General features: G+C 60.1%; 42 protein-coding genes and 5 tRNA genes (2 of these 47 cut by a window edge). 19 read left to right on the forward strand and 28 right to left on the reverse strand.

Annotation, left to right across the window (positions count from 1 at the left end):
- The 8 genes from tig to ACT6QH_RS03680 form a co-directional block, all read left to right on the forward strand.
- On the forward strand, positions 1-1113 hold the 3' portion of the coding sequence (gene tig, locus ACT6QH_RS03645) for a trigger factor (RefSeq protein ID WP_444973455.1). 240 nt of this gene lie to the left of the window's left edge; 1113 of the gene's 1353 nt are visible here — the last part of the coding sequence; the start codon falls outside the window, past its left edge; the stop codon is at positions 1111-1113.
- Between the two features lie 83 nt (positions 1114-1196).
- Positions 1197-1832, forward strand: a complete 636-nt coding sequence (locus ACT6QH_RS03650) for an ATP-dependent Clp protease proteolytic subunit (RefSeq protein ID WP_444973532.1) — start codon at positions 1197-1199, stop codon at positions 1830-1832.
- A gap of 409 nt (positions 1833-2241) precedes the next feature.
- Entirely contained in the window at positions 2242-3522 is a 1281-nt protein-coding gene (clpX, locus tag ACT6QH_RS03655) for an ATP-dependent Clp protease ATP-binding subunit ClpX (RefSeq protein WP_444973456.1), read from the forward strand.
- 290 nt (positions 3523-3812) lie between these two features.
- Entirely contained in the window at positions 3813-6230 is a 2418-nt protein-coding gene (lon, locus tag ACT6QH_RS03660) for an endopeptidase La (protein ID WP_444973457.1), read from the forward strand.
- A 209-nt stretch (positions 6231-6439) separates the two neighbouring features.
- The gene (locus ACT6QH_RS03665) at positions 6440-6721 is read left to right on the forward strand and encodes an HU family DNA-binding protein (protein ID WP_444973458.1); all 282 of its coding nucleotides are present in this window, start codon (positions 6440-6442) and stop codon (positions 6719-6721) included.
- 189 nt (positions 6722-6910) lie between these two features.
- Positions 6911-6986 (forward strand) — tRNA-Val (locus ACT6QH_RS03670).
- A 610-nt stretch (positions 6987-7596) separates the two neighbouring features.
- A tRNA-Asp gene (locus ACT6QH_RS03675) sits at positions 7597-7673 on the forward strand.
- A 304-nt stretch (positions 7674-7977) separates the two neighbouring features.
- The gene (locus ACT6QH_RS03680) at positions 7978-8220 is read left to right on the forward strand and encodes an HP1242/YdcH family protein (RefSeq protein WP_444973459.1); all 243 of its coding nucleotides are present in this window, start codon (positions 7978-7980) and stop codon (positions 8218-8220) included.
- Positions 8221-8442: 222 nt separating this feature from the next.
- Here the strand turns inward: ACT6QH_RS03680 and folD are convergent, their stop codons facing one another.
- From folD to ACT6QH_RS03705, 5 genes are all read right to left on the reverse strand, one after another.
- Positions 8443-9321, reverse strand: coding sequence for a bifunctional methylenetetrahydrofolate dehydrogenase/methenyltetrahydrofolate cyclohydrolase FolD (gene folD / locus ACT6QH_RS03685; RefSeq protein WP_444973460.1), 879 nt, complete (start codon positions 9319-9321; stop codon positions 8443-8445).
- A gap of 255 nt (positions 9322-9576) precedes the next feature.
- Positions 9577-10197, reverse strand: a complete 621-nt coding sequence (locus ACT6QH_RS03690) for a sarcosine oxidase subunit gamma (RefSeq protein ID WP_444973461.1) — start codon at positions 10195-10197, stop codon at positions 9577-9579.
- Positions 10190-13174: a sarcosine oxidase subunit alpha family protein gene (locus ACT6QH_RS03695; RefSeq protein WP_444973462.1), complete on the reverse strand. Its 2985-nt coding sequence runs from the start codon at positions 13172-13174 to the stop codon at positions 10190-10192. Before ACT6QH_RS03695 ends, ACT6QH_RS03690 begins: the two co-directional genes overlap by 8 nt.
- Positions 13174-13425 (reverse strand): sarcosine oxidase subunit delta, encoded by a 252-nt coding sequence (locus ACT6QH_RS03700; RefSeq protein ID WP_444973463.1) that lies wholly within the window; start codon positions 13423-13425, stop codon positions 13174-13176. The genes ACT6QH_RS03695 and ACT6QH_RS03700 overlap by 1 nt, the downstream gene beginning before the upstream one ends.
- A gap of 24 nt (positions 13426-13449) precedes the next feature.
- Positions 13450-14703 (reverse strand): sarcosine oxidase subunit beta family protein, encoded by a 1254-nt coding sequence (locus ACT6QH_RS03705; protein ID WP_444973464.1) that lies wholly within the window; start codon positions 14701-14703, stop codon positions 13450-13452.
- Between the two features lie 113 nt (positions 14704-14816).
- On the opposite strand from ACT6QH_RS03705, the gene ACT6QH_RS03710 reads away from it, so the two are divergent.
- Entirely contained in the window at positions 14817-15761 is a 945-nt protein-coding gene (locus ACT6QH_RS03710) for a GlxA family transcriptional regulator (protein ID WP_444973465.1), read from the forward strand.
- Between the two features lie 66 nt (positions 15762-15827).
- Here the strand turns inward: ACT6QH_RS03710 and ACT6QH_RS03715 are convergent, their stop codons facing one another.
- From ACT6QH_RS03715 to ACT6QH_RS03750, 8 genes are all read right to left on the reverse strand, one after another.
- Complete coding sequence (locus ACT6QH_RS03715) at positions 15828-18182, reverse strand: trimethylamine N-oxide demethylase (protein WP_444973533.1); 2355 nt, start codon at positions 18180-18182, stop codon at positions 15828-15830.
- Between the two features lie 87 nt (positions 18183-18269).
- Positions 18270-19613: a trimethylamine monooxygenase gene (locus tag ACT6QH_RS03720; RefSeq protein WP_444973466.1), complete on the reverse strand. Its 1344-nt coding sequence runs from the start codon at positions 19611-19613 to the stop codon at positions 18270-18272.
- Between the two features lie 364 nt (positions 19614-19977).
- Complete coding sequence (gene purU / locus ACT6QH_RS03725; RefSeq protein WP_444973467.1) at positions 19978-20862, reverse strand: formyltetrahydrofolate deformylase; 885 nt, start codon at positions 20860-20862, stop codon at positions 19978-19980.
- Positions 20863-21139: 277 nt separating this feature from the next.
- Positions 21140-22447: a type III glutamate--ammonia ligase gene (gene glnT, locus ACT6QH_RS03730; protein ID WP_444973468.1), complete on the reverse strand. Its 1308-nt coding sequence runs from the start codon at positions 22445-22447 to the stop codon at positions 21140-21142.
- 374 nt (positions 22448-22821) lie between these two features.
- Positions 22822-24150 carry an FMN-binding glutamate synthase family protein gene (locus tag ACT6QH_RS03735; protein WP_444973469.1) on the reverse strand — a complete coding sequence of 443 codons (1329 nt, stop codon included), beginning with the start codon at positions 24148-24150 and terminating at the stop codon, positions 22822-22824.
- 27 nt (positions 24151-24177) lie between these two features.
- Positions 24178-24864 (reverse strand): GltB/FmdC/FwdC-like GXGXG domain-containing protein, encoded by a 687-nt coding sequence (locus tag ACT6QH_RS03740; protein ID WP_444973470.1) that lies wholly within the window; start codon positions 24862-24864, stop codon positions 24178-24180.
- A gap of 42 nt (positions 24865-24906) precedes the next feature.
- Entirely contained in the window at positions 24907-25830 is a 924-nt protein-coding gene (locus ACT6QH_RS03745) for a class II glutamine amidotransferase (protein ID WP_444973471.1), read from the reverse strand.
- Positions 25831-26109: 279 nt separating this feature from the next.
- Positions 26110-26760 carry a helix-turn-helix domain-containing protein gene (locus ACT6QH_RS03750; protein ID WP_444973472.1) on the reverse strand — a complete coding sequence of 217 codons (651 nt, stop codon included), beginning with the start codon at positions 26758-26760 and terminating at the stop codon, positions 26110-26112.
- 625 nt (positions 26761-27385) lie between these two features.
- Between ACT6QH_RS03750 and ACT6QH_RS03755 the strand changes: the two genes are divergently transcribed.
- From ACT6QH_RS03755 to ACT6QH_RS03775, 5 genes are all read left to right on the forward strand, one after another.
- Positions 27386-27994, forward strand: a complete 609-nt coding sequence (locus ACT6QH_RS03755; protein ID WP_444973473.1) for a dimethylamine monooxygenase subunit DmmA family protein — start codon at positions 27386-27388, stop codon at positions 27992-27994.
- Positions 27991-28950: a PDR/VanB family oxidoreductase gene (locus tag ACT6QH_RS03760; protein WP_444973474.1), complete on the forward strand. Its 960-nt coding sequence runs from the start codon at positions 27991-27993 to the stop codon at positions 28948-28950. The genes ACT6QH_RS03755 and ACT6QH_RS03760 overlap by 4 nt, the downstream gene beginning before the upstream one ends.
- A 14-nt stretch (positions 28951-28964) precedes the next feature.
- The gene (locus ACT6QH_RS03765) at positions 28965-30005 is read left to right on the forward strand and encodes a heme-dependent oxidative N-demethylase family protein (RefSeq protein WP_444973475.1); all 1041 of its coding nucleotides are present in this window, start codon (positions 28965-28967) and stop codon (positions 30003-30005) included.
- An 82-nt stretch (positions 30006-30087) separates the two neighbouring features.
- A complete protein-coding gene (locus tag ACT6QH_RS03770; protein ID WP_444973476.1) occupies positions 30088-31221 on the forward strand; it encodes an aminomethyl transferase family protein in 1134 nt (377 codons plus the stop codon).
- Between the two features lie 183 nt (positions 31222-31404).
- Positions 31405-32811 (forward strand): ammonium transporter, encoded by a 1407-nt coding sequence (locus tag ACT6QH_RS03775; RefSeq protein ID WP_444973477.1) that lies wholly within the window; start codon positions 31405-31407, stop codon positions 32809-32811.
- A 475-nt stretch (positions 32812-33286) separates the two neighbouring features.
- Here ACT6QH_RS03775 and ACT6QH_RS03780 read toward each other — a convergent pair whose 3' ends face one another.
- The 3 genes from ACT6QH_RS03780 to gatC are packed head-to-tail and all read right to left on the reverse strand — an operon-like array spanning position 33287 to position 35339.
- Entirely contained in the window at positions 33287-33571 is a 285-nt protein-coding gene (locus ACT6QH_RS03780; protein WP_444973478.1) for a chorismate mutase, read from the reverse strand.
- On the reverse strand, positions 33568-35055 hold the full coding sequence (gene gatA, locus ACT6QH_RS03785) for an Asp-tRNA(Asn)/Glu-tRNA(Gln) amidotransferase subunit GatA (protein ID WP_444973479.1): 1488 nt from the start codon (positions 35053-35055) through the stop codon (positions 33568-33570). The genes ACT6QH_RS03780 and gatA overlap by 4 nt, the downstream gene beginning before the upstream one ends.
- Positions 35052-35339, reverse strand: coding sequence for an Asp-tRNA(Asn)/Glu-tRNA(Gln) amidotransferase subunit GatC (gene gatC / locus ACT6QH_RS03790; RefSeq protein WP_444973480.1), 288 nt, complete (start codon positions 35337-35339; stop codon positions 35052-35054). The genes gatA and gatC overlap by 4 nt, the downstream gene beginning before the upstream one ends.
- Before the next feature lie 323 nt (positions 35340-35662).
- Here gatC and ACT6QH_RS03795 point away from each other — a divergent pair, with 323 nt between their 5' ends.
- Positions 35663-36559, forward strand: coding sequence for a DMT family transporter (locus tag ACT6QH_RS03795; RefSeq protein ID WP_444973481.1), 897 nt, complete (start codon positions 35663-35665; stop codon positions 36557-36559).
- Positions 36560-36624: 65 nt separating this feature from the next.
- Here ACT6QH_RS03795 and recQ read toward each other — a convergent pair whose 3' ends face one another.
- On the reverse strand, positions 36625-38460 hold the full coding sequence (gene recQ, locus ACT6QH_RS03800; protein WP_444973534.1) for a DNA helicase RecQ: 1836 nt from the start codon (positions 38458-38460) through the stop codon (positions 36625-36627).
- A 150-nt stretch (positions 38461-38610) separates the two neighbouring features.
- Positions 38611-39327, reverse strand: a complete 717-nt coding sequence (locus tag ACT6QH_RS03805; RefSeq protein ID WP_444973482.1) for a metal-dependent hydrolase — start codon at positions 39325-39327, stop codon at positions 38611-38613.
- A 355-nt stretch (positions 39328-39682) separates the two neighbouring features.
- On the opposite strand from ACT6QH_RS03805, the gene alaS reads away from it, so the two are divergent.
- The gene (alaS, locus tag ACT6QH_RS03810; protein ID WP_444973483.1) at positions 39683-42343 is read left to right on the forward strand and encodes an alanine--tRNA ligase; all 2661 of its coding nucleotides are present in this window, start codon (positions 39683-39685) and stop codon (positions 42341-42343) included.
- A gap of 236 nt (positions 42344-42579) precedes the next feature.
- On the forward strand, positions 42580-43977 hold the full coding sequence (locus tag ACT6QH_RS03815) for a cyclic nucleotide-gated ion channel (protein WP_444973484.1): 1398 nt from the start codon (positions 42580-42582) through the stop codon (positions 43975-43977).
- Positions 43978-44097: 120 nt separating this feature from the next.
- Here the strand turns inward: ACT6QH_RS03815 and ACT6QH_RS03820 are convergent, their stop codons facing one another.
- Entirely contained in the window at positions 44098-45312 is a 1215-nt protein-coding gene (locus ACT6QH_RS03820; protein WP_444973485.1) for an NADP-dependent isocitrate dehydrogenase, read from the reverse strand.
- 322 nt (positions 45313-45634) lie between these two features.
- On the opposite strand from ACT6QH_RS03820, the gene ACT6QH_RS03825 reads away from it, so the two are divergent.
- Positions 45635-46498, forward strand: a complete 864-nt coding sequence (locus ACT6QH_RS03825; RefSeq protein ID WP_444973486.1) for an RNA methyltransferase — start codon at positions 45635-45637, stop codon at positions 46496-46498.
- A gap of 80 nt (positions 46499-46578) precedes the next feature.
- Here ACT6QH_RS03825 and ACT6QH_RS03830 read toward each other — a convergent pair whose 3' ends face one another.
- The gene (locus ACT6QH_RS03830) at positions 46579-47937 is read right to left on the reverse strand and encodes a DEAD/DEAH box helicase (protein WP_444973487.1); all 1359 of its coding nucleotides are present in this window, start codon (positions 47935-47937) and stop codon (positions 46579-46581) included.
- 411 nt (positions 47938-48348) lie between these two features.
- Between ACT6QH_RS03830 and ACT6QH_RS03835 the strand changes: the two genes are divergently transcribed.
- On the forward strand, positions 48349-49506 hold the full coding sequence (locus ACT6QH_RS03835; RefSeq protein ID WP_444973488.1) for an MFS transporter: 1158 nt from the start codon (positions 48349-48351) through the stop codon (positions 49504-49506).
- A gap of 12 nt (positions 49507-49518) precedes the next feature.
- Here ACT6QH_RS03835 and dusA read toward each other — a convergent pair whose 3' ends face one another.
- From dusA to rnr, 8 genes are all read right to left on the reverse strand, one after another.
- Positions 49519-50520, reverse strand: coding sequence for a tRNA dihydrouridine(20/20a) synthase DusA (dusA, locus tag ACT6QH_RS03840; protein WP_444973489.1), 1002 nt, complete (start codon positions 50518-50520; stop codon positions 49519-49521).
- A gap of 148 nt (positions 50521-50668) precedes the next feature.
- Positions 50669-50744: transfer RNA gene (locus ACT6QH_RS03845), tRNA-Asn, on the reverse strand.
- A 201-nt stretch (positions 50745-50945) separates the two neighbouring features.
- Positions 50946-51021, reverse strand: a tRNA-Asn gene (locus ACT6QH_RS03850).
- Between the two features lie 157 nt (positions 51022-51178).
- A complete protein-coding gene (locus ACT6QH_RS03855) occupies positions 51179-52975 on the reverse strand; it encodes an ABC transporter ATP-binding protein (RefSeq protein WP_444973490.1) in 1797 nt (598 codons plus the stop codon).
- Between the two features lie 280 nt (positions 52976-53255).
- Positions 53256-53329: transfer RNA gene (locus tag ACT6QH_RS03860), tRNA-Cys, on the reverse strand.
- A gap of 95 nt (positions 53330-53424) precedes the next feature.
- Positions 53425-54603 carry an MFS transporter gene (locus ACT6QH_RS03865; protein ID WP_444973491.1) on the reverse strand — a complete coding sequence of 393 codons (1179 nt, stop codon included), beginning with the start codon at positions 54601-54603 and terminating at the stop codon, positions 53425-53427.
- Positions 54604-54619: 16 nt separating this feature from the next.
- Positions 54620-55354 carry an NUDIX hydrolase gene (locus ACT6QH_RS03870; protein WP_444973492.1) on the reverse strand — a complete coding sequence of 245 codons (735 nt, stop codon included), beginning with the start codon at positions 55352-55354 and terminating at the stop codon, positions 54620-54622.
- A gap of 87 nt (positions 55355-55441) precedes the next feature.
- On the reverse strand, positions 55442-57671 hold the 3' portion of the coding sequence (gene rnr, locus ACT6QH_RS03875) for a ribonuclease R (RefSeq protein ID WP_444973535.1). Its footprint extends 32 nt past the window's final position; only the last 2230 of its 2262 coding nucleotides appear in the window; its start codon lies off the right edge, out of view — the gene reads right to left on this strand; it ends in the stop codon at positions 55442-55444.

Here is a 57671-nt window from a genome sequence, read left to right on the forward strand (position 1 = left end):
GAGAACGGCTTCCGTCTGGCTCTTCAGCCGAAGGTGAAGCTGACGGATGAGGGTGAGGCTGAAGCCCTGCTCGATGGCGGCAAGGATCTTGTTTACGATCTCGAAATCGAGATTCTGCCCACGATTGAGCTGGGCAACTTCAAGGATATCGCCGTCGAGAAGCCGGTGGTGGAAGTGACCGACGCTGAGGTGGATGAGACCATCCAGCGCCTCGCCGAATCCAACCGCCCCTACGAAGACAAGGACGGCGCTGCGGCTGACGGTGACCGCGTGACCATCGACTTCGCCGGTTATATCGACGGTGAGAAGTTCGAAGGCGGTTCCGCCGAGGATATCGACGTTGTGCTCGGTTCCAATGGCTTCATTCCCGGTTTTGAAGAACAGCTGGTTGGTATTGCCGCCGGTGAGAACCGCACCCTGAAGGTGACCTTCCCCGAGGATTATGCCGCCACCGATCTGGCCGGCAAGGAAGCCTCCTTTGAAGTCACCTGCAAGTCCGTCGCCGCGCCTGGCGAAGTGACCGTGGATGACGAGTTCGCCAAGGGGCTGGGCCTGGAAGGTCTGGAGCAGCTCAAGAGCATGGTGCGCGAGCGCACCTCTGGTGAGCACGCCGCCATTTCCCGCCAGAAGGTGAAGCGCGTTCTGCTTGACGCCCTGGACGAGATGCACAAGTTCGACGTGCCGGAAGGCCTGCTGGAGCAGGAATTCAATGGCGTGTGGGAGCAGGTGCAGCGCGACATGGCTGGCCAGGGCCGGACTTTCGCCGATGAGAACACCACCGAGGACGAGGCGAAGGCGGATTATCGCAAGATCGCCGAGCGTCGCGTGCGTCTGGGTCTGGTGCTGGCCGAGATCGGTGAGCAGAACAAGATCCAGGTGACCGATGAGGAAGTGACCCGCGCTCTGGTAGAGCGTGCGCGTCAGTTCCCCGGCCAGGAACAGCAGGTGTGGGACTATTACCGCCGCAGCCCCGAGGCGATGGCGTCTGTCCGTGCGCCTCTGTTCGAGGAAAAGGTTGTTGACTACCTTCTGGAGCTCGCCAATGTGACCGAGAAGCCGGTCTCCAAGGATGAGCTTTACAAGGAAGACGAAAAGGCGGGCGAGGAAGCCTGAGGTTTCGCTGAAATCGCCTGAGACGATATTGGGTGGCGCATGGGTTTGTGCATGTGCCACCCCGCCCGATCCGAGGACTGATGATGCGTGATCCCGTTGATACCTACATGAACTATCTCATTCCCATGGTGGTCGAGCAGACCAACCGGGGTGAGCGGTCTTATGATATTTATTCGCGCCTGCTGAAGGAGCGCATCATCTTCCTCACCGGCCCGGTGGAAGACGGCATGTCCACGCTGGCCGTGGCGCAGCTTCTCTTCCTTGAGGCTGATAATCCGAAGAAGGAAATCTCGATGTACATCAACTCCCCGGGGGGAGTGGTGACGTCGGGCCTTGCGATTTACGACACCATGCAGTTCATCAAGCCGCCGGTGTCGACCCTGTGCATCGGGCAGGCGGCCTCCATGGGTTCGCTGCTGCTGACGGCTGGCGCCAAGGACATGCGCTTTGCCCTGCCGAATGCACGAATCATGGTGCATCAGCCTTCTGGCGGCTTCCAGGGTCAGGTGACGGATATCATGCTGCATGCGCAGGAAATCCTGAGCCTGAAGCGCCGTCTGAATGAAATTTACGTGAAGCACACCGGGCAGGATCTCGCAGCCATTGAGGATGCTCTGGAGCGTGACAATTTTCTGACTGCGGAAGCTGCACGGGACTTCGGTCTCATTGATTCCGTGATCGAACAGCGCCCGGCTGAGGATGAGCCCAAGCAGGATTGATGCGTCGGCTGGGCGGGTCCCGGTTCGTGTTTTTCCTTGCAGGCGCAATAATATCGCGCTTGCATGTCTCATAGCCGGCATCTCATGCCGCATGCCGGCCCCCGCCAGAAATGACGGGGGCCGTTGTTTTCGGGAACTTTCCAGAAAAGTTTTCCGCTTATGATGTAACCGGAAGCGTGCAGGGCCATGCACCTCGCCAGAAACGGCTGTGGAGAGGCTCGGGCATGTGGGGAACTTCACCAGTTCGTCGCAAATGCCTTGATCGCGTCACCGGAGGGTGATTGGCTAAATACAGGTCACTCACCATAATAAGGATATGGCAGGCTTTTTGCTTCGCTGAGATCCAGAATGGTGATCCGTACGACACAGACGCATATGTGTCCGTATCGATAGGTCGTAGGAGACGAAGATGAGCAAGACCGGCGGCAGCAGCAGCGACAGCAAGAATACACTTTATTGCTCGTTCTGCGGCAAGAGCCAGCACGAGGTCAGGAAGCTCATCGCCGGACCGACCGTGTTCATCTGCGACGAGTGCGTCGAGCTGTGCATGGACATTATCCGGGAAGAGTCCAAGTCCTCACTGGTGAAGTCGCGGGATGGCATCCCGACCCCGAAGGAAATTCGCGATGTGCTGGATGATTATGTCATCGGTCAGCAACACGCGAAAAAGGTTCTCTCGGTGGCGGTGCACAACCACTACAAGCGCCTCAGCCATGCCTCCAAGAATGGCGATGTGGAGCTGGCCAAGTCCAACATCCTGCTGGTTGGCCCCACGGGCTCCGGCAAGACGTTGCTGGCCCAGACACTGGCGCGCATTCTGGATGTGCCCTTCACCATGGCCGACGCCACGACCCTGACCGAAGCCGGTTATGTGGGTGAGGATGTGGAAAATATCATCCTCAAGCTGCTTCAGGCTGCGGATTACAATGTGGAGCGGGCCCAGCGCGGCATCGTCTATATTGACGAGATCGACAAGATCAGCCGCAAAGCCGACAATCCCTCCATTACCCGTGATGTTTCGGGCGAGGGTGTGCAGCAGGCCCTGTTGAAAATCATGGAAGGCACGGTGGCTTCCGTTCCGCCGCAAGGGGGGCGTAAGCATCCCCAGCAGGAATTCCTGCAGGTGGACACCACCAATATCCTGTTCATCTGCGGCGGCGCCTTCGCCGGGCTGGACAAGATCATCTCTTCCCGTGCTCAGGGCGCGACCTCCATTGGCTTCGGTGCCAAGGTGGCAGCTGCGGATGATCGTCGCCTCGGTGATGTGTTCCGTCAGCTCGAGCCTGAAGATCTGCTGAAGTATGGCCTTATTCCCGAATTCATCGGTCGTCTGCCCGTTCTGGCGACGCTGGAGGATCTGGACGAGGCTGCGCTGAAGAAGATTCTGGCGGAGCCGAAGAACGCGCTGGTGAAGCAGTATCAGCGTCTTTTCGAGATGGAGAATGTGGAGCTCACCATCCACGAGGATGCGCTGGGTGCCATCGCCCGCAAGGCGATTGAGCGCAAGACAGGCGCGCGTGGCCTGCGTTCCATCATGGAAGGCATTTTGCTGGATACCATGTTCGACCTGCCCGGCCTTGAGGGTGTGGAAGAGGTGGTGATCTCCCGTGAGGTGATCGAGCAGAAGGCGCGTCCGCTCTATATCTATGCCGATCGTGCCGGAGATGCCGGCGCAGGCGCAAGCGCCTGATCTTTCAGGCCCACAAACAACCCTCGCGCTTCATGCGCGGGGGCTGAGATGGTGCTCCAGCATTTGTTTTCAGCCGCTTTTCCCCAGTTCACCCGATTGCGGGTCTCTGCCGTACCCTTGAAACAGGGGGATGGCGTCTCCATCTTGGGAAAGAATTATCCGGTCTCCGTGCTCGGACCTCATGCGGCCCGCGGCATTTGTCGCCTCAGCATTGAAAATCCGTTCCGGTATCCGGCTGCGTGCCCGCGCGGCAGCGTTTTCGCGCGTGCACCTCAAGAAAGGATTGGGTTATGACGAGCCAGAAGCCGCGCCCTCCGCTCGTTGCCGGTGTGTCGCAGACTTACCCGGTGCTCCCCCTGCGGGACATCGTGGTTTTCCCTCACATGATTGTTCCCCTCTTTGTGGGGCGTGAGAAGTCCATTCACGCTCTGGAAGAGGTGATGCGCGGCGACTCCTATATTCTGCTCGCCACGCAGGAAAATGCGTCGGATGATGATCCGGCTCCAGAGGCGATCCATAGCGCCGGAACTCTGGCGACTGTTCTCCAGTTGCTGAAGCTGCCTGATGGCACTGTGAAGGTGCTGGTGGAAGGCGTGGGCCGCGCTCGTGTCTCCCGCTTCACCGAGCGCACCGATATCTATGAAGCTGAAGCTGTCACGCTTGAGGAAGATCTTGGCGATCTCGTCGAAGGTGAGGCTCTGGCCCGCTCGGTTGTCACCGAGTTCGAAAATTATGTGAAGCTGAACAAGAAGGTCTCACCAGAGGTGGTTGGGGTCGTCGGTCAGATCGACGATCATTCCAAGCTGGCTGATACCATTGCTTCGCATCTTGCGGTGAAGATCACCGACAAGCAGGCCGTGCTGGAAACCGTGAAGGTTTCGGACCGTCTGGAGAAGGTTCTGGGCCTCATGGAGAGCGAAATCTCCGTGTTGCAGGTGGAAAAGCGCATCCGCAGCCGCGTGAAGCGGCAGATGGAGAAGACCCAGCGCGAGTATTATCTGAATGAGCAGATGAAGGCCATTCAGAAAGAACTCGGCGACGAGGATGGCAAGGACGACCTGCAAGAGCTGGAAGACCGGATCAAGCGCACCAAGCTGACAAAGGATGCGCGAGAGAAGGCGCAGCATGAGCTGAAGAAGCTGCGTCAGATGTCTCCCATGTCGGCGGAAGCCACTGTGGTGCGCAATTATCTGGATTGGCTGCTCTCCATTCCGTGGGGCGTGAAGAGCAAGATCAAGAAGGATCTGAACTACGCGCAGCAGGTGCTTGATACCGATCATTACGGCCTGGACAAGGTGAAGGATCGTATCGTCGAATATCTGGCGGTGCAGAGCCGCGCCAACAAGCTGACGGGTCCGGTGCTGTGCCTTGTTGGCCCTCCCGGCGTGGGCAAGACTTCGCTCGGCAAGTCCATCGCCAGGGCGACGGGGCGTGAATTCGTGCGTGTGGCTCTTGGCGGTGTCCGGGACGAGGCTGAGATTCGCGGCCACCGGCGCACCTATATCGGCTCCATGCCGGGCAAGATCATTCAGTCCATGCGCAAAGCCAAGAAGTCCAACCCGCTGTTCCTGCTGGATGAGATTGACAAGATGGGCGCGGATTTCCGCGGCGATCCTTCTTCGGCCCTGCTGGAGGTGCTTGATCCCGAGCAGAACCAGAGCTTCGCGGACCACTATCTGGAGGTCGATTATGACCTCTCGAACGTGATGTTCGTAACCACGGCGAACACGATGAACATTCCGCCGGCCCTTCTGGACCGTATGGAAGTCATCCGCATCGCAGGTTACACCGAGGATGAAAAGGCTGAGATTGCCCGCAAGCATCTCATCCCCAATGCGGTGCAGAAGCATGGGCTGACGGCGAAGGAATGGTCGATCGACGATGATGCCCTGATGACCGTTATCCGCCGTTACACCCGCGAGGCTGGCGTGCGTAACTTGGAGCGCGAGATTTCGACACTGGCCCGCAAGGCCGTGAAGGAACTGGTGTTGACCGAGAAAAAGTCGGTTGAGGTGACGAATGCCAATATCGAGGATTTCCTCGGTGTGCCGCGTTATCGCTTCGGTGAGATTGAGCGGGAAGATCAGGTGGGTGTGGTTACTGGCCTGGCATGGACCGAGGTGGGCGGTGAACTGCTGACCATTGAAGGCCTCATGATGCCCGGCAAGGGCAAGATGACGGTGACCGGGAACCTGAAGGATGTGATGAAGGAATCCATCTCCGCAGCGGCGTCTTATGTGCGCTCGCGGGCCGTGGATTTCGGGATTGAGCCGCCGCTGTTCGAGCGTCGTGATATCCACGTTCACGTACCGGAAGGGGCAACCCCGAAGGATGGTCCTTCGGCCGGTGTGGCCATGGCCACTGCTATCGTTTCGGTGATGACGGGCATTCCGGTGCGGCGCGATGTGGCCATGACGGGTGAAATCACCCTGCGTGGTCGGGTTCTGCCCATTGGCGGCCTGAAGGAAAAGCTGCTTGCGGCCCTGCGTGGCGGCATCAAGACCGTTCTTATCCCTGAGGAAAATGCGAAGGATCTGGCGGATATTCCCGCGAATGTGAAAAACGCGCTGGAGATCATCCCGGTCAATCGCATGGATGAGGTGTTGCACAACGCACTTGTGCGCCATCCCGAACCCATCACCTGGGAAGAAAAACCCGTCAGCGCCCCGGCAGGGGGCGAAGACAGTTCTGGTGTTGTGGCGCACTGAAGCGTTTTTTGAAGCCGGAAAATGAAAAGGGCGGTGCTGGAATGGTGCCGCCCTTTTCTTATGAGCGCTTGCAGTGCAGAAATCGTGCATTGGTGCGGGTTTGTCGCCGATCGAGCTTGCAAAAGCCGCATTTTCCATGATTCTCGCGGCGATCGAAGGAGTTCCAACTCTGGACGATTCGCATTTTGATAATGGAAGGGAATGGTCAGATGACCACCAAGAACGAACTGATCGCTGCGGTGGCCGAAGAGGCCAAGCTGACCAAGACGGCTGCTGCGGCTGCTGTTGACGCGACCTTCGACATCATCGCCCGTGCGTTGCAGCAGGGTGAGGAAGTCAAGCTCATCGGCTTTGGCAGCTTCTCGGTGGTGACGCGCGCTGCGCGCGAGGGCCGCAACCCGCGCACTGGCATGCCGGTGACGATCAGCGCGTCCAAGGCGCCCAAGTTCACGCCTGGCAAGGGCTTGAAGGAAGCTGTCAACAACAGCTGAGGCCTTTCCGGGTGCCGTGCGGCATGTGCGGTGCCCGGTATTGCTGAAGGGGGAGCGGGAATGCCGCCCCTTCTTCTTTCCTGCTTGTGAGGGTTTCCCGGTTTCCTCCACAGCAGAAGATATTTGCGCAGCTCATGCCCCTTGCTCTTGGCGCAAGAGGGTGCTTTAAGCGCCTCACATATTACATATGGGCGGTTAGCTCAGCTGGTAGAGCATCTCGTTTACACCGAGAGGGTCGGCGGTTCGAACCCGTCACCGCCCACCATGTTTTTCAAGGGTTTAGATAGTGCGGCCCTAAATGCGGGGCCAGTTATGCCGACAGATTGCCCCATTTCGGTGCGCCTTTCGCGCATCCTATCTCTGAAATTATAGGCAGCCCTGTTTCAGCAGCATTCTGCTGAAGATCTGGCTCTACCGGTCATCGGTCACTTTCCAGCTCCGTGTCGCCACATGCCCCTGTGTAGAGGGGCGTGGTGGTGTGGATGGAGCACGCCTGTGTCCACGCAGCAGTTTGTTCTGCCTGCCTGTTTGTTGGGTTGTTGATGTGGGAACCGGCATTGCTGGATGCCGCCTGATTTCTCTCCGCAGGAGGATTCTGCAAATCAGATGCCCCGTTTATTTTTGCGGCGCGCCTGTTTTTGTTGGGCGGCTTTTCTGAAAAGGAAGGGGATGGAAAAACCCAGGCGGGTCGTTTTATTGGATAAAAAATCATTGAATATCAATTACTTGACATTTTTTCGCGCTGTTTCTCAGGAATGTCAAAATAAGATATCCACAGCTCGATATAGTCTTCTGCTCCAGCCTGCTTGACGGGTGAAAGAGGGTGCTTTAGATACAGCCTCACTCCGGCGGCGGACAACACCGAAACGCCGAACGGGGGTGTAGCTCAGTTGGTTAGAGCGCCGGCCTGTCACGCCGGAGGTCGCGGGTTCGAGCCCCGTCACTCCCGCCACTCTTTCTTCAGAGAGTCTTCTCCAAAAATTGAGACTGAAGTTGCAGTGAGAAGAAATCTCACGCGATGCCCATCCTCCAAAGTCTTCTGTGCCATGTGTGCCGCTTTCTTCGCATAAGCGTTGGCGCGTTGCATTCCCGTGAACGCATCTGCACGGGCGTCATGCGCGCAACTCGCGCAAAAGTCGTGAGGCGTGGAGATGCCGTGGATAGATTGCACAACACAGGCTGTGACTCTTGATTGAGGTCAAGCGCTTGGCCAGTGTAACCGCCTAAAGTGGTTTTCTGTTCAAGGAGGATAGGACATGTCCAACACCCCGCATACTCTGGGTGAAGAGTTTCCCGGTCAGCTGGAGGCGATCCATGCGCTGAAGGCGAAGGATGCGCATTTTGCGGGTATCCTCGATGAGTATGATGCAGTGAACGATCAGATTCATCGTGCGGAAAACCGGATCGACACCATCACCGAGGAAGCTGAAGCAGCGCTGCGCAAGCGTCGTCTGGCGCTGAAGGATCAGATTGCGACGACCTTGGCCAAGGCTGGCTGAGCGCTTCTGTAGACGGCCGATATTCATGATAAGCCGCCCCTCTGGGGCGGCTTTTTCATGTCCGCTCCAGAGGTTGAGATGGTCGCCAGCCAGATCGTCCTGCCTAAAAGCCAAATGGCCCCGTCTGCATGCCTTGTTTCTGGAACAGGGAGGGCATGCAGACGGGGCCATGAATGGGCGGTCTTTTGTTTGAGGCGGGTCCGACGTCGTGGTTCTGAAATATCAGGCGGTGGCACCCACGCGGCGACGGGCGGCAGTCAGGGTGTTTTGAAGCAGGCAGGCAATGGTCATGGGGCCGACGCCGCCGGGTACGGGAGTGATGGCGCCAGCCAGGACTTTCGCCTCATCAAATGCCACATCGCCGACAAGCCGGCCCTTGTTGGCTCCTTCGGAGGGCGGCAGGCGGTTGATGCCGACATCAATGACGATGGCACCAGGCTTAATCCAATCACCCTTCACCAGTTCAGGCACGCCCACTGCGGCAACCAGAATATCTGCCGAGCGGCACATTGCAGGCAGGTCCTTCGTGCGGGAATGCGCCATGGTCACCGTGGCATTTGCGGCAAGAAGCATCTGCGCAATGGGCTTGCCAACCAGAACGGAGCGGCCAATCACCACCGCATGAAGACCGCTGAGATCCTTTTGCACGCTTTCGATCAAAAGCATGGAGCCCAGAGGCGTGCAGGGGGCAAGGCCGGGCAGGCCAGCCATGAGGCGGCCGGCATTTTCCGGGTGGAGGCCATCAACATCCTTGGCCGGGTCAATTGCCTGGATCACTTTCCCTGAATCGATATGGCGGGGCACGGGAAGTTGCACCAGAATGCCATCAACAAGGTCATCCTCATTCAGCTTCTGCACCAGCGCCAGCAGATCAGCTTCGGAGGTCTCCGCCGGGAGGCGGTGCTCAAAGCTGCTCATCTCGGCCTCACGGGTGAGGCGCACCTTGGAGCCGACATAGACTTCGCTCGCCGGATCATTCCCCACCAGCACCACGGCCAGTCCCGGTCGGCGGCCATATTTGCCGGTGAAGGCGATGGCATCTTTCGCCACATCTGCGCGCAGGGCTGCGGCAACGGCTTTGCCGTCAATGATGGTCGTCATGGAAGGGGCCTCATTCTGATTCTGCGACATGCTTCGCGGTCGATAAAAGATCTGAGAGGATATGCGGGGCAGACGCCACGCGGCCGGCTCAACAGCCCGGCGCATCATGACGGAAGCCGGGGGCATCTTTGTGCTTCAGCCCGGTTGGATCGGTCGGCAGCAGGCGGCAAGGCTGAAGCCACCCGGATGGCGCGAGATGAGTGGCGCCATCCGGAATCTTGTGAGGCAGGACAGAAAGGGCGGTGCTGGTTGAGGTCAGCCCGCCTTTTTCAGGCCGAACTCGGCGGCGCTCTCCGCCAGCCAGTGCCAGAAGCTTTCCGCGAAGGAGCGGAATACGGCCATGTCATAGACAGGCGTCTCTTCCGGCGTTTCCCCCGGCTCCTGCCAAAGAATGACACCGATATGGGAGGCCAGCGTCACGGCCGCATCATCCGGCCTGAAGGCGTTGGGGTGCAGATCCACCGGCACGCCTTTGGCCAGAACAGAGCGGGCGGCCGGGCCGGACAGGCGCACCACGCCATAGCCGGAAGACTGGTCTGCTACAGAGGCAAAGCCGGAAAGTTTCGCCGTGAGATCTTTTGCGAAAGCCCAGCCGCCACCTTCCTGTAGGGCCAGCCAGCTATCCGGTCCGGTGCCCACCAGAACCAGCTCATGGCTGCGGGAGACTTTTGCGCCATCGCGCAGGTTCAGCCCGTAATGGGCGGCAAGGGCAGCCTTCAGCGCCTCCAGCTTACCCTTGCGCACGGTCACGGTGGCGAGGCCCAGTCCGGTGCGTTCGCTGATGATGGCAGCGCCGGTTGCGGAGAAATGCGCCCGGCCAATGGCTCCGGCAAAGGCGGAGATGGGGGCGAGTGGGGTGATGATATTCTCAGCCATGGAGCTTGCTTCCTTCAGGATCAAGAAAGACGGGGGAGCACAGCTCCACTTCCACCTCGGTATTGCGCAGCAGATCCACCACCCGCATACGCTCGCCAATGCGTTCCGGCCCGCGTTTCACCAGCGCCAGCGCCAGCCAGCTTTTCAGGTTGGGGGAATATGTGACGGAGGTGACATAGCCCTGATCGTTCGCGGTGGTCGGGGTGGCGTTCTTTGCCAGAAGATGCGCACCACCCACCAGAGGCTTGCCGCCTTCCACCGGGCGCAGGCCCACAAGCCGCTGGCGGTTCGGCTCGACCATGGCTTCGCGATAGGCCAGCGCCTTGCCGATGAAATCCTTCTTCGTGGACATCATGCGGCCCAGGCCAACATCTTCCGCGGTGGTGCCAACCATTTCCGGCCCGCCCACATGGCCCTTCTCGATACGCATGACGCCGAGCGCCTCGGTGCCATAGAAGCAGGCCCCCAGAGGTTGGCCAGCGGCCTGAAGCGCACGCGAGAGCGCCTCGCCATAATTGGCTGGCACGGCGATTTCATAAGCCAGCTCGCCAGAGAAGGAGATGCGGAACAGACGCACCGGCACGCCGGCCCATTCAAATTCCGCCACGCCCATGAAGGGGAAAGCCTCGTTTGAAAGATCGAAGGCTTCTCCCAGCAGCTTCTGCAACAGCTCACGCGAGCGGGGGCCTGCAACCGCATATTGCGCCCAGGCTTCGGAGATGGAGGCGATCTGCACATCCAGCTCCGGCCATAGCACCTGAGCGCAATAGTTCAGATGCTTCATGATGCGGCCGGCATTGGCCGTGGTGGTGGAGACGACGAACTGCTCCTCGCCGAAGCGCGCCACCGTGCCATCATCCAGAATGAAGCCATCTTCACGCAGCATCACGCCATAGCGGGCCTTGCCCACGGGTAGCTTGGCGAAGGCGTTGATATAGACACGGTTGAGGAATTCAGCCGCATCCGTGCCTTGCACGTCAATCTTGCCCAGCGTGGAGACATCACAGATGCCGGCGGCAGTGCGGGTGGTGGTGACCTCGCGGTTCACGCTGTCGCGCCACTCGCTTTCGCCGGGGCGGGCATACCATTGCGGACGCAGCCACTGCCCGGTTTCGATGAAGGTGGCGTTCAGCTCCTTCGCATGGGCATGGCCGGCAATATGGCGCGTGGGCTTGAATTCCATGCCCCGCGAATGGCCGGCAAATGCGCCGATGGCCACCGGAACAGAAGGTGCGCGGGCCACGGTGGTGCCCACCTGCATCATGGGCTTGCCCACCAGTTCGGCCATGATGGCATGGCCATTGATATTGGAGAGCTTGCCCTGATCCGTCGCCATGCCCAGCGTGGTGTAGCGCTTCAGCAGCTCAACGGAGCGGTAGCCTTCGCGATGGGCGAGGGTGATATCCGAAGCCGTCACATCGTGCTGGAAGTCCACAAATGCCTTCTTGCCTCCATCCACATGCCAGATGGGGGTGATGTGATAGTCTTCGTCTGGCGCCATGGCTGGCTCTCCGGCCGCAGCGTTGTGACCGCAGGCGGATGCTGACTCAAGCCCGGCCGAATGGCCACCACGCAGAGCCTCAGCGAGTGAGAACTCTCCTTGCGCCGCGCCCACCACCTGCATTCCGGCCGGCAGGCCTCCGGGCACGAAGGTGGCGAGTGCATCATTCCATACCGGCCGCGCCCCGGTATGGGTGGTGAGCGCCAGCATGGGGTTGAACCCGCCGGACATGGCCAGCACATCCGCGCTCACATTCTGCTTCGCGCCCTTTGCATCCGTAAAGATAACTTCGCTCAGGGCCTTGCCGCCATTGGTGGTGACAACGCGACCGCCGGCAATGATGTTCAGCCCAGCCGCCTTGCCGCGCAAGGAGAGCGCGGCATCTACATCCGCGCGGGTGTCGATGAGGGCGGAAATGTTCGCACCCGCCTGCACCATATCGAAGGCCGTGCGCCAGCCATTGTCATTGTTGGTGAAGATGGTCACCTGCTTACCGGCCAGCACGCCAAAACGGTTGGCATAGCTGCGCACGGCGGAGGCCATCATCACACCAGGCCGGTCATTGCCGGAGAAGACCAGAGGGCGCTCCAGAGCACCCGCCGCCAGAATGGAGCGTCGCGCCACAATCTGCCACAGGCGCTGGCGCGGCTGGTGCGCGGCTGGCTGGGGCAGATGGTCCGCTACCTTCTCGATAGCGCCATAGGTGCCGCTGTCATAGACGCCATAAACGGCGGTACGCGGCATCAGCGTGACATTCGGCAGGCTTTCCAGCTCGTTGAGCGTGGTGATGCGCCAGTCATTGGCATTCCGGCCGTCAATCTCATCGCCGCTTTCAGCCAGAAGGCGGCCGCCCAGGCGGAAATCCTCTTCGCACAGAATGACCCTTGCCCCGGAACGCCCGGCTGCAAGCGCTGCTGCAAGACCAGCCGGGCCGGAGCCGATGACCAGCACATCGCAGAAGGCGAAGGCCTTCTCATAGCTGTCCGGGTCCGGCAGGCCGGCGGAACGGCCAAGGCCGGCGGCCTTGCGGATGGAGGGCTCATACACCTTCTCCCAGAAGGCGGAGGGCCACTTGAAGGTCTTGTAATAGAAGCCGGCAACAAAGACGGGTGAGAACAGGCCGTTCACCGCGCCAATATCATTTTCAAGGCTGGGCCAGCGGTTTTGGCTCTGGGCGGAGAGGCCGTCGAACAACTCCACTGTGGTGGCCTTGCAGTTCGCCTCGCGCCGGGCACCTTCGCGCAGTTCCACCAGCGCATTCGGCTCTTCCGGGCCAGCTGTGAGGATACCGCGCGGGCGGTGATACTTGAAGGAGCGCGCCACGAGCTTCACGCCATTGGCCAGCAGGGCGGAGGCGAGCGTGTCGCCTTCATAGCCTGTCATGCGGCGGCCATCGAAGGCGAAGCTGAGGCTTTGGTTGCGGTCAATCTGGTGGAACTGAGCTGCTGCGCCAGCGATGCGGTGGGTCTGGGTCATCACACAGCCTCCTTGGTGACAGGGGTGGCGCGCACAAGGCGGACGTCATGGATCTCGTGGGTCTTGGTGTCGCGCTCCACCAGAAGCCAGGAGCGGCAGCCATTATCGTGATACCAGTAGCCCTTGTGTCGACCCATGGGGTTGGTGCGCAGATAGGTGCGCTCAAACACATCACCTGTGGCTTCGGCATCACCCAGATAGGTGAATTCACGCAGATCACGGGATCCGCAATATGGGCATGGAATGCGCATGATGATCTCTCGCAGTCTGGTGGTTCAGTGAAGGTTTGGCTGGGCGCCCTGCGCCTTCTCGTCGATCATTGCGCCACGCGCGAAGCGATCGAGCCTGTAGGCGGCGGCCTCAGGGGCGGGCTGGCCGGTGGCGATGAGGTGGGCGAAGCAATAGCCGGAGGCGGGCGTGGCCTTGAAGCCGCCATAGCACCAGCCGGCATTCATGAAGAGCCCTTCAACCGGGGAGTGGTCGATGATGGGCGAGCCGTCCATTGACATATCCATGATGCCGCCCCAGGAGCGCAGCATGCGGATACGGCCAATGGCCGGCATCAGCGCCATGCCCCCTTCGCATACATCTTCTACCGTGGGCAGGTTGCCGCGCTGGGCGTAAGAGTTGTAGCCGTCAATATCGCCGCCAAACACAAGGCCGCCCTTGTCGGATTGCGACACATAGAAATGCCCCGCCCCAAAGGTGACGACCGTATCCAGCAGCGGCTTGATCGCTTCGGTCACAAAAGCCTGAAGGGCGTGGCTTTCGATGGGCAGGCGCAGGTCCGCCATCGCCGCGACGCGGGAGGAATTGCCCGCCACCGCCATACCCACCTTGCCGGCCCGGATGGAGCCGCGCGTGGTTTCCACGCCGGTGATGGCACCCTTGGCATCGCGGATAAAGCCGGTGACTTCGCAATTCTGGATGATATCCACCCCGCGCCGGTCTGCCGCGCGGGCATAGCCCCACACCACGGCATCATGCCGGGCGGTGCCGCCGCGACGCTGGATGAGCCCGCCCTTGATGGGAAAGCGGGCATTGTCATAGGCGAGGAAGGGCACCATCTGCTTCACCTGTTCCAGCGAGAGCAGTTCGGCATCAATGCCTTCAAGGCGCATGGCGTTGCCCCGGCGCACGAAAGCGTCGCGCTGGGCATCGGAATGGATGAGGTTCAGAACCCCGCGCTGGGAGACCATGGTGTTGTAGTTGAGATCCTGCTCCATGGTTTCCCACAGCTTCATGGACAGCTCATAGAAAGCAGAATTGCCCGGCAGCATGTAGTTGGAGCGGATAATGGTGGTGTTGCGGCCCGCATTGCCGGAGCCGATCCAGCCCTTTTCAATCACCGCGACATTGGTGATGCCGTGGTTCTTGGCCAGATAATAAGCCGTGGCGAGGCCATGGCCGCCGCCACCAATAATCACCACATCATAAGTGGATTTGGGGGCTGCATCGCGCCAAGCCGGCTTCCAGGAGCGGTGGCCGGAGAGGGCGTTGGCGGCAAGGGAAAGAAAATTGTAGCGCATGGGAAGCCGGCAGCCTCTCTAAACGAGCCGGATAAAACCGGCGTTGTTTTGAGCATGATGCAATTTCAGGCACGCACTTGCCTCAAGGCGACGTTTGGTTGATCTTCAGCGTCATGATGCGGAAAGTTTCAAAAATCGGTTTTGTCCTGCTGCCGGGCTTCGCGCTGATGTCCTACGCCTCGGCGCTGGAGCCGTTGCGCGCGGCCAATATCATTGCCGGGGCCGAGCTTTATGGCTGGCGGCATCTCTCGGTGGATGGCGCCCCGGTGGGGGCTTCCAACCGGCTGCTGATGGCGGTGGATGGCACGCTGGATGATCTGGAGGGGCTGGACACCATCATTGTCTGCGCCGGGGGCAATCCGGCGGTATTTGATGATGCGCGCCTGTGGCATGGCCTGCGCTCCATGGCGCGGCGGGGGCTGACGCTGGGCGGAGTTTCCGCCGGGCCTTATCTGCTGGCCCGTGCCGGCGTGCTGGATGGATACAGGGCCACGGTGCACTGGGAACATGCGGCGGCCTTTGCCGAGCAGTTCAGAAAGGTGGATCTGCGCTCATCGCTGTTCGAGGTCGACCGGAACCGTCTCACTTGTGCGGGTGGCGTCGCGGCGCTGGACATGATGCACCATGTGATTGGCGAAGCACATGGCTTCGCTCTGGCGCGTGCGGTGGGAGACTGGTTTCTGCAAGCTCATGTGCGCCCCGGTGAAGGCGGCCAAAGGCTGGGCTTGCCAGAGCGGTTGGGGGTGCGCAATGCACGGTTGGAGCGCATCATTGACCTGATGGAAGGCCGTATCGAAACGCCAGCCAGCCGTGAGGAGTTGGCCGAGAGCGCAGGTGTTTCCCTGCGCCAGTTGGATCGGCTGTTTGCCGAGCATATAGGCGTCGGTGCGGAGGCTTATTATCAGAGTATTCGCCTGACACGTGCGCGGGAATTGCTGCGCCAGACCAATCTTCCGGTGACGGAAATCGCCGTGGCGACAGGTTTCGCCAGCGCCAGCCATTTTTCACGCGCCTATCGCCGCAAATATGCCTGCTCCCCCCGGCAGGAGCGACAATAAGTACGAAGCCAGAACAATGCCGGCCCGTGGGCCGACATTGCAGGCAGCTTCAATCCTTGCGCCAAATCAGGAGCGCGGGCGCTCCTTTTTGGGGTCGTAATGGGGAAAGGCCGAAACGGTGGCGGCCAGCCGTTTGATGTGTCCATCCAGCCGGCCCACCTCAACAGCCGTTCCGGGCGTGGCGTGGGCCACATCCATCCGGGCAAGGGCGATCCATTGCCCATCCCGCGGGCTGCGCATGGCCGAGCAGACCTCGCCGACCTGAGCCCGGCCGATGCGAATGCAATCGCCATGGCTGATGGCTTCCTGTCCATCCATTAGCAGGCCAACAAATTTGCGGGCCGGATGCTCCTTCCGGCGCAGCAGGGCTTCGCGACCGACAAAATCACTGGTCTTGGATTTGAGCGGCACAGTAAAGCCAATTCCGGCCTCGAACGGGTCAGTCTGATCGGAGAAGTCATAGCCGGCAAAAACAAGGCCAGCCTCGATGCGCACCAGATCCAGCCCGGCCAGGCCCATGGGTTTGATACCCAGAGGCCGGCCAGCCGCCCAAACTGCATCGAACACGGCTGCGCCATCCTTTGGATGGCAAAAGATTTCATACCCCAGTTCACCCGTATAGCCGGTGCGGGAGACCACGACAGGCACGCCATGCTCACCGCCAATGCGCCCCACCGTGAAGCGGAACCAGCCCAGCTCTTCCAGTGCAGCCTGGTGCGGCGGGGTCCAGATGATCTGCTTCATCAGTTCGCGTGATTTGGGGCCCTGCACGGCAATATTGTGCATCTGGTCCGTGGAAGAGCGGATGCTGACATTGAGGCCAAGGCGTGCTGCCTCTTCCCGCATCCACACGCCGCCTTCATCGCTGCCGCCGATCCAGCGGAAGTTCTGCGGACCGAGGCGGAACAGCGTGCCATCGTCTATCATGCCGCCATGGGGGTAGCACATGGCCGAATAGACCACCTGTCCATGGCCCAGCTTGCTGACATCACGGGTGAGCACCCAGTTCAGCAGGGCTTCGGCATCGGGGCCTGTCACCTCGAACTTGCGCAGGGCGGAGAGGTCCATCACCACGACGCCTTCGCGGCAGGCCCAGTAGCTCTCAACCGGATCACATCCGGGGAAGCTGTTGGGCAGCCAGAAGCCGCGATACTCGACAAAATCACGGGTGAGTTCTGAGAATTTCTGATGGAAAGCGGTTTCGCGCGTCATGATGGGCTCGGCATCAGGGGTCGGGCGCCATGCGCTGGCACGCTGGAAGCGTTCGCCCGCCGCATAGGTGCGCACGTGAATATCCGTGGGGTTCCAGCCATTGGCTGCGGAAGTGTCATCGGGGCAGGCGGATGAGACGCAGACAAGATCTGTCAGCGCCCGCATCAGCACATAATCTCCGGGGCGGGACCATGGCTCATCGGCATAGAGCACGCCATGGGCATCCAGCCCGGTATTGAAGAAGAAGTTCGTGGCCATCCAGCCGGCCCGTGGCGGAATGCCGTGGGTAGCCAGCGCGCCGTTGAAATTGTCGGTGCAGTTGGCGTGTCCGGGATAGCCCAGATCATCATAATATTTGGCTGAACAGGCCGTGGCGAAGGAATCATGCCGCCCGCACGTATCCTGTATCACTTCCACCAGCGCCTGATTGTCCTGATCGTAATATTTCGCATGCAGGCCGGGCATGGGGTAATTGTGGTGCAAAATGGTGCGGGTGCTGGTGACATCCAGCGGATTGAACAGGCCGCGCTCCACCTTTCTGGCGTCAAAACACTGGAAATCGGTGCACTGGCGGCCATCCACATCAATGATCTGGATGTAGTCACCAGCCTTGACCAGATAGGATTCAGCCGTGGCGGATTTCACCCGCAGATCCAGCATGGGGTCCGCGAGCGGGTCGGGCAGGGCGAAGCTGCCGGCCGGACGGGCCATGGCGCGGGTGATGTAAAGGGTGAGGGGCGTGGCGGCATTCTGCGCCTCGAAATCCATCACATCGCCGGGGGCCGCAACCACCAGCCAGCATGTCTCCTGCGCCGTGGCGTCGGCCGTTTCGCCAACAGTGCTGCCGGCATCAAACAGATGGGCCGCGCGGGCATCCGCAAGCCGGATATTGCGGGCGCCCAGCCCTGCGGCCAGGCGGTTGAGCCCCGGCAAGCCGGAAGACAGAAGAGCGCAGAGCCCTTCCGCCGGGCCGCCAGCCTCCAGCCCCAGAAGGCCAACATCCACCTGCCCATCGGGGCGGGCGGCCAGCACTTCACAGCGCTGGCCTCCTTCATCATTGATGAGGGTGATGCGGTCTCCGGCATGGAGCTGCACCATGATGGCCCCTGCCGCTGGCACGCGATAGCGCTCCTGCGTTGGCGAAAGGCCATAGGCCGTAACCCGCCGGGCATGACTGGCCCGCGGCGGACCGGGATGAAAAAGGCCCATTGGGGTCGTCTCGGACATCCATACCTCCATGAGGTCACGGCAGGCCCGCCCATGGCCGACTCAGCACGGGCGGATGCAGGAGGGGGTTCAGTTTTGAAGATAGGCTTCCATGGAATCGTCCAGCGCATCCTTCCACGGGGTGTGGTGGAGCGGGGCCATGGTGCCGGTGATGACCGACTGGTAGGAGTTATTGCGGAAGCCCATAATGTCCTCGGCCTTGTGCTTCTTCCACTTGCAAAAGGCCTCGCAGGCTCCATCGACATCAAAGGACGGATAATCCGTTTCCGCAATCAGTTCCTTCACGTAATCCCCTTGATACTTGATGGCGTATTTCACCTCGTCGGAAGCCTCCTCGCGGGCCTCCCGTTCCCGCACATCCGCCAGCAGCACTTCCTTCTCGGCGGGGATCTTGATGCGGCCGAGAATGATGTCACGCACATACCAGGCCTGAGCATCGAACATGTTGAAGGTGAACCACTGGTCCTGCATGCCCAGATAGAACAGCTTCGTATTGTTCACCCACACCACGCCCTTGTAGAGATCGGCAGTGGCGAGGCGGTTGGCCGTCTTCAGGCGCAGATCATCCGGCAGAAAGGGGAAATAGTGCTTGTAGCCGGTGCACAGAATGATGGCGTCGATGTCCTTGGTGGAGCCGTCCCTGAAATGGGCTGTCCGGCCTTCCACCTTGACGAGAGCCTGCTTCTCTTCCCAGTTGGCGGGCCATTTGAAACCCATGGGGGCGGAGCGATAACAGGTGGTGACGCTGTTCGCCCCATATTTCCAGCACTGGGAGCCAATATCTTCCGCTGAGTAGGACGAGCCCATGAGCAGCACATCCTTGCCCGTAAATTCACGCGCATCGCGGAAGTCATGGGCATGGACAATGCGGCCGTTGAAATTGGCGAAACCTTCATATTCCGGCACATTCGGCGTAGAGAAATGGCCGGATGCGACAATCACATGGTCAAACCGTTCCTTGTAGACATGGTCTTCCACGAGATCATGGACGGTGATGGTGAAATCATCCGCATCCGCGTCATAATCGACATAACGCACCACGGTGGAGAAGCGGATCATATCGCGCACGCCGGCTTTCACCACACGGCCCTCAATATAATCAAACATCACGGCGCGGGGTGGGTAGGAAGCGATCTGCTTTCCGAAATGTTCTTCGAAGGAATAATCGGCGAACTCAAGACCTTCCTTCGGGCCATTGGTCCACAAATAACGATACATGGAGCAATGGACAGGCTCTCCATTTTCATCGAGCCCGGTGCGCCATGTGTAGTTCCACAAGCCTCCCCAGTTGGACTGCTTTTCAAAGCAGACAACTTCAGGAACTTCAGTTCCCTTCTGGGCGGCGGACTGGAAGGCCCGAAGCTGTGCGAGACCTGACGGACCCGCGCCGATGATGGCAACGCGCTTGGTCATATGCTCCATTCTCCTCAGTGGCATGGACCGATTTCGAGAATTGGTTCAATCCTGTGGACCAAGTAGGAATGGAATATATTTGCAGGTCAATATTATTCTTTAGCAGAAAATTATTTGATTCTTTTATCAGCATTCTGCTGCTTAAGAAGCAGTCGTCAGGTGAAAAACTGAGCGGCCTTTCATTCCTTGTGGTGATGTCAGTAACGGGTGCGATACCTCAGCGTTTGGCGGCGACCAGTTTTGAGGCAGAGGCCGATTCCTCTCCGATGACCTCCTGAAACGTAAAAACCCGCGCGCCGGGCCATATTGCAACTGCAATAGAGCCGGCACGCGGGCGCAGGGCACCACGATAAGGGGGGAGAGGTCAGCCCATGCGTTCGGAAGCGTAGCCGCCGGGGCTGGCGGGGAACACAACGGTACGGTCTGTATTCAGGAAGACGCGGTGGTGAATATGGGCATGAATGGCCCGCGCCAGCACTTGCGCTTCCACATCCCGGCCGATGGAGACATAATCCGCAGCGCTCTGCGCATGAGTGATGCGGGCGACATCCTGCTCGATGATCGGCCCTTCATCCAGATCTGCCGTCACATAATGCGCGGTAGCGCCAATCAACTTCACGCCGCGGCCATAGGCCTGCTTGTAGGGGTTCGCTCCTTTGAAGCTGGGCAGGAAGGAGTGATGGATATTGATGATGCGGCCGGACATGGTCTGGCACATCGCATCTGACAAGATCTGCATGTACCGGGCGAGAACGATCAGCTCGGCGCCTGTCTGGGCCACAACATCCATGATGCGGGCCTCGGCTTCAGGCTTGTTCGCCTTTGTGACATTGATATGGTAAAATGGTATGTCGTGGTTCACCACCAGCTTCTGATAATCCAGATGGTTGGAGACAACCGCCACGATATCAATGGGCAGTGCGCCAATCTTCCAGCGATAGAGCAGGTCATTGAGGCAATGGCCGAAGCGCGAGACCATGATGACGACCTTCATGCGCTTTGCGCTGTCATGGAAGGCGAAATCCATATCGAAAGCCGGGGCGATATCTGCAAAGCCCTCTTCGATCTCCTTCAGCGCTACGCTTTCCTGGGAGTTGAAGCCCACACGCATGAAAAAGCGGCTGGTATCGGCATCATCAAACTGGGCACTGTCGACGATATTGCAGCCTTTTTCGGCCAGGTAAGTGGAAATGGCGGCAACGATGCCCCGGCGGACGGGGCAGGTGACAGTCAGAACATATTGGCTCATGGGTGGGTTCCTGAAAGGCGCAAGCTGCCGGGTGATACGGGCTCGGATATGAAGGCCAGGCCATAGGCGACAAGGCCTCAGGGCGACGGGGCCTCTGGATGTGAGGCTTCCGGCAAGGCGGTTTGAGGCGCACACTTTGTGCCTGATGTGCGCATTGTGTGTCAGGAGAGGCGGGGCGCGCAAAAGTTGCTGCCAAGTTGAACTTCTTCTGGCTGGGGCATTCCCAAGAAGAGCAAGGCAGTTCGGGCGAGGTGTTCTCAGCCTCGCCCGGTGGTCTTCACACGTCCAGCGTGGTCTCGCGCTCCCAATCCGTGAAGTGATTGCAGAATCTCTGCCACTCGCCGGATTTCAGCTTGATGAAGGCGCTGGAAAAATCCTGTCCCATGGCATTCACCAGCCCTTCATCCTTCTCATATTCGCGCAGGGCGTCGAGGAGGTTGAGCGGCAGCTTGGGCGCACCTGTCACCTTGTGGCCTTCGCGATACATATCAATATCATAGTGCGGGCCAGGGTCGGCCTTGGTGCGGATGCCATCAAGGCCGGCGGCGATGACTACAGCCTGTAGCAGATAGGGATTCACCGCCCCATCAGGCAACCGCAGCTCAAAGCGGCCGGGGCCGGGCACGCGCACCATGTGGGTGCGGTTATTGCCGGTCCATGTCACCGAGTTGGGAGCCCAGGTTGCGCCGGATGTGGTGCGCGGAGCATTGATGCGCTTGTAGGAATTCACCGTGGGATTGGTGATGGCCGCCAGTGCCGAGGCATGCTTCATGATGCCGCCGAGGAAGTATTTGCCCTGCTCGGAGAGGCTAAAGGGCATGGACTTGTCGGCGAAAACATTGGCGGTGCCGTCAAGGTTCCACACCGAAATATGGACATGACAGCCATTGCCGGTGAGCCCCTGGAATGGCTTGGGCATGAAGGTAGCGCGCAGCCCGTGCTTCTCGGCGATGGACTTGACCATGAACTTGAAGAAGGAATGCTTGTCCGCCGTGGCGAGGGCGTCATCATATTCCCAGTTCATCTCAAACTGGCCATTGGCGTCTTCATGGTCGTTCTGGTAGGGCTTCCAGCCCAGCCCCAGCATGGCATCGCAAATTTCGGCAATCACATCGTAACGGCGCATCACCGCCTGCTGGTCGTAGCAGGGCTTTTCGTGGGTATCATGCGGGTCCGAAATGCGCTGGCCATCCGGTGTGGTGAGGAAGAATTCCGGCTCTACACCAGTTTTCACACGCAGGCCCTCGGCTGCGGCCTCTTCCACAAGGCGCTTCAGCACCACGCGGGGCGCTTGCTGGACAGGCTTGTTCTCCATCACACAATCCGCAGCGACCCAGGCTACGCCGGGCTTCCACGGTAGCGACAGCACAGAGGGGGCGTCCGGTACGGCGAACAGATCCGGGTGGGCCGGGGTCAGGTCCAGCCAGGTGGCGAAGCCGGCAAACCCTGCGCCGTTTTTCTGCATATCCGCAATAGCTTCTGCCGGGACCAGCTTGGCCCGCTGTCCACCGAGCAGGTCTGTATAGCTAATCATGAAATATTTGATGCCGTTTTCGGCGGCATAAGCAGACAGATCCATGGTCATGACGGCCCCTGCTCAATTGGCGTTGATGCGCTGTGTTCAAGGCAGTCTTCATCCGTCCCGCGCCGACAGTGCGTCGCAGGTGGTGAAGGGTTCAAAAAATCATTCCTGTGGCGCGCCTGAAAGATCAGGCGCTGAATCAGAAGAAACGCAAGTTTCGGGCCAACACGCGGTGTTTCAGGCCGGGCATGCCTGCCCTTTCTTCTGGAAGGACGGCGCGACCCTGTTATGGAACCGTGCCGTCTTGTGTTGGGCGGGTGTCGGTTCAGCAGAACCGAAAGGCTCTATCATGCGCCCGCCATGGCCCGGAGATGAGGCTCCCAGGGCCGAGAGGAAGGCGAGGGGATGGGCCCTTCGCCTGCCGTGTTTCACCCGGCTCAGAAGCCGTTCTTGCCGGGGATCCAGCTTGTGCCGGCCAGGGGCACCTGCGCCATGGCAGAGGCTTCCAGCGTGAGGGCCACGAGATCCTCCGGCTCCAGATTGTGGAGATCGTTATGGCCACAGGCGCGGGCGATGGTCTGAGCTTCCAGGGTCATCACCTTCAGATAATTGGCGAGACGCCGACCCGCGAGAACCGGGTCCAGATGCCTGGACAGTTCCGGGTCCTGCGTGGTGATGCCGGCCGGGTCCTTGCCCTCATGCCAGTCATCATATGCGCCGGCTGTGGTGTGCAGCTTCTGGTATTCGGCTTCCCAGTGCGGGTCATTGTCACCGAGGGCGACCAGAGCGGCCGTGCCGATGGCGACCGCATCCGCACCCAGCGCCAGCGCCTTGGCTACATCCGCACCCGAGCGAATGCCGCCGGAGACGATGAGTTGCACCTTGCGATGCATGCCCAGATCCTGAAGCGCCTGAACGGCAGGGCGAATACAGGCGAGAGTGGGCATACCCACATGCTCGATGAACACATCCTGGGTGGCGGCAGTGCCGCCCTGCATGCCATCCACCACGATGACATCTGCGCCTGCTTTTACCGCAAGGGCGGTGTCATAATAGGGGCGCGCACCACCCACCTTGATATAGATGGGCTTTTCCCAATCCGTGATCTCGCGCAGTTCGAGGATCTTGATTTCAAGATCATCAGGGCCGGTCCAGTCCGGGTGGCGGCAGGATGAGCGCTGGTCGATGCCCTTGGGCAGGGTGCGCATCTCGGCCACGCGATCGGAGATCTTCTGGCCCAGCAGCATGCCGCCGCCACCGGGCTTCGCGCCCTGGCCGATGACGATTTCGATCGCGTCCGCCCGGCGCAGATCCTTCGGGTTCATGCCATAGCGGGAGGGCAGATACTGGTAGACCAGCGTCTGTGAATGGCCGCGCTCCTCATCCGTCATGCCGCCATCACCGGTGGTGGTGGAGGTGCCGGCGATGGTGGCGCCGCGCCCCAGCGCCTCCTTGGCGGGGCCGGACAGGGCGCCGAAGCTCATGCCCGCAATGGTGATGGGGGTCGCCAGCGTAATGGGCTTCTTGGCGAAACGGGTGCCCAGAGTCACCGTAGTGTCGCACCGCTCACGATAGCCTTCCAGAGGGTAGCGCGACATGGACGCACCGAGGAAGAGCAGATCATCAAAGTGCGGAACCTTGCGCTTTGCGCCGCCGCCGCGAATATCATAGATGCCGGTGGCCGCAGCGCGCCGGATTTCCGCCATCGCATAGTCGTCAAAAGTGGCGGACTTGCGCGGGGGCGTAACGGGGTTGGAATAGCTCATGGCCGTTCTCCTGGCTCTTCACCGCGCTCAGTAGGCGTCTGCGTTGTCGATATTGAAGTTGTAGAGCTTGCGGGCGGAGCCGTAGCGCTTGAACTCTTCAGGCTTCACATGGGTGATGCCGGCCTTGGCGAGAAGATCCGCAAGGATTTCAAGATGCTCGGGCCGCATCTCCTTCTCGATGCAATCCGCACCCAGGCTTTTCACTGAGCCGCGCACGAACAGGCGGGCCTCATAGAGGCTGTCCCCCAGCGCATCACCGGCATCGCCGAGAACAACCAGATTGCCGGATTGCGCCATGAAGGCGGACATGTGGCCGATATTGCCAGCGACCACGATATTGATACCCTTCATCGAGATGCCGCAGCGTGAGGCCGCATTGCCCTTGATAACGAGCAGGCCGCCGCGCCCGGTGGCTCCGGCATATTGTGAGGCATCCCCCTCGATGGTGACCGTGCCGGACATCATGTTCTCGGCAACGCCGGGGCCGGCCGAACCATGAACGGTGACTGTGCCGCCATCATTCATGCCGGCGCAGTAATAGCCGACGGAACCCTGCACCTCGACGCAAAGCGGCCCCTTGATGCCCACGGCAACCGCATGGCTGCCGCGTGGATTGGTGACCTCGAATGCGGTTTCACTGCTGCCTTCCGGCACCGAGTGAAGCGCTTCGTTCAGCGCGCGCAGGGGCGTGGTGGAAAGGTTGAAGACAGGCATGGAAAAGCCCTTGTATTGGAATTTTATGGCTGCGCGGGCGGTTCAGGCGGCTTTGTCCTGGGCTGCCTTTTCATGATCCCAGAAATAGACCGTCGCCGGTTCGGGCTCCCACACGCGGGCCTTTTCAATGCCGGGCAGGCCGGCCAGGGCGCGATATTCCGAGCCGAAAGCCACATACTGGTCCGTCTCGGCCATCACGGCGGGCTTGCAGGCGATGGGATCGCGCAGCACGCCGAAGCCGGACTTGGTGCCCACCACGAAGGTGAAGAAACCGTCGAGATCATCCAGCGCGCTATCCAGCGCCTCACCCAGATCCTTGCCGCCATTCATCTGGTCGGTGAGATAGGCGGCGGCGACTTCGGAGTCGTTCTGGGTCTCGAACGACATGCCGCGCTTCACCAGTTCGCGCCGCAGATTGTTGTGGTTGGAGAGCGAACCATTATGCACCAGGCACTGATCTGCCCCGGTAGAGAAAGGGTGCGCGCCCATGGTGGTGACGGCGGATTCCGTCGCCATGCGAGTATGGCCGATGCCATGGCTGCCCGACATGGAGGCGATTTGGAAGCGCGCCACCACATCCTTGGGCAGGCCCACTTCCTTGAAGATTTCGACGCTTTCGCCCACGCCCATCACGCGGATGGAAGGGGAAATGCCGGCCAGCGCCGCGCGCACCTTATCCAACTTGTCAGCGGGCACGGTGAGCACGGCGTGGGTGCTCTTCGTTTCCACCGCTATCCCCGGAAAGCCTGCCGTGGCCAGCTTTTCAGCCAGATCAGCAAAATCAGTTTCAGGGGTGGGAGACTGGATGGTGATCTTGACCGTACCATCAGCCGCGCCGCCATAAATGGCGATGCCGGCGGAGTCTGGCCCGCGATCCGTCATGGTCACGAGCATCTCGGACAGAAGTGCGCCGAGCTTGGGCTCCAGCGCCTTGTCCTTCAGAAACAGCCCAACGATGCCGCACATGGGAGACATGCCTTTCGTCCGAGGAGTTGATGATTTTGATATGCCCCGGACGGGAAACAAATTCAACTGAAAAGAAACAAATATTCCTCTGTGGCATATATTTGCGCAGCCTGCTCAATTGCGCGCCGGTATTTGCCGAGATGCGAGGCAAAATGAGAGGCGGATGGTGTGGAAATTCAGGGCAGAAAACAAAAAGCCCGGCCTGCTGCATCAGCGGGCCGGGCATGAAAGCTGGTAAAGGGCGTGTGGTGTCTGTCCGCTTCCTGTTGAGGGGGCGCATCAGTCTGAATCGGAGCGGCCCTGCGGATAGCAGATGATGGAGAGGAAGGTTGCGGGCAGGGAGATCAGCTCGACGGGCCCGTGCGGCGCATCCGCATCAAAGAACAGGCTATCGCCCGCCTGCATATGATACTGGTTTTCATTGTGGCGATAGATCACCTCTCCATCCAGCATATAGATGAACTCCATGCCGGAATGCTGGAAGGTGGGAAATACATCGGAATCGTGGCTGAGGGTGATGAGGTAGGGTTCCACCGTTACGCCGCTGGTGTTGCCGCCAATATGGCCCAGCAGATTATATTGATGCCCGGCGCGCGTGCCGCGCCGTTCCATTTGCACGCCTTCTCCGGCCTTCACGAAGACAGCGCTACGGCTTTCCTCAAAGCCCTTGAACAGTGCCGTGATCGGCACTCCCAAGGCGCGGGAAAGGGTCTGCAAGGTGGTGAGAGAGGGGGAGATGTTGCCATTCTCGATTTTTGACAACATGCCCACGGAAAGCTCGGTGGCCGCAGCCAGCTCCGCCACGGTGATGCCCAGATTCTTGCGGAGCTGGCGCACCTCATAGCCAATGGCTGTTTCGAGATTGCTGACCTTTTTTTCCCGAACAGCGTGGGGGTTTTGTTGAAGTCTGGCCTTGGCTTCATCATCCATGGCTGTAGCTGACGCGTTGTTTTTTCGGGTTTTGGGCGCCCTGATGGCGTGACTGCTCATGGAGTATTCCTGTCGTGAATGAGGTCAGCCTAAAGCATTTATGTGCGCAGGGGCACCCGCGATCTGCTGGCGCAAAAGTATGAGGTCGCGCTTTTCGCCAGACACATGACAGGGTCGGGCCGGATAGCTTGATATTGCCGCCTTGCAAGAAGGCATTTGCGCTTTCACTTGGCATTTGATGGCCAGAACTGCCCATGGCGCAAGCAAAATGCCGTCAATTTGGCAGGCAGCTTGCTCTTAAAAATAGCACAATAAAGAAAATTTGTTTCTGCTGGATAAAATGTTTTGACAAGCTCCGTCTGCCGCCCGCATCATCCTCATATTGGCGCTGCATAAGTGTCATGCGGGATCACAGCAGTACGAATACTTCATATATTGTGAGGTGTGCGTCTGATGCGGGATTGTGCTTCAGATATTGAGCGCGTTTCTGTCTTATCTGAAAGACAAGCACATATTCCACCATTCATTCTTCTGTCTGCTCTGTGCAAGGGCAGGCGCTCGTGAGCGTTTGCGTCCGGTTGGGCGCTTCCGGTCGAAACCTTTTGGCATTGCCTGGAGGTCAAGCATGACTCTCATCAAGAGCCGTCCGCTCTATGGCCGGCTACAGCCGGTGCTACAGGCCGGATGTCACATCACCCTTGCGGAAGGGTGCGGAATTGAGGCGGTCGAGGGTGCCTTCTCCGGCCAGCGCGAGGTGCTGGAGCGCACCATCATGATTGGCATTGCGCGGCCGGATGATGCTGCGGCGCTGGTACGCCTGGAAGGGCTGGGGGCTGATGCCCTGCATGTACGGCCCACGCGGGAAACGGCCTTCGTGAAATTGCGCGCCGTTCTGGCTGGGGCAGGCATGGCGAGCCGCCTCTATCTGGCCGGGCCGGAAGATTTCATCGGGCAGGCCTTGGCCATCGCCCTTGCGGCCGGTCTGGAGGGCGACGCCATCCAGATGGAGCATCGCGGCAACAGCGCACGCCGTGTGCAGTGTGTGCACTGCAAGGGGTTCATGGATGAGGTGACTGAAAGCCCGGTCACCTGCGTGCATTGCGGCACGCATCTGCTGGTGCGCGATCATTATTCGCGTCGGCTGGGCGCTTTCATGGGTGTGGTGATTGATGCCGAAGCGCCCGGTGATCTGCCTCCGGCGGAAGTGCTGCCGAATGTGGAGTGCCGGGCATGAGCGTGAATCAATTTGATGTGGTGGTGAAGGGGGCGGATGAGGTGGCCAGCGGTGTGCGCAGGCTGCGTTTTGCGCGGGCGGATGGCCAGCCCATGCCACCTTATTCCGCCGGTGCTCATGTGGTGCTGACCCTGAAGGCTCCCGAGCGGATTTTTCGCAACGCCTACTCCCTGCTTGGTTCGACTCTGGAAGGGGGAGATTATGAGGTGGCGGTGCAGCGCTCCTCCACCTCCCGCGGGGGCTCTATCTTCGTGCATGATGGGTTGAAGGTGGGCGACCGCATCTGCATGTCCGCGCCCCTGAATCTGTTTCCAGTCAACCATACCGGCCGGCATCATGTGCTGGTGGCGGGGGGCATCGGCATTACGCCCATTCATGCCATGGCGGCGGAGCTGGCTGCGCGAAATGCCTCTTTCGAGCTGCATTACGCCATGCGCGAGCCCTGTTATGGCGCATTCGCTGAAGATCTGGTGGCGCGCTATGGCAGCAAGGTGCGCCTGTATGTGAGCAGCCGGGGCGAGCGTTTCTCGGTTTCCACCGCGCTGCGCCATCAGCCTCTGGGAACACATATTTATGTTTGCGGCCCGGAGCGCCTGATTGATGGCGTTCTGGCGGATGCCCAGGCTGAAGGCTGGCCGGCAGGCGCGTTGCATGCCGAGCGTTTCCTCGCCCCCATGGGAGGTACGCCCTTTCAGGTGCGGCTGGCCCGTTCTGGTCTCACCATCGCGGTTGGTGAGCATCAGAGCCTGCTGGAAGCCATTGAAGAGGCCGGGGTTGATGCGCCCTGCTTGTGCCGGGGCGGTGCCTGCGGCCAGTGCGAGACGAAGGTTCTCGAAGCCGATGGCAGGCTGGACCATCACGATCACTATCTCACCGAAGCGGAACGCGAGAGCGGTGAGAAAATCATGATCTGCATGTCGCGCCTCAAGGGCCGCGAACTTGTGCTCGATCTGTGAGCGGAGGCACCACAGTGACGATCTCCTTCAAATCGGAAACCTTCCGCGGGGACTACAGTTTCCGCAACAGCCCGGAAGCCATCAACCGCTTTCCGTTTCCGTTCGATCGTGACGAATATATGTATTCGGTCAATATCGAGCAGCATAATCCCGGCCCAGCCAATGCGGTGACGGAATTCCCTATTGATATTGACGAACACTACATTGCGGAGATGCAGGACAGGGCCCTTGTTCTGAAGGAAGACCCGCTACGCTGCCAGTCTCTCCCGCATATGATTGCCGCCGAGTGGGATCTGCTGGAACTGCTGATGACCTCCATGGCCCAGCATTATCCGGAGCATTTCACCCTGAACCGGGATGGGGACCACTGGCACTGGATCAATCGTCCGCTGGGTCTGGAACAGCGCTTTGTGTTCGGTGAGACGGCTACGCTGCCCTGTGGCCCCATGGAATATATCACCCGCCAGTGCCAGGGCGATTTTGCCCTGCTGGACCAGCGCGATGACAATTTGTGGATGGACGCCGGCATGGTGACCACCCAGGCGGACTGGTCTCTGGATTTCAATATCGGCATGAATTTCATGGAATGGCATGCGCCGGTGCCGATGGCGCATGATCTGGGTGTGTTCGAACGGGCGCTCAAGTTTCTGCTGAATGTGCAGCAGGGCCAGCCGGTGCGACGGCTCAACTGGACCATGACGGTCAATCCGCGTCTGGATACCAGCCCGGAGAATTACACGCGCTGGGGCATCGAGAAGGCCTCTGTCACCCCCGAAAATGTGGGCGAGAAGCTGCATTTGCGCGTGGAGTTACAGGCCATGTGGCGCATGCCGCGTTCCAATGCGCTGCTCTTCTCTATCCGTTGCTACCTCATCCGTCTGGATGATCTGGTGACCAAGCCCAAATGGGCGCGTCGCCTGCATCGCGTGCTGCGTGATCTGCCTCAGCCGCTGGCGGACTACAAGGGCATCGCCGCCAATCGCCCCAAGATCGTGCAGTGGCTCTCGCAGTTTGATGACGGCGCGCTGACATCGCCGGGATGCGCGCCGGAATAGCCCCTCGGAAAACGCATCCGCACAACGCAACAGCCTCTCCGGGAGAGGGGCAAACTCCATGAAACTGGATGGAAACTGAAGAATGAGCGCAACCTGGAGATTTTCCGCCCTTGCCGACCGTCACCGGGCCCTCGGCTCCAAGCTGGAGGACTGGAGCGGCATGGGAACCGCCTGGACCTATGACAAGGATCAGGAGGAGGAATATCTGGCCATCCGCACCAAGGCCGGTCTCATGGATGTGTCGGGCCTCAAGAAGGTGCACATCACCGGCGCACATGCGGCCCATGTGATTGACCTGGCCACCACGCGCGATGTGGAGAAGATCTATCCCGGCAAATCAGCCTATGCCTGTATGCTGAATGAGGCTGGCAAGTTTACCGATGATTGCATCATCTATCGCATCAGCACCAATAGCTGGATGATCGTGCATGGCAGCGGCACGGCCCATGAAGAGTTGCAGAAGGCAGCCATGGGGCGCGATGTCTCCATCCGCTTTGATGACAATCTGCATGATTTGTCTCTGCAAGGGCCGCTGGCGGTGGATTTCCTCGCGCGTCATGTACCCGGTATTCGGGATCTTCCCTATTTCCATCACATGCAGACACGTCTGTTCGGCTATGGGGTCATGATCTCCCGCACCGGCTATACGGGCGAGCGGGGTTACGAGATCTTTTGCCGGGCGCAGGATGCCGTAGCGCTGTGGGACAAGATTCTGGAAGAGGGGGCGGATCTGGGCATTATTCCCTGTCGCTTCACCACTCTGGATATGCTGCGGGTGGAAAGCTACCTTCTTTTCTATCCATATGATAATTCACAGAAATATCCGTTCTCCGATGAGGGGCCGGGCGACACGCTGTGGGAGCTGGGGCTGGAATTTACCGTCAGTCCAGGCAAAATCGGTTTCCGCGGGGCAGAAGAACATTACCGCCTCAAGGGGCAGGAGCGCTTCAAGATCTTCGGCCTGCTTCTGGAAGGCACGGAGCCTTCCGATGAAGGGGCGCCCGTGTTCCAGGGCGACAGACAGGTGGGTGTCGCTACCTGTGGCATGTATTCGCCTCTGGTGAAGAAATCCATGGCCATTGCCCGCCTTGAAGTGGCGTGTGCCGTGCCCGGCACGGAACTGGAAGTGCGGAATGCTTCCGGTGCCATCAAGGCCGTGGCCCACACGCTGCCCTTCGATGACCCGGACAAGAAGAAGCGCACGGCCAAGGGCTGAGCCTTTCATTCTGAACAGCATCCACAAGATGCGTGTGATCCAAAGCGGGAAGTCGCGATCCAGTATTTGCGGCTCCTCTCTGATGCTTCGCATTCAGGGGAAATAAAAAAACTCTGAGGGGAGTGTTCCGCCGTAACGCGTAAATCCAGTTGATCTTGTCTTCTAGAAGGGAAGGGGGTCAGTATGAACAGGACGTGGAAAACCGGGCTCGCGGCGACAGCATTGTTGTTGCCTGCCATGCCTGCCATGGCGCAAGAGGCGTCACCAACCTTGAGCGTGGCAGATACAGTCTTTGTCGCCATGTGCGCATTGTTTGTCATGTTGATGATGGTGCCGGGCCTCGCCCTGTTTTACGCAGGTCTCGGGCGTGCCAAGAATGTGCTTTCGGTGATGACGCAGGTTGTGGCTACATCCGCCATGGTTGGCGTGCTGTGGATCATCGCCGGATATTCGCTCACCTTCGCTGAAGGCGGCTTTCCAGCCGTGATTGGGGGCACCTCGAAGCTGTTCCTCATGGGGGTGGGGCAGGAAAGCCTGGTGGGAGAGCTGCCTGAATATCTCTATGTGATGTTCATGCTCATGTTTGCGGCCATTACACCCGCCATTATCATAGGTGGGTTTGCCGAACGTATCCGCTTCTCGGCCGTGCTCATCTTCATGGCGGTATGGCTGTTCATCAATTATGTGCCCATGGCGCATATGGCATGGGGTGGTGGCTGGGTTCTGGGCTGGGAGCCTCAGGATTTCGCCGGCGGGAATGTGGTGCATTTGAATGCCGGCATTGCCGCGCTGGTGGCGGCCATTATGGTGGGCCCCCGGAAGGGCTATCGTGTCGCGATGATGGCCCCGCACAATATGACCATGACGACCACCGGCGCTTGCATGTTGTGGGTGGGCTGGCTGGCCTTCTGTGGCGGGTGCGCGCTGGCAGCCAATGGCTTCTCCATGCTGGTGATGCTCAACACCTTTCTGGGTGGTGCGGCTGGTGCGATGGGCTGGATGGTGACGGAGTGGATTCACCGCGGACGTCCCAGCACGCTGGGTCTTCTCTCCGGCATTATCGCGGGTCTGGTGGCCGTGACCCCGGCTTGCGGCTTTGTCAGCCCCATGGGTGCGATTGTCATCGGCTTCATCGCCGCCCCGCCCTGCGTGTGGGCCGTGGAATATCTGAAGCACCGCTTCGGCTATGATGACAGCTTCGATGTGTTCGGCGTGCATGGCGTGGGGGCCATTGTGGGCGGTGTGCTCACCGTGATCTTTGCGGCGGATGTGCTGGGCGGCACGGGCTTTCCTGCGGGCCGCGACATGGGCTCGCAAATGCTGGTGCAAGTCGGCCTTATTCTCTTCAGCATCGTCTATTCGCTCATCAGCTCCTATATCGCGCTGAAGGTGGCGGATGTGATTGTGGGCCTGAGGGCGACTGAAGATGACGAACTGGTTGGCCTGGATATCTCTTCCCACGGTGAAAGCGGCTATCGCCTGGATGATGGCCAGGTGGGAGAGAGTATCTACGGGCTGACTGCAAAAGCGCACGGGTCGGAATCGGCATTGGCCATGGCTCCAGCCAGGCCGGAACCGGCCGGTCGCTGAGGGGTCTCGTGCCGTCGCGGCTCGGGAGATCTCCAGAGTTGCGAGGGTACGGAATGTCGGCATTGACCTCTGGCGCACAGGGCAGGGGGGCGTGGCAGGCGCCTCCCTGTCTCTTTCGTGAGAAGGCGCGGCAGATTCGCAAAGAGCTTATGGGCGCTTTAGCGTATAGCTCAGCGCCTCAAAGCGGGAATCAAAATGAAGGAGCCGGACTTTCCGGCTGCCGCACATGGTACAGCGCAGGCCCTCGGCCTCGGATGCATGAGAGGCATGTTCGGAAGAAGTGGCACTGCCGGCTTCGCCCGCAACAGCGCCAGATGCAGCGGCAGGCGGTGTTACCGCTTCATCTTCCAGCAAGGTGCGATGGCCGCATCGTTTGCACTCGCAGCAATACATGACATGTCCATGAGATTGGGCGCTTCATGCCCGCTTCCAGAGTGGAAAACAGAAAGAAGCAGCGCAGAGGCGCCACTATGCCCTAAAGCTGCTTTTCCTCAAAGGCGATGGTTGCGGAAATGAGCTGACGCCAGATATCCCGCGCCACCCCTTCCGGCAGGCCATTTTGCCGGGCGCGCGTTTCCACATTGGAAAGCACCTCCTCCACCCGGTCCTCGAGCAAGGCGGGAAGACCCGCCTCGCGCTTGATGCCGACCACACGCTGAGCTACCGCGAAACGTTCCACCAGCAGGCCAATCAGCCGTGCGTCGATGTCATCAATATCGCGGCGTGCCTCGGCGAGGGCGGGTGGGACTGGCTTGCTCACGCCCGCCACCACAGATCTTCAACCCGCACGCGACCCGCAGCTTCCTCAATCACCTCGGCGAGGGAGAACAGATTTTCTTCCTCAAAGGGGCGGCCGATCAATTGCAGGCCCAGCGGCAGACCATCAGCAGAAAGCCCGGCCGGCACGGAAATGCCCGGCAGGCCAGCCATGTTCACCGTTACGGTGAAGACATCGTTCAGATACATCTCCACCGGGTCCGCCTTCACCTTTTCGCCAATGCCAAAGGCGGGCGAGGGGGTAGCTGGGGTCAGCACGGCATCCACACCCTGCGCGAAGGCATTGTCAAAATCGCGCTTGATGAGCGTGCGCACCTTCTGCGCCTTGAGGTAATAGGCGTCATAATAGCCGGCGGAGAGCACATAGGTGCCGATCATGATACGGCGGCGCACTTCCGGGCCGAAGCCGGCAGCGCGGGTATTTTCATACATGTCTGCAATGTCAGCGCCGGGCACGCGCATGCCGTAGCGCACACCATCATAACGGGCGAGATTGGATGAGGCTTCCGCAGGCGCAACAATATAATAAGCCGGCAGCGCATATTTGGTGTGGGGCAGGGATATATCCACCACCTCTGCACCGGCCTCTTCCAGCCACTGGGCGCCCTGACGCCAGAGGGCGTCGATCTCGTCCGACATGCCATCCATGCGATATTCGCGCGGAATGCCGATTTTCTTGCCCTTGATGGAGGCGCCCACCGCTTCCTGATAATCCGGCACGGGCCGGTTCACGCAGGTGGAATCCTTGGCATCATAACCGGCCATGGAGCGCAGCAGCAGGGCGGCGTCGTTCACCGTGCGGGCGAAGGGACCAGCCTGATCCAGCGAGGACGCATAGGCGATGATGCCCCAGCGCGAGCAGCGCCCATAGGTGGGCTTGATGCCGACCGTGCCGGTAAAGGCTGCCGGCTGGCGAATGGAACCACCCGTATCCGTGCCCGTTGCGCCGGCGCACAGATAGGCCGCCACGGCAGACGCGGAACCACCCGAGGAGCCGCCAGGCACCAGATAGCTCTTCTCGTCTCCCTCGCGCAGCCAGGGCGAAAGCGCCGGGCCAAAGGCTGAGGTTTCATTCGACGAGCCCATGGCGAACTCATCATTGTTCAGCTTGCCGAGCATCACCGCGCCATCGCGCCACAGATTGGCGGTGACGGTGGATTCGTACTGCGGCACGAAATTTTCAAGAATCTTCGAGCAGGCGGTGGTGCGTACACCATCGGTGCAGAACATATCCTTCACGCCCAGCGGAATGCCTTCCAGCAGACCAGCTTCGCCAGCGGCCAGCCGCGCATCGCTGGCCTTCGCCATTTCGAGCGCTTTTTCCGGTGTTTCCAGCACATAGGCGTTCAGGGGGCGTGCCTCACTCATGGCCTTCAGATAGGCTTCGGTGAGCTCGACGGAAGTGAACTCACCCTGAGCGAGCGCTTCGCGCGCTTCGGTGAGATTGAGCTTGGTGAGCTGGGTCATTCCACCACCTTCGGCACGGTGAAGAAGCCACCCTCGGCTTCCGGGGCGTTGGCGAGCACCTTGTCCGGATAGTGGCCATCATTGACCACATCCTCACGCATGGGCAGCTCGGTGGGGACTACGCTGGTGAGAGGCTCGACGCCGGAGACGTCGAGATCAGCCAGTTGCTCGACAAAATCGAGAATGGCATTGAGCTCGTTCTGGAGGTGACCGAGCTCTTCCTCGCGCACCTTGATGCGCGCGAGATGGGCCACCCGGCGGACGGTCGCCTGATCGACGGACATGTTGCGCTCCTAAAAGTGAAGGTCGCTATAGCAAGGGGGGCGCGCTGGTGGAAGGGTGCAGCCGCTTTTCCTGCACGCAAGGCCGCATCTGCCACAGAATATGCGGCTGAAGGGGCCTGTTTGGAAGGGGTCAATGCTTGTGTCGGGGCTGTGGTAACCAATGAGCCGCCAGAAGCGCGCCCTGCGAGTCGGGTTCGGGCCATGCCAAAACCGTTGCGCAGGGTGCAGCCAAGTTGTGATAATGGCATTTGCGGACAGCAAGAGGCATCTTGGCGTCAAGGCAAACTCAAAATATCCCAACATCCAGATGGTTGGAGTTTTTCATGTCCCGCCTTTCGGATGTCCTGCTGACGGCATTTGCGCCGGCCATCTGGGGCAGCACCTATATTGTGACCTCGCAGATGTTGCCGGAAGGGTATCCACTCACCGCCGCCATGCTCCGGGCCTTGCCTGCCGGCCTGTTGTTGATGGCGCTGACACGAAAGCTGCCTTCACCCTCCTGGTTAGGGCGTCTGCTGGTGCTGGGTGGGCTGAACTTCACTATTTTCTGGGGCACGCTGTTTGTGGCTGCCTATCGTTTGCCGGGCGGCGTGGCGGCAACCTTGGGAGGGGTTCAGCCGCTCTTCGTCCTGCTGCTGGCCCGCATGGTGTTGCACACCCCGCTGACAGCGCGTCATCTGCTTGCGGCTGTGGCCGGCATTGGCGGTGTGGCGCTGCTGGTGCTGGGGCCCGCCGCAAAGCTGGACATGGTGGGGGTTCTGGCGGCGCTTGTCGGCGCTGTTTCCATGGCGTGCGGTGTCGTGCTGACGCGGAAATGGCAGCCGCCGGTTTCAGCCCTCACCTTCACCGCCTGGCAGCTCACGGCGGGCGGCTTGCTGCTATTGCCCATGGCGGCTTTTTACGAACTGCCTCTGCCGGCTCTGGATGCCGGGAATATGGCTGGATTTGTGTGGCTGGGGCTGGTGGGCTCTGCGCTCACCTATTTTCTCTGGTTTCGCGGCATTGAAAGGCTGGGCCCAGAGGTCGTCACCAATTTCGGCTTTCTCAGTCCGCTCACGGCCGTGCTGCTGGGCTGGCTCGTGGTGGGGGAGAAGCTGGCCCCGTTGCAGATGCTGGGCGCGGTGATCGTACTGGGCTGTGTGTGGCTGGGCAGTATGCGTGCACGGCGGCCTGTTGCCCCGAAGCAGGCGAGTGAGGCCGACGAGCAGCGGGCAGCATAAGCGACGCTTTGCTGGCTCACGCGGCAGATGCGCGAATATATTCGCGCATCTTTTCAAGCTGGTATTTATGCACGGTGTTCCTGCACCACATCCAGAAACTGGGGCCCGTAGCGTTCCAGCTTGGCTTCGCCTACGCCGGAAATATCCCCAAATGCGGCCAGAGAGCGTGGACGGATGCGGGCCACTTCCATCAGGGTGGTGTCATGGAAGATGACATAGGGCGGCACGCCCTGTTCGCGCGCAATTTCAAGACGCAGCGTTTTCAGGCGACGGAACAGGGCATCGTCTTCCGGGTCGCTGAGTGAGGCGCGGGGCGCGCGGCCACCGCCGGTGACACGTGCCGGGCGGCTGCGTTTTTCCACCTTCAGTTCCACCTTCTCCTCTCCGCGCAGCACCGGGCGTGCGCGTTCGGAGAGGGAGAGGCCACCATGGCCTTCAACATCCACACACAGCAGGCCGGCGGCGACAAGCTGGCGTACCATGGAGCGCCATTCCTCCCGTGAGAAATCCTTGCCGATGCCGAAGGTGGAAAGGGTTTCGTGGCCGAATTTGCGGATCTTGTCGCTGTCCTGCCCCAGCAGCACATCAATCACATGGCCGGCGCCGAACATTTGCCCGGTGCGATAGACGCATGAGAGCAGCTTTTGCGCAGCCTGCGTGCCGTCAAAGGTGCGGGGTGGATGCAGGCAGGTATCGCAATTGCCACAGGGCTCGGCCAGATCTTCCTCGAAATAGGAGAGAAGCACCTGACGGCGGCAGCGGGCGGTTTCGCACAGGCCGAGAAGGGCATCCAGCTTCTGGCGTTCCACCCGTTTGCGGGCATCCGGCGCATCGGAGTTTTCGACAAACTGGATGAGCTTGGCAACATCCTCCGTGCCATAGAGCAGCAGGGCTTCGGAAGGCAGGCCGTCACGCCCCGCACGGCCGGTTTCCTGATAATAGGCCTCTATGCTCTTGGGCAGATCGAGATGGGCCACGAAGCGCACATCCGGCTTGTCGATGCCCATGCCGAAGGCGATGGTGGCCACCATCACGATGCCCTCCTCCTTCAGGAAGCGGTCCTGATGGCGGGCGCGGGTCTCGGCATCCAGCCCGGCATGGTAGGGCAGGGCGGTGCGGCCCTCTGTGGCCAGTTGCTCGGCCGTGGCTTCAACCTTTTTCCGGCTCATGCAGTAGATGATACCGGCCTCACCCTCATGCTCGTCCAGAAAGGCGCGAAGCTGGGCGCGTGTGCTGGCCTTGGGCGCAATGCGATAGCGAATGTTCGGCCGGTCGAAGGAGGAGAGGAACACCTCGCCTTCCTCCAGCGCCAGCCGTTCCACAATTTCGCGGCGTGTGGGGCCATCGGCCGTGGCGGTGAGCGCAATGCGCGGCACACCGGGAAAACGCTCATGCAGCAGGGTCAGTTGGCGATATTCAGGCCGGAAATCATGTCCCCACTGGGAGACACAATGGGCCTCATCAATCGCGAACAGCGCAATATGCGCGCCCTCCAGCAGATACAGGAAGGAATCAGTCAGCAGCCGCTCCGGGGCGACATAAAGCAGATCCAGAGCGCCGGAGGCCAGATCGCGCTCCACCTGCCGGGCCTCGGCGGGGGCGAGCGATGAGTTGAGCATGGCAGCCTTCACGCCAAGCTGGCGCAGAGCCTGCACCTGATCGTGCATCAGCGCAATGAGCGGAGAAACGATGATGCCTGTACCGGGCCGGACCAGCGCAGGAACCTGATAGCACAGGGATTTTCCTCCGCCCGTCGGCATCAGCACCAGCGCATCGCCGCCGGCCACCACATGTTCCACAATATCCTTCTGCCTGCCACGAAAGGCTTCATAGCCGAATACATGGCGCAGCACCTGTTCCGGGGTGGCGCCGGGTTCAAGAGCAGGTTGGGCGGAAGGCATTTCGGAAGTGGAGGCAGGCTGACTGAACATGGGGCCTTATAGTCCCGGCGCTGCGCGCTGCAATGCGCCCCAGCAACAAAAAAGCCGCCGGAAGCCTTCTTCCGGCGGCGAATGCGGACGCAACAAGATCTGGTTGTCTCGGAATTGACCTCAGATTTCGAACGAATCGCCAGGGGAGGGCACCATCACCTTCACCGGATGGTTTTCCAGCTCCTTGACGAACTCCTTCGCGTCGGGCGCGAGAATCGGGAAAGTGCCATAGTGGATTGGCACCACCACAGCGACACCCGGCAGGAACCGCTTCACAGCCATGGCCGCGACCTTGGCCCCCATGGTGTAACGATCCCCGATCGGCACGAAGACCACCTTGGGCGCGTGAATTTCGCAGATCAGCTCCATGTCGGAGAAGATATCGGTATCGCCCATATGCCACACGGTAGGCTGGCCCGGCACTTTCACAATGAGGCCGGTGGGATTGCCCAGATATTCGGCCGGCGCACCGGGCCCGCCGGAGGAGTGATCCGCCCGTACCATGGTGACGGAGAAGCCGCCCAGCTCCACCGTGCCGCCGGTGTTCATGTCCACATAGCTGGTCTGGCAGCCCTGATGGGTCAGATAGGAAACGACTTCGGGATTGGTGACGACGGGAATCTCCACGCCATTTTCAGCCGCCTTGGCCACAATGGCCGGCGTATCGCCGATATGGTCGCCATGGCCGTGGGTCAGCAGAATATGCGTGGCTCCGCGCGTGGCGTTTTCCACCCCGGAGGTGAACACCGGATTGCCCGTGTAGAAGGGGTCGATCAGCACGCCCTTGTCGGCAAAATCAAGACGGAAGGCGGCGTGGCCAAACCAGGTGATTTTCATTGCGGTGCGCCTTTCGGATATGCGCCTCTTCTGGCGCGCCTGAAAAGTGGCAGGCCAGCCTTCGGCCATCCCACCATTGGCCGCGGAGTATCCCGGAAGCGGCTTCCGGGTGCAACGCTTCTGCGTGATGAGCGCGTTTTGCACCCCGCTTTTCTGGACAAGAGAACGCGCCATCGTTAAAGGAGCCCGGTTCCGGTCTGCATGGCTATGGACGCTTTGTCACATGCGTATCATGATGCCATGGCACCGGGCCGGGTGACAGACGGGCTGGCTTTTCCGAGCCCGGATGTCTTGGTGAACACTCGCCGGCGCGCCATGTGCGCTGCCGGCCTTGAAGGGCAGCGGTGGCCGGCACATGAGCGGCGTTAACGAAATCCGGTCGACTTTCCTCGATTACTTCGTCAAGCAGGGGCACGAGGCTGTCCCCTCATCACCTCTTGTGCCGCACAACGATCCCACCCTGATGTTCACCAATGCAGGGATGGTGCCGTTCAAGAATGTCTTCACCGGCATGGAGAAGCGCCCTTATTCGCGTGCTGTCTCCTCGCAAAAATGCGTGCGCGCCGGGGGCAAGCACAACGATCTGGATAATGTGGGCTATACAGCCCGCCACCATACCTTCTTTGAAATGCTGGGGAATTTCTCCTTCGGCGATTATTTCAAGGATCGCGCCATCGAACTGGCGTGGAACCTGGTGACGAAGGAATTCGAGCTGCCGGTAGACCGCCTTCTGGTCACCGTCTATTCCGAGGATGACGAGGCTTTCGGCCTGTGGAAGAAGATTGCCGGCCTGCCGGATGAGAAGATCATCCGCATCGCGACGTCCGACAATTTCTGGTCCATGGGCGATGTGGGGCCGTGCGGGCCGTGCTCGGAAATTTTCTTTGATCACGGCGATCACATCCCCGGTGGTCCTCCCGGTTCCCCGGATGAGGATGGCGACCGCTTCATCGAGATCTGGAATCTCGTGTTCATGCAATATGAACAGATGCCGGGCGGGGAGAGGGTGGCGCTGCCGCGTCCCTCCATTGATACCGGCATGGGGCTGGAGCGTATCTCCGCCGTGTTGCAGGGCACACACGACAATTACGAAATCGACCTCATGCGCGCCATCATCGCAGAGGTGGCCGAACTGACGGGCGTGGAGCCGGATGGGCCGCAGAAGGCAAGCCACCGTGTGATCGCCGATCATCTGCGTTCGTCCGTCTTCCTGACGGCCGATGGTGTGCTGCCTTCCAATGAAGGCCGCGGCTATGTGCTGCGTCGAATCATGCGGCGCGCCATGCGTCACGCCCAGCTTCTGGGCGCGAAGGAGCCTTTGATGCACCGTCTGGTGCCGGTGCTGGTGCGTGAAATGGGCCGGGCCTATCCCGAGCTGCTGCGCGCGCAGGCGCTGACGGAAGAAACACTGCTTCTGGAAGAAACCCGCTTCCGCCGCACGCTGGAGCGTGGCCTTTCCATTCTGGAGGAAGAGAGCGCGGAGTTGGGCTCCGGCTCCCGGTTCTCCGGTGAGGTCGCCTTCAAGCTCTACGATACCTACGGCTTCCCGCTGGATTTGACGCAGGATGCCCTGCGCGCCCGCAATATCAGCGTGGATGTGCCAGCTTTTGACGCCGCCATGGCGCGCCAGAAGGCCGAGGCTCGCGCCAACTGGGCGGGCTCGGGTGAGGCCGCGACCGACGCCATCTGGTTCTCCATCCGTGACAAGGTGGGGGCAACAGACTTCTTGGGTTATGATACCGAGAAGGCGGAAGGTGTCGTTGTCGCCCTGCTGCGTGATGGGGCAGAGGTGGAATGCCTCAAGGCTGGCGAGAAGGGCCTCGCGGTTCTGAACCAGACCCCCTTCTATGCCGAATCCGGCGGCCAGGTGGGGGATACCGGCAGCTTCACTGGCGAGGGTGGCGTGACCGCCCGTGTTCTGAACACTCAGAAGAAGCTGGGTGATCTCTTTGTGCATGAAGTGCAGCTTGGTGAGGGCGAACTGCGCCTCGGTGCTGCGCTGGTGCTGGAAGTGGAGCATGCCCGCCGCAATGCCGTGCGGGCCAACCATTCCGCGACGCATCTGCTGCATGAGGCCCTGCGCCGCGTGCTGGGAGATCATGTGGCCCAGAAGGGCTCGCTTGTCGCGCCGGATCGCCTGCGTTTCGACTTCTCCCATCCCAAGCCGATGACGGCGCAGGAAGTGGCTGCGGTTGAGGATATCGCCAATCGTTTCGTGTTGCGTAATGAGCCGGTGGAAACCCGCGTGATGGCGGTGGATGATGCCATCGCTTCCGGTGCGCGCGCGCTGTTTGGCGAGAAATATGGCGATGAGGTCCGCGTCGTCTCCATGGGCTTCGATGATGGCAATGGTGCGCCTTATTCCGTGGAGCTGTGCGGCGGCACCCATGTGCGGCGCACCGGCGATATTGGCCTGATCTCTCTGGTCTCTGAAAGTGCAGTGGCATCGGGTGTGCGTCGTATTGAGGCGCTGACGGCAGATGCGGCGCGTCACCATCTCAACAACAGCAATGCTGCGCTTCAGGGCGCTGCGGCCACGTTGAAGGCCCCGGTGAGCGAGGTGGAAGAGCGCCTTGCTGTTCTGGTGGAAGAGCGCCGCAAGCTGGAGCGTGAGCTTTCGGATGCCCGCAAGAAGCTGGCCATGGCCGGTGGTGGCGGGGCAGATGCGCAAGGGCCGGCCATTATCGAGGTGAATGGGGTGAAATATCTGCCCATCGCCATCTCCGGTGCAGACCCGAAAGATCTGAAGTCCATTGCTGATGAAGCCAAGACAAAGGTGGAGTCTGGCATTGTCGCTGTGGCTAATACAGCTGCTGATGGCAAGGGGGCGCTTGTTGTCGGTGTTACTAAAGATCTGACGGATCGTTTCAGCGCGGTTGAGCTGGTGCGGGTCGGCTCTGCCGCTTTGGGTGGCAAGGGCGGTGGCGGCCGGCCGGATATGGCGCAGGCCGGTGGCCCGGATGGCAGCAAGGCCCAGGCTGCGCTGGATGCGATCAAGGCCGCGCTCGAAGGCTGAGTGTGAAGCTCTGCTTCATTCAGATGCCCGGAGAGTCCTTTGACTCTCCGGGCATTTTTGTATGTTTTTCTGCGATAGAACTGTTGCAGCGTGGCTGTTGAAGATGCGGCCTGTTCCATGCCCTCTTTTTCCCGTTACTGTTGGGGAAAAGCCGGGGAAGATAGTCTCTCCGGCGAGGTGCTGCTTCCATGTGGAAACAAAATGCATGAATGCACGCGGTGAGGAGGCATTCCAGCATGACCTATGAGGCAATCCGTCGGCGTACCTTTGATATTCTCGAGAGAGATACATCGGGAGACAAGATCGCTGATTGGGTCTACTACTTCCTCGTTACCGCTATTGTCGCGAGTGTGGTCGCTGCCGTTTTGGCCACAGTGCCCACACTTTCATGGCAAACCAGTTTCTTGCTGTCCTGGGGTGAGCATTTCACGCTGCTGATTTTTTGTGCGGAATATGTTTTGCGGGTCTGGTCTTCGCCGGAGCACCCGTTGCGCCACCGCATGTCACCCATCAAGGCGCGGCTGCTTTATATGGTGACGCCAGCGGCAATCGTTGATCTTGTTGCGATCCTGCCGCTGCTGTTAGCGAACTTTCTGGATATCAGCATCCAGACCCTGTTGGTGCTGCGCTTGCTGCGTTTCTTTAAGCTGGCGCGCTATTCCTCCGGTTTCACGGCGCTGTATATTGCCGTAAGACGTGAGAAATATGCCCTTCTGGCGTGTTTCGTCATTCTGGCCGGCTGTGTCTTGTTGACGGCGACTGCGGCTTATTTGGCAGAGAGGGCCGTGCAGCCAGACAAGTTTGGCTCTATTCCTCAGGCTATGTGGTGGTCGATCACGACGCTCACAACAGTGGGTTACGGCGACACCGTTCCTGTGACCGATGTTGGGCGAATCATTGGTGCCGCTACGATGGTCACAGGCTTGTTGATGCTGGCCCTGCCTATCGCCATTATCTCTTCTTCCTTCTCGACCATGATTTCGAAGCACGATTTTGTGGTCACATATTCGATGATTTCGCGGGTGCCCCTGTTTAATGATCTGGATCCCCAGGCCATTGCTGATCTGCTTTCTATTCTGAACAGTCGGACTTACGATCGGGGACGGCAGATTCTCTTGCCCGGTGAGGCTTCACAAAAGTTGTTTGTGGTGCTGGAAGGGCTTCTGGACGCTGAAACACTGGATGGCCCGGTGTGCGTGGGGCCGGGAGATGTGTTTGGCTTTGTTCCGGGCCAGCAGAATAATGGCTCCCGTCTGGATGCTGTACGCGCCATGACGAAAGTGCATCTGCTGACTGTGGATGGGGATTCTCTGCGTATCCTGATGCATCGCTATCCCGAGCTGCGGGAAAGGCTGGCAAAAGTGGGAGTGCAGCCTCCCTCCAGTTTGCCGGGAACCTTTCCGCAAGGGGCGCGCGCGGCGCCGGAAGCTGATTTTTCCACGCAACATGCCAAGACGCCCCAGGCAGCGCAGCATGTTCCATCTCCGGCCTCTCTTGAGGGGGGGGCGCTCAAGACATATCCGAGAGATCCTGCACAGCCGATAGCTGGCCAACGGACAGCGCCGCGGGGCAAGACAGCTTCGCCGGACGAAAATGTGCCATTGCCGGTAAAGCCGCCAGAAGCGCCCCAATAGTCCGCATCAGGCGGGGGAGATCGCTTATAAAAAAAGCCACCGGCGCGAACGCCGATGGCTGGTTTCAGCTTGTTCTGAAAAGGCAGGCATCCGGCCCGGATCAACCGAGCCGGTGCAGCATCACGCCGCCATCGCCTTTTCGAGGTTCTCGGAAATCTTGTCGAGGAAGCCGGTGGTGGAGAGCCACTTCTGATCCGCACCCACGAGCAGGGCCAGATCCTTGGTCATGAAGCCGGACTCAACCGTATCCACACACACCTGCTCAAGGGTCTTGGAGAACTTGGCCAGCTCTTCATTGCCATCCAGCTTGGCGCGGTGGGCGAGGCCACGGGTCCAGGCGAAGATGGAGGCGATGGAGTTGGTGGAGGTTTCCTTGCCCTTCTGATGCTCACGATAGTGACGGGTCACGGTGCCGTGGGCGGCTTCCGCTTCCACCGTCTTTCCATCGGGGGTCATCAGCACGGAGGTCATCAGGCCGAGCGAGCCGAAGCCCTGCGCCACGATGTCGGACTGCACGTCGCCATCGTAGTTCTTGCAGGCCCACACATAGCCGCCGGACCACTTGAGAGCGGAGGCGACCATGTCGTCGATCAGGCGGTGCTCATAGGTCAGGCCGCGCTTGTCGAACTCGGTCTTGAACTCGGCGTCGAAGACTTCCTGGAAGATATCCTTGAAGCGGCCGTCATAAGCCTTCAGGATGGTGTTCTTCGTGGAAAGGTAGACCGGGAAATTCCGGATCAGGCCATAGTTGAACGAAGCCCGAGCGAAATCCTTGATGGATTCATCCAGGTTGTACATGGCCATGGCCACACCGGAACCGGGGAAGTCGTAGACCTCCTTCTCGATCTTGGTGCCATCTTCGCCCACGAAGGAGATGGTGAGCTTGCCCTTGCCGGGAACCTTGAAATCGGTGGAGCGATACTGGTCACCGAAGGCGTGACGGCCAACAACGATGGGCTGGGTCCAGCCCGGCACGAGGCGCGGCACATTCTTGCAGATGATGGGCTCGCGGAAGATCACGCCACCAAGGATGTTGCGGATGGTGCCGTTGGGCGACCGCCACATTTCCTTGAGGTTAAATTCCTTCACGCGCGCTTCATCGGGGGTGATGGTGGCGCACTTCACGCCAACGCCATACTTCTTGATGGCTTCCGCCGCATCAACCGTGATCTGGTCGTTGGTGGCGTCACGGCTCTCAACCGACAGATCATAATATTTGAGGTCGATGTCGAGATAGGGGTGGATCAGCTTGTCTTTGATGTACTGCCAGATGATCCGGGTCATCTCGTCGCCGTCGAGTTCGACGACCGGATTCGCCACCTTGATCTTCGCCATGTGGACGACCTTTCGGGTGCTTGCTGAGCGCAGTGGATTTCAATGCGGAAACCGATGCCAGCCAGACCCGAGGGCCGAGCCGGCGCCATTTTCCTGAGCGAGGCCGCTATAGCATTGCCTTGGTGTATTTCCCAAGCGGCAAAGCGCGACCTTCAACCTTTCGCCTATAAATTTGGCATGGCAAAGGGTCTGTCCGGCCAGAACACACCACGTGGGAGCAGGGTTTTACCTTTTGTGGAACATCGCCCACAGGGAGGCTGTGTAGCCAAGGCTCGACGCCGGCTGCGCAACATGCGAAATAGCCTGCGAAAGAGAAGGTCTGATGCCTGGTTCTGGAACTGACAGCACGAAACCCTGGATCGCCGGCGGGCCGGTGGTCATCCTTGTAGAGCCCCAGCTTGGCCAGAATATTGGTTCGGCGGCGCGCGCCATGGGCAATTTCGGCCTGGCGCGCTTGCGTCTGGTGAACCCGCGTGAAGGCTGGCCGAACGAAAAGGCGCAGACCTTCAGCGCCGGTGCAGATCGCGTGCTGGAAGGTGTGGAGCTGTTCCCGGATTTGCGCAGCGCTCTGGCCGATGTGAAATATGCCTTTGCCGCCACGGCGCGTGAGCGGGGCATGGCCAAGCCGGTTGTCGGGGCGGATGAGGCGGCAGTGGAAACGCATCATCGTATGGCCGAGGGTGAAGAGGTGGCGCTGGTGTTTGGCCGCGAGCGCACGGGCCTTTACACGGAAGAGGTGTCGCTGTGCGACGCTATTTTGACCTTGCCGGTTAACCCGGCCTTCGCCTCACTGAACCTGGCGACATGCGTGGCTGTAGCGGGCTATGAGTGGTTCAAGGCTGGCGCAAATGGGGCGCTGCCCTTTGCACCACCGGACAAGTCTCCCATCGCAGACAAGCAGGATCTGTTTGCGTTTTTCGATCATCTGGAGAAGGCTCTGGAAGAGGCGGGCTTTTTCCGTTCGGCCGAGAAGCAGCCTTCGACCACGCGCAATATCCGAAATATCTTTCACCGCCTTGGCCTGACCAAGCAGGATCTGGCGACCCTGCATGGCGTGGTAACCGCGCTGGAAGAAGGGCGAGAAGGCCGGGAGGCACGCAAACGGGCCAACAATGCTGCGGCCGAAATTCGCCAGCAGATGAAGGCCGCGTTGCGTGAGGCTGGCCCGAAAGCTGATGCAGAATGAACATTGGCGCGTTCTGAGCGCCGGTTCATCAAAGACGGACCCGGATATAAAAAAGCCCCTTCGATTGAAGGGGCTTTTTTTCAGCTTGCTTTTATCCGCACAGGCCGCAGCAGGAAGGCGGGCAAGTGGGACATATCGGCCGGTTCATTAGCCGAATGATTGCGTTCCCGACGAGCAGGGCGTTCCCCCCCATCTTCGCGCTGCGGGCGACGGCTGCGTTCCTTGCGGTCTGCCTTGTTCTCAGACTTCGCTTCGCTTTTGCTGTCGCTCTTGTGTTCACTTTTGCGGGTTTCGCGCGGTTCTTTTTCCACCTTGCGCTTGCCACGCGTGCGGCTGTCCTTGCGCTGGCTGGCGGGCGGTGCCTCGCCCAGCGGCTCACCCTGCCAGGGAATGGGGTTGCCGATCAGCTTCTCAATGGCGGCGAGAGACTTTTCATCCGCATGAGTGGTGATGCTGTAGGCTGTGCCCGTGCGTCCGGCGCGGCCGGTGCGGCCAATGCGGTGCACATAATCCTCGGCATGGTGGGGCACGTCGTAATTGAAGACGTGGCTCACCTCAGGAATATCCAGCCCACGGGCGGCGACATCAGAGGCCACCAGAAGGGTTGCCTCTCCCGTGCGGAAGGCATCCAACGCCTTCAGGCGGGAATGCTGATCCATATCGCCATGCAGGGCAACGGCATTGAAGCCATGCTTTTGCAGTGAGCGCAGCAGCACGCTGACATCACGCTTGCGATTGCAGAAGATGATTCCGTTTTGCAATCCCTCGCACTGCCGGATGAGATTGCGCAGAACCTCACGCTTCTCGTAATCCTCCTTGCGGGAGGCAACGAGAAGCTGCGTCACCGTGTTGGCAGTGGAGGCTGGCTTGCTGACCTCAACCCGCACCGGGTTGGACAGAAACTGCTCGGACAGGCGCTGAATCTCCGGCGGCATGGTGGCCGAGAAGAACAGGGTCTGCCGGGTGAATGGCACCAGCTTGCAGATGCGCTCGATATCGGGAATGAAGCCCATATCGAGCATACGGTCAGCCTCGTCGATGACGAGAACCTCAATGCCGGAAAGCAGCAGGCGGCCACGTTCCACATGATCGAGCAGGCGGCCGGGCGTGGCGATGAGCACATCCACGCCGCGCAGCAGCTTGGTATCCTGATCTCCAAATGAGACACCACCAATCAGCAGAGCCACATTCAGTTTGTGGTTCTTGCCATATTTGGTGAAATTCTCATCCACCTGAGCAGCCAGCTCGCGGGTTGGCTCGAGAATCAGGGTGCGGGGCATACGTGCCCGCGCGCGGCCCTGCTCAAGCAGCGTCAGCATGGGAAGAGTAAAGGCGGCCGTTTTGCCCGTTCCAGTCTGGGCAATACCCAGCACATCCCGCCGTTCCAGCACATGCGGAATGGCTTGAGCCTGAATGGGCGTGGGCTTCGTGTAGCCCATCTCATCAACGGCCTTCAGAACTTTTTCGCTCAGGCCTAATTCAGAAAATAGTCCGGGTTCGGGAAATGACATTGCATCTTTTGGATGCGGCTGCGCACCGCTGATCGAACGTCCCGTGCCGTACGGGTGCAAACGAGTGGTCGTCGGTCGGCGCGCTTGGATTCGACACAGCTCGGACGACAGGCAGACAATATGAAAAATAATCCCCCTGTCAATGATAGCGATGCCAGACAGGGAAACGATGCTCTCTTTAGAGTGTGCAGGTGCATTGGTTCACAGGGTGGGAGAGGGCGACAGGTGGCCTTTTCGGGGGCCTGAGCTTTGACACATATGAGCCCTGCTGTGGGCCCTCTTGACCGGATGGTCAACAGGGCTCAGGAATGAGGTAGTGTCTTCTTTTCCAGTGTTTTCATGCCCTTTCTTCTGGTCTTCAGCCTCGCAACATTTGCGAGCGCCTTTTCCATGCGTTCTGTAGACCCGATGCTGAACATCATGGCGTCGGATCTCAACGTCACCTTGCAGGATGTGGCGCTGCTGGCGACAGCCTTTACCCTGCCGTACGCCGCCATGCAGCTTGTCTTCGGCCCGATTGGGGATGCTGTGGGCAAGGTGCGTATTATCCGTATGAATCTGGTGCTGCTCTGCATGGGGCTGTGTGCTTCCGCCATGGCGCCGGATCATTCCGCGCTGCTGGCCATCCGTGTGTTTTCCGGCGCTTTTGCAGGGGGCATCATTCCTGTGGCGCTGGCTGCTGTGGGTGACAGGGTGCCGTTCGATCAGCGTCCACTGGCGCTGAGCCGTATATTGCTTGCCCTGGTGATGGGGCAGCTCATCGGGTCGACGGCGGCTGGATTTATCGCCGAGTGGCTGGGCTGGCGCGATGTGTTCTGGGTGGCCGGGGGCATTGCCGGTACAGCGGCTTTATGCACCATGTTTGGTATTACGGAAGGCAAGCAGAAGGGGGCAGTGTCTTTCGGCGCAGCCCTGAAGCGTTACGGCATTGTGATGCACAACCCGCTCTCCATAAAGGTGTATGCGGTTGTGGCCGTTGAGGGGGCATTCACCTTCGGGGCCTTTCCATTGGTCGCGCCGTTGATGGTTTCGCATCAGATTGGTGATGCTGCGGAAGCGGGGCTGGTGCTGGCGGCTTTTGCCATTGGCGGGGCCTGTTACAGCCTGGTAGTGCAATTTCTGGTGCGTACGCTGGGAGCGCGGCAGATGGTGGGGATTGGCGCGTTTTCAGTCGGCGTCTTGCTGGTTGTCGCGGCTTTCATGCCGTCATTTCTAGGCGTGGCCGCATTGTTCTGCCTTGGCGGCTTCGCCTTCTACATGATCCATAACATCTTGCAGATTCTGGCGACGGAACTGGCGCCCGAAGCAAGGGGGTCTGCTGTCGCACTGTTCGCCACGGCCTTCTTTATCGGTCAGGCTGTGGGAGCTATCGGATTGGCCTGGCTGGCCGGTTGGGCTGGGCCGGAGGGGGCGTTTACCCTTGCTGGCCTTATCATGGCGTTGCTGGCTTTGCCTGCCTCGCGCCTGCCATCGGGAAAGCGGCGGGCCGGAAACTGAAATCCGGGCAGGTCAGGCCGCTTCCGGCCTGTCCAGCCGGGTGCGCACTTCATCTATGGCTGCATGCAACACGTCGAGCCCGGCATCACGCTGCACGGCTTCTGTGGCCAGCCGACGACGATAGAGGCGGGAGCCGCGCTTGCCGCCAAACAGGCCCAGCATATGCCGGGTGATGTCTGAAAGTCGTCCGCCGGCTTCCAGATGGGCGGCGATATAGGGCTCAAATGCCTCCAGGGCGGCGAACGTGTCGGGCTGTGGTGCCGGGGTGCCGTAAAGGCGCGGGTCGACCTCATGCAGCAATTCCGGCTGATGATAGGCGACGCGGCCCAGCATCATGCCATCCAGGCCCTCACTGGCTTCAAGCCCGGCCGTGATGGATGTAATGCCGCCATTCAGGGCGATGGGAATGTGGGGGAGGCGAGCCTTTAGTCGGCGTACGCGATTATAATCAAGCGGCGGAATATCTCGGTTCTCGCGCGGGGAGAGGCCCTTGAGCCAGGCCTTTCGAGCGTGGACAATGAGAGCATCGACATTCGCCGCAACAAGAATATCCGCCAGTGTATCCAGAGCCTCTTCCGGGTCCTGATCGTCTACGCCGATGCGGCATTTGACTGTGACGGGAATGGAGACGACCGCTTTCATGGCCGCTACGCATTCGCCGACCAGAGCTGGCTGTTGCATGAGGCAGGCACCAAAATTGCCGCCCTGCACCCGATCTGACGGGCATCCGACATTGAGGTTGATCTCATCATAGCCGAAATCGGCACAGATGCGGGCTGCTTGTGCCAGCAGGGCAGGATCGCTGCCGCCAAGCTGTACGGCGACGGGGTGCTCATTGGCATTGAAGCCGATCAGGCGCTGCCTGTCGCCATGGATCACAGCTTGTGCCGTAACCATTTCGGTATAGAGGCGGGCATGGCGTGAAAAGACACGGTGGAATGCGCGGCAGCCTCTATCCGTCCAGTCCATCATAGGCGCAACGGAGAAGCGTAGATCTTCGGCTTTCAACGGCAAGACAGGTCAACTCCATCCTTGCACGGGCATCGCTGCTGCGAGGCAGAGGAGCCTTTGAACAAAAGCGGACTTTATAACAGGCTTCTACCGTATGGGATGCCTAGCTTTGCGTCTGCGTTTTTCTATTGGAGGGGATAGGAGCAAGAAGTGGCTCCCCGAGCAGGACTCGAACCTGCGACCATTCGATTAACAGTCGAACGCTCTACCAACTGAGCTATCGGGGAACAGGCCTTGCGACCGAGGTCGTCCGTATAGCAAGAAGCTTTTCGCTTGTGAAGCGTGAAAAGAGGGTTTCAGGCAATTTTTTGCCGGATAGCAAAAAGATGGAGAGTTCGAGATGTTTGTTCCAGAGGCGACTAAGGGCGTGCGCCTTCGAGAGAGGAGGTGATCCTCTGTTTTCATTTGCGAAGATATCTGGAAATAAGTGGCTCCCCGAGCAGGACTCGAACCTGCGACCATTCGATTAACAGTCGAACGCTCTACCAACTGAGCTATCGGGGAACAGGCCTTGCGGCTGAGAAGTTTTCTATAGCAGGCACTTTTTCACTTGTGAAGCGCAGCCTTGTTCTTTTTCGAGGATATGCACAGGCTGAAAAAACTATGGCGGGCCGTTGAAGAGCTGGCCCGCCACAGTGAGAGACAAACAGAGCGCCGCGGCTCAGGCCGCAGCCTCTTCGTCGTGTGCAAACTGGATATGGTAGAAGCCATAATAGCGGCCCTGCATTTCCAGCAACTCTTCGTGGCGTCCACTTTCCACCACGCGTCCGCCTTCCACCACACAGATTTTGTCTGCGCGAACCACCGTTTGCAGGCGGTGGGCGATGACAATGGTGGTGCGCGACGCCTGCAATACCTGAAGCGCCTTCTGGACCTCAGCTTCCGACTCGCTGTCGAGAGCGGCGGTTGCTTCATCCAGCAGCAGAATGGGGGCATCCTTCAGGAAGGCCCGTGCGATGGCGATACGCTGGCGCTGCCCGCCTGAAAGCTGGGTGCCATGCTCACCCACACGCGTGTCATACCCATCCGCAAAGCTGGTGATGAAGTTGTGCGCATGGGCAGCGCGCGCGGCAGCCATGATTTCGTCCTCTGTCGCGCCGGGCCGGCCAAAGGCGATATTTTCGCGAACGGTGCCGGAGAAGAGGTAGACATCCTGACTGACCAGAGCCACCGCGTCGCGGACGGATTTACGAGTGACCCTGCGCGTATCGACATCATCGAACAGCACAGCGCCTTCCTGAGGGTCGTAAAAGCGTTCGATCAGATTGATGATCGTGCTCTTGCCGCCGCCAGACTGGCCGACCAACGCAGTTGTCTGCCCAGGCTCGGCAATCAGGTTGAGCTTGCGAAGGACGGGTTCATTCTGGCGGTAGCCGAACACGACATCACGGAACTCCACCCGGCCACGGGGGCGGGGCAGATCCGGTGTGCCGGGCTCATCCACATCTGCGGCCTTGGAGTCCAGCAGATCAAACAGCATGCGGGCACCAATCAGGTGGCTCACCAGTTCCACATGGAAACGGGAAAGGCGCTTGGCCGGTTCATAAGCCAGCAGCAGGGCCGTCAGCACAGAGAAGAACTGGCCGGGGGAGCGGTCCATTTCCACGACATTATAGCCGGCATAAAGCAACACGCCGCCAATGGCGAGGCCGCCGAGGCTTTCCATGAGCGGGCTAGATTTGGCCTGCGTGCGCACGAGCCGGTTGGTATTGTACTCCACCTCATCAATGAAGGCATGGCTGCGCTCGCGCATCTGCGGCTCAAGCGTATAAGCCTTCACCGTACGGATGCCCTGAAACACCTCAAGCGCGATGGAGGAGAGCTTCACGCCCGCCGTAAAGCCGGTGGTGAAGATCTGCTTGGCCTTCTTGATGAGCTTTCGCGTGCCCAATACAGCCGCCGGCATGATGACCAGCGCGACAAAGGCCAGGAACGGGTCCTGTGCAATCGCGACCGTGGCCAGCATGATGAGGGAGAGCAGGTCGCGTCCGATGCTGGAGATCACCAGATCCAAAGCGCCTCGGGCACCATTGGCGCCGGTGTTGAAGCGCATGAAGATTTCAGCCGTATGGCGCGCCGAGAAGTAGGAGACATCCTGCTCCAGAAGCCGATCCAGAGCCCGCTTTTGATTGTCGGCAACAATGCGGTTGCCAACTCGGGCCATGGTGATGTTCTGCCCGTAGGCTGAAATGCCCTTGACGATGGAGAGGCCCATAACCGCCAACGCCACACCCCACACAGCCATGGCGGTGGGATTGACGAAAATGGCGTTGACCGCGTCATTCATCAGATAGGCGAGCCCTGCCGTACAGGCACCCATGGTGCCCATGAAGCTGAAAGCGAGGGCGTAGCCCTTCCAGTGCCGCTTGCCATCAGAGAGCAGAAGGCGTCGCAGCAGGGTCACCGTTTCCTGCTCATCCGGTTTTTTCTGAGCAGGATCATTTGGGTTTGCGTTCATGCCGATCTCCGGCGGCGCGGGAAAACACACACCGCTTGGTTGCGCTCTTGAACCGCCATGGGTGCCGCAAGTCAATGACCGGGGGCAAGAAAGACACTTTGTGACACCACAGCTGAGATTGTGGTGCGTGTTGTTGCATGGTCATGGTGCGGATGCGGGTCAGGTCAAAAGGCCGGGCTGTGTGATTTTACAGCAACCATGATATGCCTTTGGAGCTTTATCCTGACTATATAAGCGCCCTTGAAACGGAAAGCCGAGTGTTCAGCGTTGCAAGGGAGAGTGGAGGCCACGTCCGGAATCGAACCGGAGTACACGGATTTGCAGTCCGCTGCGTAACCACTCCGCCACGTGGCCTCTGTAGAAGCGCGTTCTTAAATGAGGAAAACAACTTGTGCAAGGGGGAGAGGAGTAATCCACACCCCCTTGGGAATGACGCGTGAAAAGGTGGCTCAGCTTTCTGCGCCATCCCGTCGCATGAGAAGGCGTACAAATACCAGCAGGGCATAGGCTGCAAGCCCGCCGCCAATCACGAAGGCAAAGCCGAAGGGGTTATAGGCATCCATACCTGCGCCCGCGAGAGGCGGGCCAATAATCAGCCCCACGGAATACAGCATCACAAAGGCGGCATTGGCCGCCGCCAGATCCGCTCCATGGAAGCGTGCGCCCATATGCGCCAGGCCGACAGTATAGAGGGAGCCAACAATGCCCGTGGCCAGAAACACCATGACGAGGAAGGCGAAGCTGTTCACATCCAGAAGGGTGAGGGCAAAGCAGCCCATGGCGCCCAACAGGGAGCAGAACAGCAGCAGGAGCCGTCGATCCACCTTGTCACTCACAAGGCCGAGGGGAATCTGGAACACGACATTGCCCAGCACGGCCACGGTCAGTAGCAGGGAGGCGTTTGTTTCCGGCAAGCCGAGGCGAATGCCATAAACCGGCAGGAAACTGAGCACGGATGTCTCAATCGCGCCAAACACCAGCGCGGCAATGAGCGCGGTGGGAGAGCGCCGCAGAAAGGTGAAAACCCCATGCTGGCTGGTGTCGGCAATGGAAGGAGCCATGCCGTTGGCCAGAATGATGGGAATGGCACCTGCCAGCAGTACCGCTGCCCCGGCCACATAAGGCGTCCACCCCTCCGAGCCCAGATAGCTGAGCAGGGCTGGCCCCGCCGCCGCACCGACGGAGAGGGCCGTAGCATAAATGCCCATGATGAAGCCCCGTCGCTCTGGTGGTGCAACGGCGTTGATCCAGAATTCGCTGACAACAAACAGCACGCACAGCGCAGCACCAAAGATGAAGCGCAGGGGGAACCAGAGCGGAAAACTGGGGATAGCCTTGAAGGCCAGTAGGCTGGCAGCGGTAACAATTGTCCCGAGAATCAGGAGCCCGCGTGCGCCAATGCTGCGAACAAGGCGGGGAATAAAGGGGGCCACCACAATGGTGGCTATGCCCGAAACCGCCGTATTGATGCCAATCATCGTGCTGGAAATGCCCCGTGCCTCCATTTCCAGCGCCAGTAGGGGAATGGAAAGGCTGAGCCCGACTCCCACCACGGTGATGGCGGATATGGCGGCGGCAATGGAAGCCGTCCGGCTCATGGGGGCGAGCGGCGGGTGTGGCGCGTGCATGAGGTTGGGTTTCTGTTCAGTCCAGCAGAGTCCGCACGAAGCGGCCATGCCGCATGGCGTAGGAGGGCACCGGCAGGCGGGCATGAAAACCGGCTTCAAGTCGAGCGGCCAGCTCTTCAATGACGACGCGAGTCACGGTGGGTAGTTCCATGGCCTCGGTTTCCGCAAAGGTCAACCAGCGCAAATCCACGAATTCACTGTCTGGCCCCACCATGCCGGGCACCTCGCCGCAGATGGTGCGGGCATCTGCCGCGAAAAAACGGGTATCGAAACGTTTTGGACGCCGCGGCGGGGTGATGGCGCGGGCTACAAAGCTGAGAGAGCCAAGATCGGGGAAAACGCCATGTTCCTGAAACGGCTTCCAGTCTTCACAAGGCGCTTGCGGGCATCCCAGCTCTTTGCTGCCAATCAGCAGGCCGGTTTCCTCATACAGCTCGCGAATAGCAGCGGCCGCCAACCCGCGGGCCCGCACGGCCGTGGGGCGCTGCACCTGGCTCATCAGGCGGCGTTCGCTATCGGCATCCAGCACGCCATAAACCGGCATGGATTTATCATAGGTCTCCAGCCGGCCGCCGGGGAACACATAAAGGCCGGGCAGAAACTTCATGTCCGGATGACGGCGGCCCATGAGAATGCGCGGCTTCTTGCCGGAGTGGTCAATCAGAATCAGGGTCGCCGCATCACGGGGGCGAATATAGCTGGAGTTCTGATTGCGCTCGTCGGCGTTGAGGCGGGCGTGGAGATCAGTCATGGCGGTTATATGGCGGTTATGATGCGTTGGCTGAATGGTGGGGATGACTGGCTGGCCAGTTTTCTGAAAAGAAAGCAGAAAATATATCTAGCGTTTCTTTCCAACTTTTCCGCTGCGTCCGGGCGTGCGCCCGATCTTGCCGGTGTTGCGGCCTGAGGGGCGAGCTTTGGAACCCTTCACGCGGGTGCCGGCGGAAAGCAACTCAAAGCGCAAGGCGCCGGCCACGGGGGCAGCTTCCACAAGGCGAACCTCAACAGTGTCGCCAATGCGGTGCATCTCGCCGGTGCGAGCCCCCACAAGCGCCTGTCGAGCCTCATCATAGCGGTAATAATCCGCCCCCAGAGTCGCCGCCGGGATGAAGCCATCGGCCCCGGTCTCATCCAGAGAGATGAACAGGCCCGCGCGGGTGGCGCCGGAAATGCGTCCGTTGAAGGTGGCTCCCACCTGATCGACAAGATGATGGGCAATCAGCCTGTCCACTGTCTCGCGTTCGGCGGCCATGGCGCGACGCTCTGTCACCGAAATGGCAGCAGCAACTTCGCCCAGCGTTTCCGGCGTGGCTTCTTCCGGCAGGCCATCCCTGCCCAGATCCAGGGCACGGATCAGCGCGCGGTGGGCGATCAGGTCCGCATAACGGCGGATGGGAGAGGTGAAGTGTGCGTAGCGGCGCAAATTCAGGCCGAAGTGCCCGTAATTGTCAGCCGAATATTCCGCCTGACACTGGCTGCGCAGAATGACCTGATTCACCAGCGGCTCCACATCCACCCCCTCCACCTTGTGGAGAATGTGGTTGAAGTGGCTGGGGCGCACCGCATCCATACGCGGAATGGCGATATCAATGGTTTTGAGGAAATCGCGCAGGGCGGAAAGCTTCTCCAGCGAGGGGGCGTCATGCACGCGGTAAACCAGCGGAGTGCGCTTGCTCTCCAGCATTTCCGCGGTCGCCACATTGGCGAGGATCATGAATTCCTCGATCAGCCGGTGCGCATCAAGACGCTGTGGCACCACCACGCGGTCTACCGTGCCATCTGCCTTCAGCAGAATTTTGCGTTCGGGCAGGTTCAGTTCCAGCGGGCCACGCGCATCCCGCGCGGCCTTCACTGCGGCATAAGCGGCGTAAAGCGGCTTCAGCACCGTTTCGAGAAGAGGGACTGTGATGTCATCCGTACGGCCTTCAATGGCGTCTTGCGCCTGAGCATAGGCCAGCCGCGCGGCAGAACGCATCATGATACGGTGGAAGCTGTGGCTGCGCTTGCGCCCATTCGCGCCAATCACCATGCGCACGGCCATGGCTGGCCTGTCTTCCAGCGGGCGCAGGGAGCACAGATCATTCGAGATGCGCTCTGGCAGCATGGGTACGACGCGATCCGGGAAGTAGACTGAATTGCCGCGCATCAGGGCTTCACGGTCCAGCGCGGTGCCGGGGCGCACATAGGCGGCCACATCGGCGATGGCGACGGAGACGATAAAGCCGCCGGGATTATCCGGGTCCGTATCCTCTACGGCATGAACGGCATCGTCATGATCCTTGGCGTCAGGCGGATCAATGGTGAGAAGAGGTAACTTGCGCCAGTCTTCCCGACCTTTCAGCGTGGCATGGGAGGCCGCCTCAGCCTCTTTCAGCACAGCTTCTGGAAAGACATGGGGAATGCCATGCGAATGCAGGGCGATCAGGCTCACAGCCTTTTCGTTGTTCAGGGAACCGAGCTTCTCCTTCACGCGGGCCATGGGCAGGCCGAACACGCGCTGTCGCAGCATTTCCACGGTGACGAGATCGCCATCCGCCGCGCCTTCTTCCGCACCCGCCGGCACCTGAAGCTCGCGCCCGGCGGATTTTTTCTCGACAGGAACGATGCGTCCGCCTCCTTCCGGCAGAGCGCGGAAAATGCCAAGAATCTGCCGACGGGCTTTTTCCAGAACCTTGATGACACGGCCGACATGCAGGCCTTCACCGTCTATCGGCTCTTCAATAATGCGCAAGAGAACACGGTCTGACAGGCCGGGCGTGACGGAGCGGCGGGGCGTGCGGCCGGAACTGCGCGGCACGCGCACCAGAATGCGCGGCGGCTCGCCATGTTCTTCCGTATCCCATTCCAGCGGGGTGGCGATCAGTTCGCCATCCGAATCGCGGCTGGAAATGTCGGCCAGCACCACGCCGGGCAGGGCGCCGGGCACATGCAGTTTGCGGCGGCGGCGATCCACCGTGCCATCATCGGCCAGTTCGCGCAGCACTGCCTTCAATTCCATTTTCTGAGCGCCGGAAAGGCCAAAGGCACGGGCAATTTCGCGTTTGCCGACATCACCGCCATTGGCGGCA

The organism is Haloleucobacter albus (assembly GCF_052492075.1).

Bases quoted from the DNA above. Each gene is read 5' to 3' on its own strand.
- ACT6QH_RS03695 (WP_444973462.1), bottom strand. From the start codon at position 13,174: ATGACCCAGACCCACCGCATCGCTGGCGCAGCAGCTCAGTTCCACCAG.
- ACT6QH_RS03795 (WP_444973481.1), top strand. From the start codon at position 35,663: ATGTCCCGCCTTTCGGATGTCCTGCTGACGGCATTTGCGCCGGCCATC.
- ACT6QH_RS03805 (WP_444973482.1), bottom strand. From the start codon at position 39,327: ATGAAAATCACCTGGTTTGGCCACGCCGCCTTCCGTCTTGATTTTGCC.
- ACT6QH_RS03835 (WP_444973488.1), top strand. From the start codon at position 48,349: ATGCCCTTTCTTCTGGTCTTCAGCCTCGCAACATTTGCGAGCGCCTTT.
- gatA (WP_444973479.1), bottom strand. From the start codon at position 35,055: ATGACCCAGCTCACCAAGCTCAATCTCACCGAAGCGCGCGAAGCGCTC.
- ACT6QH_RS03820 (WP_444973485.1), bottom strand. From the start codon at position 45,312: ATGGCGAAGATCAAGGTGGCGAATCCGGTCGTCGAACTCGACGGCGAC.
- ACT6QH_RS03665 (WP_444973458.1), top strand. From the start codon at position 6,440: ATGACCACCAAGAACGAACTGATCGCTGCGGTGGCCGAAGAGGCCAAG.
- ACT6QH_RS03690 (WP_444973461.1), bottom strand. From the start codon at position 10,197: ATGGCTGAGAATATCATCACCCCACTCGCCCCCATCTCCGCCTTTGCC.
- ACT6QH_RS03870 (WP_444973492.1), bottom strand. From the start codon at position 55,354: ATGACTGATCTCCACGCCCGCCTCAACGCCGACGAGCGCAATCAGAAC.
- alaS (WP_444973483.1), top strand. From the start codon at position 39,683: ATGAGCGGCGTTAACGAAATCCGGTCGACTTTCCTCGATTACTTCGTC.
- ACT6QH_RS03715 (WP_444973533.1), bottom strand. From the start codon at position 18,182: ATGGGCCTTTTTCATCCCGGTCCGCCGCGGGCCAGTCATGCCCGGCGG.
- ACT6QH_RS03755 (WP_444973473.1), top strand. From the start codon at position 27,386: ATGACTCTCATCAAGAGCCGTCCGCTCTATGGCCGGCTACAGCCGGTG.
- ACT6QH_RS03705 (WP_444973464.1), bottom strand. From the start codon at position 14,703: ATGCGCTACAATTTTCTTTCCCTTGCCGCCAACGCCCTCTCCGGCCAC.
- ACT6QH_RS03770 (WP_444973476.1), top strand. From the start codon at position 30,088: ATGAGCGCAACCTGGAGATTTTCCGCCCTTGCCGACCGTCACCGGGCC.
- ACT6QH_RS03865 (WP_444973491.1), bottom strand. From the start codon at position 54,603: ATGCACGCGCCACACCCGCCGCTCGCCCCCATGAGCCGGACGGCTTCC.
- ACT6QH_RS03760 (WP_444973474.1), top strand. From the start codon at position 27,991: ATGAGCGTGAATCAATTTGATGTGGTGGTGAAGGGGGCGGATGAGGTG.
- ACT6QH_RS03710 (WP_444973465.1), top strand. From the start codon at position 14,817: ATGATGCGGAAAGTTTCAAAAATCGGTTTTGTCCTGCTGCCGGGCTTC.
- lon (WP_444973457.1), top strand. From the start codon at position 3,813: ATGACGAGCCAGAAGCCGCGCCCTCCGCTCGTTGCCGGTGTGTCGCAG.
- ACT6QH_RS03700 (WP_444973463.1), bottom strand. From the start codon at position 13,425: ATGCGCATTCCATGCCCATATTGCGGATCCCGTGATCTGCGTGAATTC.
- ACT6QH_RS03825 (WP_444973486.1), top strand. From the start codon at position 45,635: ATGCCTGGTTCTGGAACTGACAGCACGAAACCCTGGATCGCCGGCGGG.
- ACT6QH_RS03650 (WP_444973532.1), top strand. From the start codon at position 1,197: ATGCGTGATCCCGTTGATACCTACATGAACTATCTCATTCCCATGGTG.
- ACT6QH_RS03735 (WP_444973469.1), bottom strand. From the start codon at position 24,150: ATGAGCTATTCCAACCCCGTTACGCCCCCGCGCAAGTCCGCCACTTTT.
- ACT6QH_RS03855 (WP_444973490.1), bottom strand. From the start codon at position 52,975: ATGAACGCAAACCCAAATGATCCTGCTCAGAAAAAACCGGATGAGCAG.
- ACT6QH_RS03830 (WP_444973487.1), bottom strand. From the start codon at position 47,937: ATGGGCTACACGAAGCCCACGCCCATTCAGGCTCAAGCCATTCCGCAT.
- clpX (WP_444973456.1), top strand. From the start codon at position 2,242: ATGAGCAAGACCGGCGGCAGCAGCAGCGACAGCAAGAATACACTTTAT.
- gatC (WP_444973480.1), bottom strand. From the start codon at position 35,339: ATGTCCGTCGATCAGGCGACCGTCCGCCGGGTGGCCCATCTCGCGCGC.
- purU (WP_444973467.1), bottom strand. From the start codon at position 20,862: ATGAGCCAATATGTTCTGACTGTCACCTGCCCCGTCCGCCGGGGCATC.
- recQ (WP_444973534.1), bottom strand. From the start codon at position 38,460: ATGCCTTCCGCCCAACCTGCTCTTGAACCCGGCGCCACCCCGGAACAG.
- glnT (WP_444973468.1), bottom strand. From the start codon at position 22,447: ATGACCATGGATCTGTCTGCTTATGCCGCCGAAAACGGCATCAAATAT.
- ACT6QH_RS03720 (WP_444973466.1), bottom strand. From the start codon at position 19,613: ATGACCAAGCGCGTTGCCATCATCGGCGCGGGTCCGTCAGGTCTCGCA.
- ACT6QH_RS03750 (WP_444973472.1), bottom strand. From the start codon at position 26,760: ATGGATGATGAAGCCAAGGCCAGACTTCAACAAAACCCCCACGCTGTT.
- folD (WP_444973460.1), bottom strand. From the start codon at position 9,321: ATGACGACCATCATTGACGGCAAAGCCGTTGCCGCAGCCCTGCGCGCA.
- ACT6QH_RS03740 (WP_444973470.1), bottom strand. From the start codon at position 24,864: ATGCCTGTCTTCAACCTTTCCACCACGCCCCTGCGCGCGCTGAACGAA.
- ACT6QH_RS03745 (WP_444973471.1), bottom strand. From the start codon at position 25,830: ATGTGCGGCATCGTTGGGCTGTTTCTGAAGGACAAGGCGCTGGAGCCC.
- ACT6QH_RS03680 (WP_444973459.1), top strand. From the start codon at position 7,978: ATGTCCAACACCCCGCATACTCTGGGTGAAGAGTTTCCCGGTCAGCTG.
- ACT6QH_RS03815 (WP_444973484.1), top strand. From the start codon at position 42,580: ATGACCTATGAGGCAATCCGTCGGCGTACCTTTGATATTCTCGAGAGA.
- ACT6QH_RS03775 (WP_444973477.1), top strand. From the start codon at position 31,405: ATGAACAGGACGTGGAAAACCGGGCTCGCGGCGACAGCATTGTTGTTG.